This window comes from Prevotella merdae (assembly GCF_900290275.1).
In the GTDB taxonomy this organism is placed as follows: Bacteria; Bacteroidota; Bacteroidia; order Bacteroidales; family Bacteroidaceae; genus Prevotella; species Prevotella merdae.
The window spans coordinates 1,117,399-1,175,069 of record NZ_LT985324.1 but is presented as its reverse complement, the minus strand read 5'-3'; the positions used below and the strand labels follow the sequence as shown (position 1 = coordinate 1,175,069).

The window sequence follows — 57,671 nt, the reverse complement described above, 5'->3', positions numbered from 1 at the left end:
AACACCTTGCTGTGGCCAGACTTGACAAGCATGCGCAGCTCTTCTATCTTGGGCACGGTACGGCGCGGCTTGAATCTGAAGTGGCGCCTTAGCAAGCGTGCTGCATCTGCCAGTTCGTTGCTTGAGGCTTGGGCCACACATGCTGTAGAGCCACTTTGTTGGGCTCGGTCTATTCTGTGCCGAGCCTTCTTGGATAGGCGGTCGGCAGGTGGCAGGCTATGCAATGAGTTGTGAATCTCTTGCCACGATATGGGGAAGTAGCCGTTGGCTCTGAACGCCTCGTAGCCAAACATCTTATTAGAAAGGTGGCTAAACTCGATGTACAGACAAAGGCGGTTGTTGAACCGGGCCGTTACCGCATTGAGAAAGCGCCCGAAGATAAGGTTCTTGTCTATCCCCTCGTTGTATTCGCCCTCGCCATAAACGCGCCCATGCAGATAGACTACAGGCGGCAACAGAGACCTGTGAAAGAATATTGTGGTCAACATGTGGGCCACGACATGCCCTGTCCCGTCCTCGGCTATAGCCATACAGGGTTCTTGCATAGGGGTGGCTTCGAGTATGCGAAAGAAGTCAACGCTATGAAAGAAATTATGGCTTGCAATGTCGGGCAAATCTGATTCGTGTGATATCAATCGTATGCTTACCTCTTCTTTCATTCGGCAAAAATACCAAAACTTTTTTAAAAAACGGCAGTCTGCCTGTTGTTTTTGCAAAAAGCGTGAATAAATGTGCCAATGTCAGTTTTTATGATTAACTTTGTAACTGAACCTAAGCAAGTTCAATAATTGAACTTTCGCAAGTTCAGAAGTTAATGGTATTAAAGAAGTTAACACTCCCTTCGGTCGTTCAGGAAGTTAACGGACAATAGCTTTATTGCTTAAACAATTGGGCATTTGTCCATTAACTTCACGAGCGAAGCGAGTTATCTTCTGATAAATTCCGATAACTTCTTTCGCTTGCGAAACTTAAATAATATAATATTGTGGAAGAGGCGAGCGATTCTGCAACCACCTATTTATATATGAATCATATTGAGAAAATGAAAACAGTTATTGTAGGAGCTGGCAACGTGGCCACTCATATAGCCAAGACACTTGCGGCACACAATTGTGCTCCAGTACAGATATGGAGCAGACATGCTGATACGGCTGCTGTACTTGCCAAAGAGGTGGGCAGCAAGGCTGTTGCACGATTTGAGGATATTGATACTGATGCCGACGTATACATCATATCTGTGGCCGACCAGGCCCTTGAAGGGGTGATAAAAGACTTGTGCAGATACTGTAAGCAAGGGGTTTTTGTGCATACTGCTGGAACAATGTCGATGGACTTGTTTGAGGGCGAATGCAACCATTATGGTGTGCTTTATCCTATGCAGACATTCTCCAAGGATAAAGCATTGGATTTCAAGAAGGTGCCTTGTTTTGTTGAAGCTTCTGACCAAATGGCCTACGAGGCTATAATGCAGCTTGCAAACACTTTGTCGGACAATGTGCATAGGCTGGAAGGCAAGGACCGCAAGTGGCTGCATGTGGCAGCTGTCTTTGCATGCAACTTTGCCAATGCTTGCTACACAATGGCAGAGCGCATACTGAGAGAGCATGGGTTGGATTTTGATGTTATGCTGCCACTTGTGGACGAGACTACAGCCAAGTTGCATAGTATGTCGCCAGTAGAGACTCAAACAGGTCCGGCAGCCCGTAACGACCATAACGTGATGAACCGGCATATGGACATGCTGAAGGATAATGCAGACATGCAGGCGGTTTACCGGATGATGTCGGAAATAATAATGAACAGCAAAAAATAGAAAAACGTATGATAGATTATGATTTGACAAAGATACGTGCCGTTTTCTTTGATGTGGACGGCGTGTTGTCGGCAGAAACAATAACCATGTCGTCTGATGGCGAACCGTTGCGCACGGTAAATATCAAGGACGGCTATGCCATTCAGCTTGCGTGCAAGAAGGGGCTGCGTATTGCCATCATAACAGGTGGCAACACAATGGCCGTAAACAAACGATACACCGGACTGGGTGTTGAGGATGTGTACATGGGCGTTAAGGAGAAAGTGTTGTTTTATCGCGAACTGCTTAAGAAGTACGGACTGAAGAGCGAGGAGGTGATTTATGTAGGCGACGACATTCCCGACTACGAGATTATGCGCGAGGTGGGGTGTGCATGCTGCCCGAAAGACGCTTGTGTAGAGGTGAAGAGCGTGAGTAGATACATAAGCGACCGTAACGGAGGATATGGAGTGGGGCGCGACATTATAGAGCAAGTGTTGAAGGCTCAGGGCAAATGGATGGACAATAGCGACGCATTTGGCTGGTAACTTCCTGAACTTTAGCAAGTTCATAGAATTCAGAAGTTAAAGAAGTTAACGCTCCCTACGGTCGCTAGAAGTTATAGCCATTACTCTTTTTGCTGAATATTCAGCTATAAAGCATATGGCTTTAACTTCTTTAACTTCTCTAAATTCTCTAATTTCATAGAATTCAGAAGTTAAAGAAGTTAGCGCTCCCTACGGTCGCTAGAAGTTCTTGCTAAGGCAAGCGGCAAAGCCGAGCGATAGCCAATAGCCTTTTTGCTGAATATTTAGCTATAAAGCATATGGCTTTAACTTCTCTAACTTCTCTAAATTCTATAACTTCTTAAAAACCTATAACTTCTTTAATTTCTCTAACTTCTTAAAAATATGATGAAGATAATATTGGCAAGCAACTCTCCACGACGCAAGGAACTGCTTGGTGGACTGGGCGTAGACTTTGAGGTGAAAGTGTTGAAAGGTGTGGACGAATCGTATCCAGAAAGTCTGCCCGCAACCGACGTAGCCGAATATATAGCAGCCGAAAAGGCAGCCGCCTACACCGTAAAGGACGACGAACTGCTGATAACAGCCGACACGGTTGTAATAGTAGGTAGGGACATTCTGGGCAAGCCAGCCGATGCGGCAGACGCATGCGGAATGCTGCGCGAACTGAGTGGCAAGACCCACCAGGTTGTAACAGGTGTGTGCCTGACAACAAGCAAGGAGCAACGCCGTTTTTCGGTAACAACAGACGTAACCTTCAAACAACTGTCCGACGCCGAGATAAACTATTATGTAGACAAGTACAAGCCTTATGACAAGGCAGGCGCCTATGGCATTCAGGAATGGATAGGATACATAGGTGTGACGGCACTCAGCGGCAGCTATTATAACGTAATGGGATTTCCGGTTCAGCGTGTCTACGAGGAACTGACCACGCATTTTGGCTTGGATTTTACCGAATAATACTACGGGTAAGTAAGAAATTGTGACATTTTAATATATTTTAGACAGTAGATTTCGCCTCTGAAATAATAATTCTGTAATTTTGCGCATCGTTATGCAGCCACACTTTATACAGCTTTGTGGCTGCATGCGTAAAAAGATAGAAAACAAAACACGTATTTTAAAAAATATAAATATGTCAGAATCTATTGATATTCGCCAGCTTAACGCGCGAATTGAACAGCAAAGTAGCTTTGTCACCAACCTGGTGACTGGTATGAACCAAGTTATTGTAGGACAGAAACATCTTGTAGAGTCGTTGCTCATCTCTCTATTGAGCGATGGTCATATATTGCTTGAGGGTGTGCCTGGTTTGGCCAAGACACTTGCCATAAAAACACTATCACAGCTTATTGACGCCGATTACAGCCGCATACAGTTTACTCCAGACCTTCTTCCTGCCGACGTTGTGGGTACGCTTGTTTACTCGCAGAAGGACGAGAACTTCCATGTAAAGAAGGGTCCGGTATTTGCCAACTTTGTATTGGCAGACGAGATAAACCGTGCTCCGGCAAAGGTGCAGAGTGCGTTGCTCGAGGCTATGCAGGAGCATCAGGTAACTATCGGCGAGCAGACATTCCCTCTGCCTACACCATTCCTCGTGATGGCAACACAGAACCCAATAGAGCAGGAAGGAACCTATCAGCTGCCAGAGGCACAGGTAGACCGTTTTATGCTTAAGGTTGTGATAGGCTATCCAACACTTGAGGAGGAGAAGCTGATTATACGCCAGAACATCAAGGGCGAGCATAAGAAGGTGTTGCCGGTAACTACAGCCGAGGAGATACTCAAGGCACGTGCCGTTGTAGAGGAGGTTTATATCGACGAGAAGATAGAACAGTATATTGCCGACATTGTGTTTGCAACCCGCTATCCTGAGAAGTACGGCCTTGCAGAGCTTAAGGACCTTATAACATTTGGCGGTTCGCCACGTGCAAGTATCTCGCTTGCCAAGGCAGCACGCGCCTACGCCTTTATCAAGCGTCGCGGATATGTTGTGCCAGAGGATGTGCGTGCCGTAGTGCATGATGTTATGCGTCATCGTATTGGACTCTCGTACGAGGCAGAGGCAAGCAACATTACCAGCGAAGAAATCATTTCGAAGATTGTTAATAAGGTAGAAGTGCCTTAATGATTAGATAGACAAGTGACATGGAAACGTCAGAGATATTAAAAAAGGTTCGCAAGATAGAGATAAAGACACGTGGACTGAGCCAGAACATATTTGCCGGACAGTATCACTCGGCCTTCAAGGGTAGGGGTATGGCTTTTGCCGAGGTGCGCGAGTATCAGTTTGGCGATGATGTGCGAGATATCGACTGGAATGTCACGGCACGTTTCCGCAAACCATATGTCAAGGTGTTCGAGGAGGAGCGTGAGCTTACTGTTATGCTCCTCATCGATGTTTCCGGCTCTTTGGACTTCGGCACACGCAAGTGCATGAAGTCTGACATGGCTGTGGAAATGGCGGCAACAATAGCCTTCAGCGCTATTCAGAACAACGACAAGATTGGTGTTATCTTCTTTTCCGACCGTATCGAGAAGTACATTCCGCCCAAGAAGGGACGCAGGCACATTCTCTATATCATACGCGAGATGCTCGACTTTCATCCCGTTAGCCACAATACCGACATAGGCGAGGCCGTGGCTTTCTTCACACGTATGATGAAACGACGCACAACAGCGTTTGTTCTAAGCGACTTCTACGACAGGCACGACTTTACGCGTCAGATGCAGATAGCCAACAACAAGCATGATGTTATGGCTATTCAGGTGTACGACCGTTGGGCAAAGCAGTTGCCGGACGTAGGGCTTATGAAGATAGCAGATGCCGAGACAGGACATGAGATGTATATTGACACAAGCAGCAAGCGTGTGCGTCAGGCACATGCACGCCATTGGATTGAGCACGAAAGCATGCTGCGTGACACTTTCTCGCGCTCTAAGGTAGACTGGGTGTCGGTAGCAACCGACGAGGACTACGTTAAGGCCATGATGATGCTCTTTGCCTCGAGAGGTTGAGGCTGAGTGTAGAGAAGCTCCTTGGACTAAGGGGCTGTCTAAAACAAGTTATTGAATATGAAACATATATTAATTTCTGCTATATTGTCGTTGGCTGTGGGCGTAGGACACGCTCAGTCGGTGAGCGTGGTGTCGAAGATAGATACCATGACTATTCTCATCGGACAGCAGACACGTATGACGGTAGACGTTACAGCACGCAAGGGTGCAAAGGTGGTGTTTCCGCACTTCAAACGCACACAGTATATTGTGCCAGGTGTTGAGGTGTTGGACGACACAAAGGCCGATACGTCTGATGTTGACGGAATGATGCGCGTCAGCAAGACATTCACACTTACAAGTTTCGACGAGCATCTTTATGCCATTCCAGGCTTGAAGGTAAAGGTCGACGGCAAATCATATGCATCAAACCAGTTGGCATTGAAGGTGATTACTTGCGATGTCGACACTTTGCATCCTGAGCATTTTTATCCCCCTAAAGATGTTCAGGACAATCCGTTTTTATGGGCAGAGTGGAGCCCGCTGTTCTGGATGGGTATTGTGCTGATGCTGCTTGTGCTTGGTTTCGGCTATCTTGTGCTGCGACTCAAGCAGAACAAACCTATCGTCACACGCATACGTGTAGTGAAGAAAATACCGGCACACCAGAGGGCCCTTTCAGAGATAGACCGACTTAAGGCCGAGCATTTCGATACAGCCGACGAGCAGAAACAATACTATACATTGCTTACAGACACGTTGCGTAAGTATATCCGCGAGCGTTTCGGCTTTAACGCAATGGAGATGACAAGCTCGGAAATATTGGAGCAGCTACAGAGCGTGGGCGACGATACAAAGATAGACGAGTTGCGCGAACTGTTCAATACAGCCGACTTGGTGAAGTTTGCCAAGTATTCGTCGTTGCTTAACGAGAAGGACATGAACCTTGTAAACGCCATCAACTTTATCGACCAGACCAAGCGCGACGAGGCTCCAACCGAGGAGAAGATTGTGCCTAAGCTTACAGAGGACGAGGCAAAGACACGCCAGAACCGAATAACAATCAAGACGCTCTTGTGGTCGGTTGCTGTGGTTGCTGTAGGTATGTTGGGTTATATTGTCTATCATGTTTATCTGCTGCTCGAATAGAATGCAATAGCTTGAGCTACAGAAGGATATATAAGCTTACTTGAATAGAAAGTAGAATAAGAAAATGGAATTTGCTAACAAAGAATATTTCATATTGCTCGTCTTGCTTATACCTTATATAATATGGTATTTGCTGTACCAAAAGAAGAGCGAGCCAACAATGCGTGTAAGCACAACTGCTGCTTACCGCAATGCGCCCATCAGCTGGAGACAACGTATAATACATGCTCCTATGGTGCTGCGTTGTCTTTGCTTTGCAATGGTGGTGTGTGTGCTTGCACGTCCTCAGACATATAATGCCTGGGACAGCAAGTCGGTAGAGGGCATCGACATCATGCTTGCTATGGACGTGTCTACGTCTATGCTTGCCGAGGACCTGAAGCCTAACCGTCTTGAGGCTGCAAAGAATGTGGCTGCCGAGTTTATATCGGGCCGTCCTAACGACAACATCGGACTAACAATCTTTGCAGGCGAGTCGTTCACACAATGTCCTATGACAACCGACCACGCATCCCTGCTTAGTCTGTTGGGTGGCGTGCGTACAGACATAGCTGCTCGTGGCATTATCTCGGACGGTACGGCAATAGGCATGGGATTGGCAAATGCCGTGTCGAGACTTAAGGACTCGAAGGCAAAGAGCAAGGTGATAATTCTTCTTACCGACGGTAGCAACAACATGGGCGACATATCGCCAATGACCAGCGCGGAGATAGCAAAGAGCATGGGCATACGTGTCTACACCATTGCCGTAGGTACAAACAAGGTTGCGCCTTATCCTGTGCCGGTGGCAGGTGGTGTGCAATATGTGAACATGCCTGTAGAGATAGATACCAAGACACTTGCCAATATAGCATCTACCACTAACGGCAATGCCTATCGTGCAACAAACAACAGCGAGTTGAAGCAGATATACAAGGACATCGATGTGCTCGAAAAGACAAAGATGGATGTAAAGCGATTCTCAAAGCGATACGAGGCCTATCAGCCGTTTGCCATTGCTGCTTTTGTGTTGCTGCTTATGGAGATAATGCTCAAACTCACAGTGTTACGTAGAATTCCTTAAAGTATAAGATAGAAATGTTGAAGTTTGAAGACCCTACATATTTTTGGCTGTTATGGATTATTCCGTTGTTGGCAGTTGTACGTATTGGCGTACTATGGCAACGCCGTAAACGTCTGCAAAAAATAGGCGATGCAGCCTTGCTTAAACAGCTTATGCCCGATGTGTCGAAGGCACGTCGTGAGTGGAAGTTTGGTTTGCTTATGGCAGCCATAGCCTTGATGGTGGTGATGCTTGCACGTCCACAAATGGGCTCAAAGGTGTCTAACGACAAGCGTAATGGCATCGAGACTATCATTGCCATAGATATAAGCAACTCGATGTTGGCACGCGACGTTGTGCCTTCGCGTCTTGACAAGAGCAAGATGTTGGTCGAGAACTTGGTAGACAACTTTACCAACGACAAGATAGGACTTGTAGTTTTTGCTGGCGACGCCTTTGTGCAATTGCCTATAACGAGCGACTATGTGTCGGCCAAGATGTTCTTACAGAGTATAGCCCCTTCGCTCATCACTACCCAAGGCACAGATGTGGCGCGTGCAATAACACTTGCATCCAACAGCTTTACCCAGCAGCAAGGTGTAGGTAGAGCCATCATACTGATAACCGATGGTGAGGATCATGAGGGCGGAGCCGAGGAAGCAGCCAAGCAGGCACGCAAGAAAGGCATAAATGTATTCATACTTGGCATAGGCAGCACCAAGGGTGCTCCAATACCAGTAGGCAATGGCGACTACTTGAAAGACGCAAGCGGCAATGTTGTAATGACAGCCTTAAATGAGCAGATGTGTCGTAGTGTGGCCCAGGCTGGTAGTGGTACATACATACATGTGGACAATACAAGCGACGCTCAAGAGAAGTTGAACTCCGAACTGTCCAAACTCCAGAAGGGCGAGACACAGAGTGTTGTGTATAGCGAGTATGCAGAACAGTTCCAGGCGTTTGCCATTTTGGTGCTGATATTGCTCATTGTGGAAGCTTGTTTGTTGGAGGCAAAGAACCCGTTGTTCAAGAATATTAAGTTTTTCAAGAAACAATAGGGTCTACAATCTTTAGATATGAAATGTTTTGTAAATACATATAGCATGAAGAGATTTCTATTTGTTATGGCGTTGTTGTTGGCTTATACCATCTCGGGAATGGCGCAAACCGACAGACAATACATTCGTAGCGGCAATAAATATTATCGTCAACAAAACTTTGTAAAGGCAGAAGCCGAGTACCGAAAGTCGTTATCTGTTAATCCTGAAAACCCACAGGCTCTCTACAATCTTGGTTGTGCCCTTGTTATGCAGAAAAAGGATTCGGTAGCCGTACAGCAGTTTGAGAAGGCTGCCAAGATAGAAACGGGCAGAATGCGCAAGGCAAAGATTTATCACAACATAGGGTTTGTGTGCCAGAGCCATAAATTGTATGGCGATGCGATAAACGCATATAAGGAGAGTTTGCGCAACAATCCTGCTGACAACGAGACCCGTTACAACCTTGCCTTGTGCCAACGTCTTAACAAGTCGGAGCAAAACCGCAACAAGAACAATCAGAACAAGAACAAAGACAAGCAGAAGAAGGATAAAGACAAGAAGCAAGACCAAAACAAGGACAAGAACAACAACAAGCAAGACAAGGAGAATAAGGAAAAGCAGCAAGAGAAGATGAGCCGCGACAATGCCGAGCAGCTGCTTAATGCCGCTATGCAGAACGAGCAAGCCACACAACGTCGTGTGAAGGATGCTATGCGACAGACACGTTCGCGTAAATTGGATAAAAACTGGTAGTTGCTGAAACGTAAATATATTATATAGATAATGAAAAAGACTTATATATTAATGGTATTATTTATGCTCTGCGCATTTTTGGTTAATGCGCAGAACATAACAGTTTCGGCTCCTTCGAATGTGGCTGTTGGAGAAAACTTCCGTATATCCTATACAGTAAATACACAGGATATTGACGATTTTAGAGCCGGCAACATACCTTCAGGATTGGAGGTTATAGCAGGACCTTACACTTCAAAGCAGTCGAGCTATCAGTTTGTTAACGGTCATACCAGCAGCTCGTCGTCAATAACCTATACTTATACTTTGTATGCCGAGAAAGCAGGAACATATACTTTGTCGGCTGCTCATGCCCGTATTAATGGCAGGCAGGTAGCATCGCATGCTGTACGTATTGTTGTTTCTGGCTCGGGTCGTCGTGGCAATGGCGCTCCAAGAATGCACGACGAGGATGTTTCGCCATCTAATGCAAGTGGACGAATTACAGGCAACGACCTCTTTGTAAGGGTAACAGCCAACAAGAAACGTGTGCACGAGCAGGAGCCAATACTCCTTACTTATAAGGTTTACACTCTTGTAGATCTTACCTCGCTTGACGGTAAGATGCCCGACCTTACAGGATTTCATACCCAGGAAGTGCCTCTGCCGCAGCAGAAGAGCTATCATATAGAGCGTCTCAACGGTCGCAACTACCGTTGTGTAACGTGGAGCCAGTATGTTATGTTCCCGCAGATGACGGGTAAATTGTCTATTCCAAGCATAACATTCAAGGGTATTGTTGTACAGCAGAACCGTTCGGTCGATCCATTTGAAGCCTTCTTTAATGGCGGTTCTGGATATGTCGAGGTTAAGCGCAACATCGTGGCGCCAGGTCTTGACATTGTTGTAGATCCGCTTCCTAACAAACCAGCCGACTTCTCGGGTGGAGTAGGTCGCTTTACCATATCAGCCCAACTCAACCATACTACAGTAAAGGAAGGCAATCCCCTTACCTTGCGTGTTGTGGTGGGAGGTATTGGCAACCTTAAGCTTGTAAAGCAGCCTGTTGTAGAATTTCCAAAGAACTTTGAGAAGTACGACCCTAAGGTTACAGACAAGACCAAGCTGACAACCAACGGTATTGAGGGCAATATGATTTTCGATTATCTGGTTGTTCCTCGCAACCGCGGCGAATACACCATTCCAGCCGTATCTTTGGTTTACTACGACACAGCCTCAAACACGTATAAGACAATAAAGACACAGCCTATAACCGTAAATGTAGAAAAGGGCGACGGCAACAGTTCGTCTGTAAGCGATTATTCTGACGAGCAGAACACAGACATTCGTCCAATCAAGGAAGGCAAGGCCTCGTATATGGATGAGAATAATCTGTACTATGGCTCGATGGGCTATTGGTTGGCAGTAGTTCTGCTTATTGGAGTCTTCGTGGCATTGGTCGTAATCTTCAGAAAGCGTGCTGTCGATAATGCCGATATAGTAAAGACTAAGGGCAAGCGTGCAAACAAGGTTGCAACCAAACGTCTGAAGAAAGCCAACCGTCTGATGCTTGCTGGCAACCAGAACGAGTTCTATGACGAGGTGTTGCGTGCTCTATGGGGATATGTAAGCGACAGGATGAACATGTCAGTAGAGAAACTCTCTCGTGAGAACATTTCGGATACCCTTATTGGTCGTGGCATTACACAGGCAACAATCGACAAGTTTATCAATGCTCTTGACGAGTGCGAGTTTGAGAGATATGCTCCAGGCGATGCTGCTGGTAACATGAACAAAACTTATGATTCGGCTATTATGGCTATTATGGATATTGAAACATCGTTGAAGGAAATCAAGAAGAAGAAGCCAGCAGATGTTACAATGGGCATTCTGCTTATGCTGTTCTTTGCTTTCAGCTTCAGCCTACCATCATCGGCAATAACCAAGGATAATGCCGATGCCGAGTATGCCAAGGGCAATTATCAGCAGGCAGCTGTAGATTACAACGAACTGCTCAAGTCGCAGAAGAGTGCTGAGCTTTACTACAATCTTGGCAACTGCCATTATCGTTTAGGCAATATTACACAATCTGTTATTGCCTACGAGAAGGCACAACGCCTGTCGCCTTCCGATCGTGACGTGCGTTACAATCTTGAGTTTGTGCGCAGCAAGACAATCGACAAGATAACACCCGTAGACGAGTTCTTCTTTTTGTCATGGTTCAAGTCGGTAGTCAACTTATTTGGTATCGACGGTTGGGCACGTGTGGCAATAGGCTCGCTTGTGTTGTCGCTTTTAATGTGGTTGCTCTTCTTGTTTGGCACAAGTGTGTGGATGCGCAAAACCGGATTCTATGCCGGTATGGTGTTGGCAGTATTGTTTGTATGCTCCAACATCTTTGCATGGCAGCAGAAGTTGAATCTTGAGCGACACGACACGGCTGTGGTTACGGCACCAACAATAAATGTAAAGAAGACACCTGCCGATACAGGCTCGGATGCTTTCGTTATACACGAGGGAACGAGTGTTAAAATTACCGACCGCACTATGCGCAACTGGTTTGCCATAATTCTTGCCGATGGCAAGGAAGGCTGGGTAAAGCGCAGTCAGGTGGAGGTGATTTGATAAGCAGGTGTATAAAACAATTTAATTCGCAGAAAATTGACAGACATTCAGAATATATTGCAATTCGACCAAGATTTGCTGTTGGCATTAAATGGCAGCAATTCGTTGTTTCTTGACGGGTGGATGGCATGCCTCACGTGTGGATTCACATGGATACCATTATATGTGTCGTTGCTGTATCTTGTAATCAAGAACAACGAGACAATGGCGCAGATACTGTTGATATTGGGATGCTCGTTGCTGTGTGTGGTTATGGCCGACGGCGTTGCCGACTTTATTGTGAAGCCACTTGTAGGCAGATGGCGACCAAGCAACGATCCGTTCATAAAGTATGCGGTTAGAGTGGTAGGCGGAATGCGCGGAAGCGACTATGGTTTCTTCTCGGCACATGCTGCCAATACGTTCTCTATAGCAATATTCTTTTGCTTGCTTGTACGAAGCAAAATATTGAGCACGTCGCTTATCGTGTGGTCGCTCGTTAATTGCTATACCCGAATGTATCTCGGACTTCATTATCCACTCGACATCCTTTGCGGATTGTTGTGGGGTGGTGTGGTAGGAATTGTATCTTACATCGTTTACCATAAGGTTTACAGCCGTATAGCTCCGGCCAACAACTACATATCTACACAATACACATCCACGGGCTACAGCCTCTCTGATATAGACATTGTGGAATTGGTACTAATACTAACATTTATATATACGGTAATAGCAGCCGTATTGATATACAACTAATTGAAAATGGAAACAAAACACATTCATATTAAGGATTTCAACTATTGTCTTCCCGATGAGCGCATAGCCAAATTTCCTTTGGCTCAGCGCGACCACAGCAAGCTTCTCTTGTATAAGCATGGTGAGGTGTCCGAAGATGTATTCTACAACATAGCCAACTATCTGCCTAAGGGAGCGCTTATGGTGTTCAACAATACCAAGGTGATACAGGCACGCTTGCACTTCCGCAAGACTACTGGCGCTTTGATAGAGGTATTTCTTCTTGAGCCATACATGCCAGCCGATTACGAGCAGATGTTTCAGGCAACGGGCAAGTGCTCGTGGCTTTGCATGATAGGTAATCTTAAGAAGTGGAAGGAAGGACAGCTGTCTCGCACTTTTGATGTCAACGGCACTATTGTTACTCTTACCGCAACCCGACGTGAGGATGTAGGCAAGAGCTATCGTGTAGACTTCGAATGGGATAGCGACACTATCTCGTTGGCAGAGTTGCTCGATTCGGTTGGCGAACTTCCTATTCCTCCTTATCTTAACCGTGAGACTCAGGAAAGCGACAAGACCACTTACCAGACCGTATACTCAAAGATTAAAGGCTCGGTAGCAGCACCTACAGCTGGACTTCATTTTACACCTGAAGTGCTTGCGTCGATTGATGCAGCGGGTGTAGACAGAGAGGAGCTTACCTTGCATGTGGGTGCCGGTACATTCAAGCCTGTCAAGGCCGAAGAGATAGAGGGCCACGAGATGCATACCGAATATATATGTGTGCATCGACAGACTCTTGAGAAACTTATTAAGCACAATGCAGAGGCAATAGCTGTAGGCACAACAAGTGTGCGCACTCTTGAGAGTCTTTACTATATGGGTGTAAAGCTTGAGGGTGGACTTGATATTGCCGAGGACCAGTTGCATATATGCCAATGGGATCCTTATGAAGGTCCGATTGCTTCTGCAGCTGCAAACGTTACTCCGCTTAAGGCTATACAGAACATTCTGGCTTATCTTGACCGCCATGGTCTTAACTCGCTACATTCGAGCACGCAGATAATAATAGCACCAGGATACGACTATAAGATTGTGAAGATGCTTGTTACCAACTTCCATCAGCCACAGTCTACGTTGCTTCTTCTTGTAAGTGCCTTCTTGCATGGTGGCGATTGGCACAAGATATACGATTATGCGCTTTCGCACGATTTCCGCTTCTTAAGTTATGGCGACAGCTCGTTGCTGATACCTTAACCCGAAGCTTAACGAGAGTTATATACTTAACTTTCGCAAATGGGGAAGTTAAAGAATTTAAAGAAGTTAGAGAAGTTAAAGCCATATGCTTTATAGCTAAATATTCAGCAAAAAGAGTAATTATAATTTAAGCTAAAAGAAAACGATGAAAATAGGAGACAAGGTACAATTCCTTAGCGATATAGGTGGTGGTAAGATAGCAGGTTTTCAGGGCAAGGACATTGCTCTGGTTGAGGACGAGGATGGATTCCAGATACCAACCCCAATATCCGATTTGGTTGTAATGAGTAGTGGCGATGAGTATTCCTCGTCTAAGTCGATTCAGAAGAAGAGTGGGGCAGAAGGTTCTGTCGAGAGTGCCGACCCCGATACATTCAATATGTCGGTTAAGGCCAAGATTAATGCCTTCTCGGCTGATGTTGTTGAAGACGAGGAAGAATACGATGCTGCCGACCGCGAGATAACCTACAAGGCAAAGGTAGAAGAGCGCAAGGGGGGCAACGTGCTCAACCTTTATTATGCCTTTGTGCCAGAGGATGTGAAGAACTTCTCTAAGTCTACGTTTGCTTGCTATCTTGTAAACGACAGCAACTATTACGTACATTATTTATATATGAGTGTTGACGGACAGTCGTTCAAGCTTCGTGGCGAGGGCGAGCTTGAGCCTAACACAAAGATATACATCGAGTCGTTTGCGCTCGACCAGCTTAACGAGATAGACCGAGTTAGATTCCAGTTGCTTTCGTTCAAGCGCGACAAGGACTTTGTGGCTAAACCCGTATGCGATGTGCAGTTCCGCATAGACAAGGTTAAGTTCTACAAGCTTCATACATTCCAGCCAAGCGAGTTCTTCGACGAACCTGCTCTGCTTTATCCCGTTGTTAAGGACGACAATGTTGCACAGCTTAAGCCTGTTGAGGCTGATAAGCTGATATATGTAGAAGAGGACGAAACCACCACTAAGCCAAAGAAGGGAAACCTCAATAACATTAGTGCCAACGAGCCTTCGTACAAGAAGCTCAAGGGATTGGAGTCGCTCAACACATCCAAGCACGCTCAGTCGAAGAAGTCGAATGACGATTTGATTGTTGTTGACCTTCATGCCGGCAGCTTGCTTGAGACTACAGCAGGTATGGGCACAGCCGATATATTGAATTATCAGCTCGACTACTTCCGTCGCATACTTGAGGAGAACAAGCACAATAAAGGACGCCGCATAGTGTTTATACATGGTAAGGGCGAGGGTGTATTGCGTCATGCCATCGTTAACGAGTTGCGTTACCGCTACAAGAACTATCCTTATCAGGATGCTTCGTTCCAGGAATACGGCTATGGAGCCACTCAGGTTACGATTAGATAATGTATAATAATTATTGAATATGAATTACGGTTACATAACAGTAGCCTCGGCCATACCCTCTGTGCGTGTTGCCGATGCCGACTACAATATTAAGCAGATAGAAAGCCTTATAGCACAAGCCGAGGGCAAGGGTGCCGAGATTATCGTCTTCCCAGAACTATCGGTTACAGGATATTCGTGCCAAGACCTCTTTGCACAGCAGACTCTTCTCGACCAGACAGAGATGAAGATATTGCAGCTGCTCGACTTCTCGCGCATGCTTGACATCATCTGTATTATTGGCGCGCCAGTTTGTATTGGTACAGCCCTTTACAATTGTGCTGTAGTTTGTCAGCATGGCAATATTCTTGGTATTGTGCCTAAGCGTTATCTGCCTAATTATGGCGAGTTTTACGAGAAGCGTTGGTTTGCATCTGCCGACGATTTAGACTGTCCTACCGAGGTTCGCTTTGCCGGCAATACTATAACAGTATCGCCAGACATACAACTATTCCAGACTTGCGATGGTGTAAAGTTTGGTATTGAGTTGTGCGAGGACGTATGGGCACCCGTACCGCCAAGCAACGACATAGCTCTTGCCGGAGCCGACATTGTGTTCAATCTCTCGGCAAGCGACGACCTTATTGGCAAGAATGCTTATCTCAAGAGTTTGCTCTCTCAGCAGAGTGCTCGCTTGATATGCGGTTATGTATACAGCTCTTGTGGATTTGGCGAGAGCACACAAGATGTGGTTTATGGCGGCAACGCTTATGTTTACGAGAATGGTTCGCTTGTGGCTGAGTCTACACGTTTCTCTCTCGACGAGCAGCTTGTTGTAAGTCAGATAGATGTTGAGAAGTTGCGTACAGAGCGCCGCAAGAACACATCGTTTGTACATGCTGCCAAATCGTCTAAGGCTGTTATCGTTCCTACAGAGGTTGTTCAGCCACGCGACTTTGCTTTGCTGCGCAACGTCAATCCACATCCTTTCATTCCTACAAGCAAGGATATGTATGCCTCTTGCGACGAGATTTTCTCTATACAGGTGTGTGGCCTTGCCAAGCGCCTGGTACATACCAACAGCAAGCGTGTGGTTCTGGGCATTAGTGGCGGATTGGATTCTACATTGGCATTATTGGTTTGCGTAAAGACATTCGACAAACTGGGCTACGACCGTAAAGGCATTATAGGTGTAACGATGCCAGGCTTTGGCACTACCGACCGTACCTACAACAATGCTCTGTCGCTTATGCAGAGCCTTGGTGTAACCATACGCGAGATAAGCATCCGTAAAAGTGTTACACAGCATTTCGAGGATATTGGTCACGACATCAATGTGCATGATGTTACATACGAGAATGGTCAGGCCCGCGAGCGTACACAGATTCTTATGGACTTGAGCAATAAGCTTGGCGGACTTGTCATCGGTACTGGCGACCTTAGCGAGCTTGCTCTTGGATGGGCCACATACAATGGCGACCATATGTCGATGTATGGTGTAAATGCCAGCATTCCCAAGACGCTTATACGCTATCTTGTTAGCCACGTGGCTGATAATAGTGTTGATGAGACGTCGCGTGCCACCTTGCTCGACATTATCGACACGCCAATATCGCCCGAGCTTATACCTGCTGACGAGAACGGAGATATTAAGCAGAAGACCGAGGACCTTGTTGGCCCATACGAGTTGCACGACTTCTTCCTTTACCATTTCCTGCGTTTTGGTTTCCGTCCTTCCAAGTTGTTCATGCTTGCACGCAACGCTTTCGACGCGACTGTATATAGCGATGATGTTATAAAGCATTGGCTTAGAACATTCTTGCGCCGTTTCTTCCAACAGCAGTTCAAGCGCTCGTGTCTGCCAGACGGACCAAAAGTAGGTAGCGTTACATTGTCGCCACGAGGCGATTGGCGTATGCCAACAGATGCTATGAGTACAGCATGGCTTGCTGAGTGTGACTCGCTTTAGTAGAACAAAAACGTTTGTATGACATCTAACAATATAGAAAAAGGCAAACATGCACCTGCCTATCTTGCCAAAATCTCGCACGAGACATTTGACAAACTGAAAGAGCAGATTCTGCAAACTGTAGTTGTGGAGAAGCGATACCGCGACCGTATGTTTACGGCCAAGCAGCTTGCCACGCTTCTGCACACCAATACGCGCTACATATCTATAGTGCTTAGTGTGCGTTATCATGCCAATTTCTCTCAGTTTGTCAATCGGTTGCGGGTAGAAGAGGCTATGGCGTTGCTGCAAGACTCGCGCTATGCCGACTTGCGTATAGAGGAGATATCCGATATGGTGGGCTTCTCCAATAGGCAAACGTTCTATCGCGCTTTCTGTCAGATTACAAACAAAACACCGAGAGAGTATCAAGAATCTCTCGGTTGACATTGTGTGCAACCGATAAAAAGTATAAACTATCGATATTTATGACCTACAAATTCAATTTTACGGATGAGCGTTTTGCCGATATACAGATGTTGCGCTATCGTCTCGACGATTTCGACAACCTTACGCTCAACCAGAAACTATACATATATTATCTATCCGAGGCCACGCTTTGCGGTCGCGACATAACCACCGACCAGTTTGGCCGTTACAATCTGCGTATACGTCGCACCCTTGAGGCTGTATATGTAAACTATAGTGGCAAGCGCGATAACGACGAGTTCCGTGCTCTCACGGTTTATCTCAAGCGTGTGTGGTTCTCTAATGGCATATACCATCATTATGGTTGCGAGAAGTTTGAGCCTGAATTTTCCGAGGCTTATTTCCGCAACGTGGTGCTAGCTACAGCCAACGACATAGCCTCGAAGAGTGATGTTGACGAGCATCTGCACTTGCCGCTTCTTGCCAACGAAACCGTAGAAGGCTTGCTTGCCGACATCTGTCCTGTTATGTTCAACCCCAACATTATGCCTAAGCGTGTAAACCAAAAGGCTGGCGACGACCTTGTTGCAACCTCGGCTTGCAACTACTACGAGGGTCTTACTCAGAAGGAGGTTGAGGATTTCTATGCCCAGATGCGTAAGGATGATGCCGATAATGCCGCTACACCTATATCGTACGGCCTTAACTCAACACTTCGTAAAACATCTGATGGCTGTATAAAGGAAGACGTTTGGTGTGCCGACGGACTCTATGGCTCTGCTATCAACCACATTGTTTATTGGCTTGGCAAGGCTGCCGAGGTGGCCGAGAACGAGCGTCAGGTTGAGATAATCAATCTGCTGATAGAATATTATCGCACAGGCAACCTGCATACCTTCGACCAGTACTCGATAGAATGGCTTAAGGAGCATGAAGGACGTGTCGACTTTATCAATGGTTTCATCGAGGTGTATGGCGATCCGCTCGGGCTTAAGGCCTCATGGGAAGGAATTGTTCATTATAAAGACCTTGTTGCCACACGCCGCACACAAACATTATCGCAGAATGCACAATGGTTTGAGGACCATTCGCCGGTTGATCCACGTTTTCGCAAACCTCAAGTAGTTGGCGTTACAGCCAATGTTGTATGTGCTGCCATGCTTGGTGGCGACGAATATCCATCTACAGCTATAGGTATTAATCTGCCTAATGCCGACTGGATTCGCGCACGTTATGGTTCCAAGAGCATAACCATAGGCAATCTAACACACGCTTACAATCAGGCTGCACGCGGCAACGGATTTGCTAAGGAGTTTGTTATCGACGATGCAACACGCGACATGATTGACAAGTGGGGCGATGTATGCGACGATTTGCATACCGACCTTCACGAATGCCTTGGTCATGGTTCGGGCCAATTGCTTTCTGGAGTTTCTGCCGACGCACTTGGATCTTATGGTTCTACGATAGAGGAGGCACGTGCCGATCTGTTCGGATTGTATTACATTGCCGATCCTAAGCTTTACGAGCTCGGACTAACTCCGTCGCTCGAGGCTTATCGCTCGCAGTATTATACGTATATGATGAATGGTTTGCTTACGCAGCTCACCCGCATACAGCCAGGCAATGAGATAGAAGAGGCTCATATGCGCAACCGTGCGCTTATTGCACGTTGGACACTCGACCACTATCCGTCGGCTGTAAGGCTTGTAGAGCTTGATGGCAAGACTTATGTAGAGATAACCAATTATCAGGAGCTTCGTACTGCCTTTGCCACATTGCTTGCCGAAATACAACGCATCAAGAGCGAGGGCGACTTTGAGGCTGCACACATGCTTGTTGAACGTTATGCCGTACATGTAGACGCCAAGTTGCACAACGAGCTTCTTGAGCGTTACAGCAAGCTTGGCATAGCGCCATACAAGGGATTCATCAATCCACGAATGTCTCTTATAAACGATGCCGAAGGTCGCTCAGCCGACGTAAAGGTAGACTATACCGAGACTTACGACCATCAGATGCTGCGCTACTCGTCAGAGTATGGCTTCCTTTAACCACGGGAGTATAAGTATATGGTTGAACTTCTTTAATTTCTACACTTGCTAAACTTGAGTAGTGTAACAAATTGATTTAACAAAAAATGGAAACCTCAGAACTGGTAAAACAGATAAAGCGTTCGTTCCGCCTATTTATGAATGGCGTTACAGCTGCCTCGATGCGACAGAAAGGACTGGAGTATAAGGTGAATTGGGGAGTATCTCAACCCGATTTGCGCCGAATGGCCATGCAATACGACAAGGACAGCGCTCTTGCCCAAGCTCTTTGGAACGAGAAAGGTGTGCGCGAGTGTCGTTTGCTTGCCACACTCATTATGCCTTCCGACAAGATGTCGGAAGACATGGCTTTGCAATGGGCCAACGACATAACCTCTGCCGAGCTTGCAGAGATGTTGGCATTCAACCTCTTCCAGTATCTGCCGTTTGGCTACACGCTTGTAAGGCAGATGCTTGATAAGGACAACGTCGGTCGTATATGTGCCTACAACCTTATGTGCCGACTTATGAAGCGTGGTATAAAACCCGATACCGACACATTAGACAAACTGTTGTCGGCAACTTCGGTAGACATACATTCTGCCGACCGACAGTTGTTGCATTCGCTTCTCAATTGCCTGCAATACATCGAGCAGACCAACACAGAAAAGGCATTTGAGGTGCGTCAGCTACTTAATGACAATGGTTTTGACGCTTTTTAGTGCATCTTTTTGGTCAAGTTGGTAAAAAAATGTAACTTTGCAATATGATGCAGAATGATGTCAAGACAGTTGCTAAAGGAGTACTTACAAGTTATCTCGAGGGTAATGGATGTCGTAAAACTCCAGAACGCTATGCTATATTGGAGGCAGCCTACGATATGGGCAGCTATTTCACACTTGAAGGTCTTAGCGACAAGCTTGCAGAGAGCCATTTCAATGTGAGCAGAGCTACCCTATACAATACAATGCGACTGTTTATCGAACTGCGTCTTGTAATTCGTCATCGGTTCCAAACCGGCACACGTTATGAGGCATGTCTCGCTACGTCGAGCCATTGCCACCAGATATGTACAGTATGTGGCAACATAACAGATGTGGAGATACCTGAATTGTCAGGTGTGATGAATGGCGTTAAGCTTAAACGATTCCGTGGCGAGCAATACACATTATATATATATGGTGTGTGCTCGTCGTGTGCATACCGTATACGCAAGACGCAGGCTGCAAGAAAATAAGCAACCAATCCGAAAGGATTACACATAAATACTTATATAGCATAGTTTGAATTTATAAAGCAGAAATGCCGAATAATATTTAGAATAATAAAAAGTCATAAATTTATGAACAAAGGAAAAGTAGACGTCCTGTTGGGACTTCAGTGGGGCGACGAAGGCAAGGGCAAAGTTGTAGATGTCCTCACACCAAAGTATGACGTGATTGCCCGTTTCCAGGGTGGTCCAAACGCTGGCCATACTCTCGAGTTTGAAGGTCAAAAGTATGTCTTGCGTAGCATACCGTCAGGCATATTCCAGGGTGGCAAGGTAAACATCATTGGTAATGGAGTTGTACTGGCACCAGATCTCTTCATGCAAGAGGCTAAAGAGCTTGAGAAGAGCGGTCATGACTTACGCTCACGTCTGCATATCTCTAAGAAGGCTCATCTTATCATGCCAACCCACCGTGTGCTTGATGCTGCCATCGAGGCATCTAAGGGCAAGAACAAGGTTGGAACAACAGGCAAGGGCATCGGTCCTACTTACACAGACAAGGTATCACGCAACGGCTTGCGTGTAGGCGATATTCTCGATGGCTTCAAGGAGAAATACGAGGCTCACAAGGCTGCTCATCTTAAGCAGATTGCCGCTTTGGGTTATACCGACTTTGACATTACAGAGGTAGAGAAGACATGGATGGAAGGCATAGAGTATATCTTCAAGAATTTCCAGATTGTCGACTCTGAGCACGAAATAAACAATGTATTGCGTTCGGGCAAGGACATCTTGTGCGAGGGTGCACAGGGCACAATGCTTGATGTTGACTTTGGCTCTTATCCTTTCGTTACATCGTCTAACACTATTTGTGCTGGCGCTTGCATAGGTTTGGGTATCGGCCCTAACCGCATTGGCAATGTATACGGCATTATGAAGGCTTATTGCACACGTGTTGGTGCAGGTCCTTTCCCAACAGAGCTGTTCGATGAGACAGGAGCCAAGATTCGCGACCTCGGTCATGAGTATGGAGCTGTTACCGGACGTGAGCGTCGTTGCGGATGGTGCGACCTTGTACAGCTTAAGTATTCTGTAATGATTAACGGCGTTACCGAGCTTATCATGATGAAGAGCGACGTGCTCGACACATTCCCAGTTATCAAGGCTTGTGTTGCCTACGAGTTGCCCGACGGCACACAGACAACAGAGCTTCCTTACGAGTTGTACGATGCTAAACCTATCTACAAGGAGTTCAAGGGATGGAATGTCGACATGACCAAGTTCACATCCGAGGATCAGTTCCCACAGGAGTTCAACGACTACGTCAACTTCCTTGAGACATATCTTGAAACACCTATAAAGATTGTGTCAATAGGTCCTGACCGCGAGCAAACCATTATACGTAAGTAAACATTTTTTGAAATGGCAAAACCAAGCATACCAAAGGGCACAAGAGATTTCTCGCCCGTAGAAATGGCCAAGCGCAATTACATCTTCGACACCATTCGTAGTGTATATGGTCTATACGGATTTCAGCAGATAGAAACTCCGGCAATGGAAACCCTACAGACTCTTATGGGTAAGTATGGCGAAGAGGGCGACAAGTTGCTATTCAAGGTATTGAATTCGGGCGACTATCTTTCTAAGATTACAAGCGAGGAGATTGAGGAGCGCAACTCATTGCGTTTGGCTACCAAACTGTGTGAGAAGGGTCTTCGCTACGACCTTACTGTTCCATTTGCACGCTATGTTGTGCAACATCGTGAGGATATTCAGCTACCGTTCAAGCGCTATCAAATTCAGCCCGTATGGCGTGCCGACCGTCCGCAAAAGGGACGTTATCGCGAGTTCTACCAGTGTGATGCTGATGTTGTAGGTTCCGACTCGTTGCTTAACGAGGTTGAGCTTATGCAGATTGTCGATACCGTATTTACACGTTTTGGCGTGCGTGTCTGCATCAAGATTAACAACCGTAAGATTCTAACCGGTATTGCCGAGGTAATTGGCGAGGCCGAGAAGATTGTTGACATTACAGTTGCAATCGACAAGCTCGACAAGATTGGCCTTGATGGCGTGAACGACGAACTTCGCCGCGACGGTATTTCTGAGGAGGCTATCGAGAAGCTTCAGCCTATTATAGCTCTCGAAGGTACCAACGACGACAAGCTTGCCACTATAGCTTCGGTTCTTCAGGCATCCGAAACAGGATTGAAGGGTGTTGAGGAGACTCGCTTTATTCTTGACACACTCAAGACTTGCGGTCTGAACAACCAGATAGAGCTCGACCTTACTCTTGCTCGTGGCTTGAACTATTATACTGGTGCCATATTCGAGGTTAAGGCTCTCGACTATGCCATTGGCTCTATAACCGGTGGCGGTCGTTACGACAACCTTACCGGCATCTTCGGTCTTCCAGGTCTTAGTGGCGTGGGCATTTCGTTTGGTGCCGACCGCATCTACGATGTGCTCAACGGTCTTGACCTTTATCCAAAGGAGGCTGTCAACGGAACCCAACTTCTCTTCATCAATTTTGGCGAGAAGGAAGTGGCTTATTGTTTGCCGATACTTACTAAGTGTCGTGCTGCAGGCATACGCACAGAGATATTCCCCGACAGCGTTAAGATGAAGAAGCAGATGGCTTATGCCAATGCCAAGCAGGTGCCTTATGTGGCTCTTGTGGGCGAGTCGGAGATTGCCGAAGGCAAGCTTACTCTCAAGAATATGGCTACTGGCGAGCAGAGCCTTGTTACGCCCGACAAGCTTGTTGAGGCTATCAAGTAAAATACGGGTCTGTTGAAGCTTTTCAAGCAATATATATTCAAAGGCAAAGTAATATATATTCAAACTCAAAGTAATATATATTAAATGGCAAAGTAATATATATTCATTTGGCGAGTAATATACTTGCGGCTTTCAGCACACTCTTTATACATATGAGGGGATGTAATAAAACAAATTGTTTTGTTACATCCCTTTTTTTTTCTCCCTCTGGTCACCCGAGGTTAAGCATGATTTCTATCGCATATTCAAAGAGAAAGAAGGTTGCTCCCCAACTGTCTGGAGAGCAAAAATACAATAAAATCACGCCTTAGGTGTCTACTTCCCCCACCAAGTAGACACCTTTTTTGTAGGAAGTAGACACCTACATGGGGGAAGTGGACACCTTTTTCTGAAGAAAAACAATATTTTTGCGCCATGGAAAATATGATAGAGACTTTCACGAAAGAGGAACAGGTGTAGGACAGACGAATCAAGTAACTCTGATTACTGAATAAAATAGCTCCTACGCCAAATGGGAGAATAAAGAATCTGGCAATATTTATCAATCCATACTTCGCGGTTGTTCCAAGGGTCTATACACCTCGACAAAAGGGTGTATAGACCCTTTATCTCAATATAAACCGTTGGGTGGATAATATGGTTGTATGGTGGAAAATATCAAGAGTTCGGCAATTTAGTGCCAACATCATAGGTGATGATTTCGAGGAGACATGTCGTTACCTCTATTGCAGCTTATTAAAACTTATATATAGGCAAAACCTTGACCTTATATCCATTTTTCTCAATTACCCTTTCCTCATTCATCGTGACAATGATCAGATTGGAGCATTTGAGTTCTCCTGCACATTCAATAATGCTATCTACTTCCCGCTTGAGCGTTCGTCCAGATGAGAGGTCATAACATACTTGTATAAGACTTTCTACATGAGCACCTTGCCTTGTAACAAAATCTGTCTCCTTGTCATTACGGGAGCGATAATAGAAAAGTGATGTTTCTGCATGATATCCCCTGCGAACCAACTCTATAAAAACCTGATTCTCCAATAACCTGCCTAAGTTCTCACTCACACTAAAAGCCTTGGCTTCTACAAAACCATTGTCAACCACATATACTTTCTGTGGAGCTTTCTTCATCACTTTCAACTTGTTGTTGTAACGTGGCAGATAATACAAGAGATAGGGTTCTCTTAAAAATCCCATGAACTTCTTGGTGGTTGCTACGCTCGAAAATCCCAGCGTTTCTGCCAGTTCGTTGGCACTGAAAGGATTGCAGAAGTTAGAAACCAGATACATGGCCAGGTTGTTCAAATCCTCCACATTGCGTACTTTATGGCGCTTGGCAATGTCTTTCCAAATGATGGAATCAAAGAGTGTGGAGAGATAGTTTTGGGTCAGACTTCTTGCTGCTACTGTCTCTGGATAGCCCCCATGGTGCAGATAGTCTGCTATAAGCGAGAGGTCTGATGCGCTATCTTTCATCTCTGATACTTCCGAAAGATTCCTGTGATTCCAGATAAAGAATTCTGAAAGACTGAAAGGCAGCATCTCTATCTGGATATATCTGCCTGTGAGTAATGTTGCCATTTCGCTACTCAGCAATTTGGCGTTGCTTCCCGTAATAACCATGTTGATTCCCATGCGGTAAAGTTTGGAGACCCATAAATGCCAACCATCCAGATTTTGAACCTCATCAAGCAGAAGATACTCGAAGTCGGGATAAACGGCATGTAGTGTTTCCCAAACCAAATCATCGTCCCATGCACTCAGAAGTTTGCCGTCATCAAAATTCAGATAGGCAAAGTTCCTGCCTTTCAGCATCAGCAAAGCCTCTGTCGATTTGCCTGTTCTTCTAGGACCCGTTATCAACTTGATTTGCTTGCTTGCCAACAGTTCATCCTCATCATATTTGGTATGACGTGTAAGGTAAGGACGGGAAAGCAGAATATCCCGTTCCTTTTTCTGGTTACTGATAATTGTTCTCATTTCTCTTCAGATGAATTGATTAAACCGAGACAAAGATACAAAAAATATTCATTCCATCTATTTTATTGAATAAAAAAGTACTGATTTTATTCAGTACGATGGATAGAATGAATAAAATTAGTACTTTTTATTCCTCATATTTCAGTTTCTCAGTATCTCTTCCCCCGCACTTCACGGGAAAACGACAAGGGTCTATACACCTCGACAAAAGTGTGTATAGACCCTCTTTTGCAATATACACCATTTGGTGGATAAAATGGTCTATCGCCACTTTTTGGTAATTATTCCTCGTTATCTTATCTCCTCTCGCACCTATCTCTATATGATCTTCAAAGAGAAGACCGGCAATACACCAACTGAATGGCGCACAGGGGTGCAGACATCATAGGATGTGGACATTTTCTATTGCTATTTCTATTTCACCAAACTCAATCATCGCATTAAAAAGACTTACCTTGTTGGCATTTCGCAAATCTTCCAATGTAATATCTGCTTTTTGTATCATTCCCTTGTCCAATAGTGCGGCTCTTTTTGTGCCTGGCAATAAGGGATGTCTGGGAGTCACCCAATGTTTGCCATCAAATATGGCAAGGTTCGTGAATGAGGTATCCGTTAAAAGTCCATGTTTGACGATGATGATGTCGTCACAGTTTCCTTTCTGTGCGACCAAGGCATTGAGGCGACTGCGGTCGGTACTTTTGTAGCCATACGTTATCGTGTCGTCTGCGACCACTTGAAGTGATTTTATGTTTCGAATAAAATACGGAGCATATTCTACTGCTTCAACTCCTTGTTCGCCATACACCACTCTCGCCTTGTAAAAATCCATGCTTTCCGTTGGATTTATCAGTTTTTCCAATGAAGGCATGGACGCATTGCATAATGAAGGAAAGAACTTACAGATCGTTCTTTCCATTCTTTCCTGATGGTATGCAAGAGCTTGTGTCTTTCCATTCACAATCTTTATTGTCTCTACGAATTGCTGTGCCATATTAAAATCAGTTCTATTCAAAAGGAAGATACACTTTTTGTAACACTTCCTCGTATTCTTTTCTGCAATCACTCTTCGAAGTAATGCCTCCTCCTGCCTTGAAATACGTTCCTATACCGTCATTTTCAAGAAAGCGTATCATTACAGCCGAGTTGAGTTCACCATTATTATATATACCCATGACTCCTGTATAGAATCCATGGTCATAGCCTTCCGCCTCATGGATTATTTCCATAGTCTTGTCCTTTGGCGCACCTGTTATGGAACCTGCGGGCAACATTGCATCCAATATGTTTCCGATGTGCTTTTGATAACCGGTTGGCAACTTGCCGCTTATTTCGGAACTGGTCTGGAGAATATCCCCCTTATTGGTATGGAGCACATCAATATAACGGTATTTATCCACACTTACATGCTCTGCCACACGGCTAAGGTCATTGCGAATCAGGTCCACAATGGTAGCATGTTCGGCAGCTTCTTTTTTATCGCCCATCAACACTTGCTCAGCTTCGGGTAAGGACGCGTCAATCGTGCCCTTCATCGGATAAGAATATATCATTCCGTTCTTTATCTTCACGAATGTTTCCGGCGAGAAGCACACGAACCGCCTATTGCTATTATTGTCTATTAGTAGAATCTTATACTTGCCTTTAGCACGTAGGAATATGTCCTCAAACGTAAGGTTGCAGTCCACAGCCACCTCACAAGTAAGGTTGGCAAGATAACTGTTTCCACGCAGGATGTTGCTTTTGACGGTTTCAAAACTTTTCGTGTAATCTTCAAAATTTGGCTCAAACACTTTCCACGTCGGATGTTTGGTAACCGAAGAGAGTGGCTGCCGTTTTACATTGGTTATACCCTCAAAGTCATAAAGGCATTCGTTGGTGGCTATTTCAGACAGCTTCCGTATGTATGCTTCCGAACCTGCATAGTTGACGACAAAAAGGAAAGGCTCCTTTTCGTTAGCCAAATGATTGATACGGTCTATAATATTTTGTTTCATTGTCTTACATATAAAAATGCAAAATTATACTATTTATGAGAGAACGCAAAAAATATCCGTAGCCATTTTTACTACGTTTGAAAAATGCATAACTTTTACCATTATTCTTGAATGCGATAACTTTAAGATATAAAATGGTTACTGATCTGTGAATAGTACTCATAATTTTCGTTTACAAATTGTATATTTCTGTCGTTTGTTGCTTGTTTTTCATCCTTTATAATTAACTTTGCCATACTATGGACAATTTTAAAGTAATAATAGTAGAGGACGTACTTCTCGAACTAAAAGGTACAGAAGGCATCTTGCGTAACGAGGTGCCCGAGGCCGAGATAATAGCAACAGCCGACTCGGAAGAGTCGTTCTGGCAAGCATTCGCCAAGTCAAAACCCGACTTGGTGCTGCTCGACTTGGGATTAGGTGGAAGCACAACTGTAGGTATAGACATTTGTAGTCGCCTTAAGAGCGAGCATCCTGAGGTAAAGGTATTGATTTTTACGGGCGAGATACTTAATGAGCATCTGTGGGTAGACGCCCTTGACGCCAAGTGCGACGGCATTATACTTAAGACGGGCGAATTGCTTACTCGTGACGATGTTGCAAGTGTTATGAATGGCAAGCGGCTTGTGTTCAATCAGCCTATACTTGCAAAGATAGTGGAAAGCTTTATACGTTCTGTAAAGAATGAGATACAGAATAGAGAGGCGCTGATACGCTACGAGATAGACGAATACGACGAGCGTTTCTTGCGTCATCTTGCATTGGGATACACCAAGGAGCAGATATCCAACTTGCGAGGAATGCCTTTTGGCGTAAAGAGTCTTGAGAAACGTCAGAACGAACTAATACAGAAACTGTTTCCAAACGGAAACGGAGGTGTGGGCATTAATGCTACACGCCTTGTGGTCAAGGCTTTCGAGTTGCAGATATTAAGTCTTGAGAATCTTAGTGCCGACGAAGACTAAACAAACGTTGCGATTATGACAAAGAGGTTAAAGTTTTCGAGCGTTGCCGCATACACATCACTTGTGATATTGTTGTTGCAGCTGGTGCTTATTGTTGTGTCATGGGTGCTCACGGCTGTCAATCCCGACATACAGATACGCTCCATACTTGGAAGCGAAGGCTTGCGCTGGTTGTTTGGTACATTTGTCAGCAATATCGCCTCCAGCTTCCTTGTGTGGATGCTTGTTGTAGGTATGTGTGCAGGACCGCTTGTTGAGAGTGGTCTGCCACGCTCTATTGTTGCCTATAAAGAAGCTACTGGCTACGAGCGTATGGCTCTTTTTGTGGCATTGTGGGAGCTTCTTGTCATAATCGTCGTAATAGCCCTTCTTGCCTTTGTGCCGCATGCTGCGCTCTTAAGTGCCCTTGGCACGTTGATGCCAAGCAGCTTTTCGGCTTGTCTTGTTCCGCTTGTAGCCGTATCTTTAGGCATAGTGGCAATAACCTATGGCTGCATTATCGGCAGGTTCAAGTCGGTAGACAGCATCTTTTCTGCTGTATTGCGCGGCATAGGTTTTGTGTCGCCACTCATAGTGGTGTACGTGTTTGCGTACGAGTTTTATTGTTGCTTGAGATGGGTGTTTTGCTTCTGAAGATATGGCACAACAACGTTGCGGTATTCTCTTTCAAAGTTAGGCGTAAAAACGTTATGCCCAATATTGTTCTCAATATCCTCTAATGTCCAAAAACGTCCACCCTCAAGTTCGTCCTTGCTTGGGTTAACATCGCCATTGTAAACGGTGGCAAATACGTTTACATACTCTCTTTCTATGTTGCTCTCGAAGATGTAGCTTGTTATCTTTTCGGGCACAAAGTTGTGTATGCCTAATTCTTCGCCTACCTCGCGTTTTAAGGCTTGCTCAACATTCTCGCCATAGTCGATATGTCCGCCACAAGCCGTGTCCCATTTGCCTGGCTGTATATCCTTCCATTGCGGACGTTTCTGCAGATACAGTTCGCCTTGGCTGTTGAACACATGCAGATGCACCACAGGATGCAACTTTTTCGACCCGTTGTGAGCCTCGCCACGCAATATGTGTCCTATCACGTTGCCTTCGTTGTCTACCCAAGGAAACAGCTCGTTCTTATTGTCCTTATTCATAGCGCATGCTTTTATAGTTGCATTACAAATGTACGGCAGTCGGCAAACTCGTCTTTTATCGACTGTTCGTCCATGTTGTTCTTGAATATACCGAACAATGAGCTTCCGCTTCCGCTCATCTGCGCATACGATGCACCTAAGGTATAAAGACGGTTCTTGATGTCCTTCAGCTTAGGATAAATGCCGAAGACACTCTCCTCGAAGTCGTTGCACAGAGCATCCTTCCATGTGTCAATAGGCTGAGCCACAATGTCGCGGCAGCACATCTTAGGCTTGCGTGGTGTGATATTGCTGAAAGCCTCTTTTGTAGAAACCGCAATCTGCGGCTTGACCACTACCAGGCAATAGCCCTGCAGATTGTTGCCTGTTATGTTTACAGCCGCCAATATCTCGCCAATGCCTTCGGCATAAGCCGGTTCGGCAGTAATAAAGAAGGGGCAGTCGGCACCCAGTCGGGCTGCATACTTCTCCATTTCGGCATTACCTATATTTATGCGGAATCGCTGGTCGAGCAGTCTTATCATGTAGGCAGCATCGCTCGAGCCGCCTCCCAATCCAGCTTCCGATGGAATGTTTTTGTATAGATGTGCGTGTACACGTGGAATGTCGAAGTCGGCTGCAATCATATTATATGCTCTGACAATAAGGTTGTCTTTCTCGTCGCAACACACGTTGTTGCCCGTAACCTTTAGGTCGCAAGCCATGTCCGACGGGAAACGCTCGTCCATTGTCTTTATCTCCAGGGCGTCGCATATTGGGATAGGGAAGAACACAGTCTCAAGGTTGTGGTAGCCGTCGGCACGCTTCTCTGTAATGTTCAGTCCGAGATTAATTTTGGCGCAAGGAAACTCTATCATATCTCATTAAGATAAAAAGAGGCTGCGACATTCTCTACTTTGTTGGTCCAGAATGTCACAGCCTCAATGATTTACTGTTGTTTATTATTTGTTCTTAATCTTGTCAACGTAAGCATCGATAGCTGCAACAGCTGTGATGTTTACGATGTCGCGAACCGAACTCTCGAAGTCGGTAAAGTGGATAGCCTTGTTCAGGCCCATCTGGATAGGGCCAATAATCTCGGCATCCTGGTCGATAGCCTGCAGAAGCTTGTAGCTGCCCTGGGCGCTGCTCATATTCGGGAATACGAGAGTGTTGACATCAAGCCCCTTAAGACGTGTGAATGGGTACTTGTCGTCGCGTAGATCCTTGTTCAGAGCAAAGTTAACCTGCATCTCGCCGTCAACGGCAAGGTCGGGGAATTGCTTCTGCAACTCTTCCACAGCATTGTGTACAGAAACCGGGCTGCCAATCTCGTCGGTACCGAAGTTAGAATAGCTAATCATAGCCATGTGTGGCTCTTCGTTGAAGAATCTAACGGTATTGGCCGAGAGTTTGGCGATATCCACCAGCACATTCTGGTCGGGGTGGCGGTTGATAAGAGTATCGGCAATGAAGAATACGCCCTTCTTGGTGTTGAGAATATGCATAGTGGCAAAGGTGTTATACTCTTTGCGTATGCCGATAACCTCCTTGGCCACCTTGATGGTGTTAGAGTACTTGGTGTACAGACCGGTGATAAACGCGTCGGCGTCGCCAGTCTCTACCATCATCATACCAAAGTAGTTGCGCTCGTACATCTTGTCGTAAGCCTCCTCAAATGTGTAGCCCTGGCGTGCACGCTTCTTGGCAAGATGCTTAGCATAGGTTGCACGACGGCCCTGCTCCTGGTCGGCACGCATGTCTATAAGCTCAATACCATCAAGGTTAAGCTTCAAACGCTCGGCCACACGGCGCAGACGGTCGGGGTTGCCCAAAAGGATAGGGTAGCAGATGCCCTCTGTCTTAGCCTGTACAGCAGCCTTCATCATCGATGGATGTGCGCCTTCGGCAAACACTATGCGCTGTGGGTGCATGCGTGCAGTATCGTGCAGGTTGCGTGTAAGCTTGGTTTCCTGACCGAGCAACTCCATAAGGTTCTTTTTGTAAGCGTCCCAGTCGGTAATGGTCTTGCGTGCTACTCCGCTTTCGATAGCAGCCTTGGCAACAGCCGCGCTCACTTCTGTGATAAGACGTGGGTCTACTGGTTTCGGTATGAAGTATTTAGGACCGAACGAGAGGTCGTTGACATGATAAACCTCATTAACGATATCAGGCACAGGCTGCTTGGCAAGGTCGGCGATGGCATGTACGGCAGCCATCTTCATCTCCTCGTTAATAGCCTTGGCATGAACGTCGAGGGCGCCACGGAAGATGTAAGGGAAACCAATAACGTTGTTAATCTGGTTAGGATAGTCGCTTCGTCCGGTAGACATAAGCACGTCTGGGCGGCTTGCCATAGCGTCCTCGTAGCTAATCTCAGGTACAGGATTGGCAAGGGCAAACACTATAGGCTGGTCGGCCATAGAGCGTATCATGTCTTGCGAGAGTACGTTGCCCTTTGACAGACCAACAAATACGTCGGCACCCTTTACAGCCTCTTCCAGGGTGTGTACGTCGGTACGTGTTGTTGCAAACAGCTTCTTCTGCGGTGTAAGGTTAGGACGGTCGGCTGTGATAACTCCCTTTGAGTCGAGCATCACGATGTTCTCTACCTTAGCGCCCAAAGCCACGTAAAGCTTTGTACAGCTAATGGCGGCTGCACCTGCACCATTTACTACAATCTTTACCTTGGCAATATCCTTGCCAGCAACCTCAAGAGCGTTCTTCAGACCTGCAGCCGATATGATGGCTGTACCGTGCTGGTCGTCGTGCATAACTGGTATGTCGAGTGTTTTCTTAAGGCGTTCCTCGATATAGAAACATTCAGGCGCCTTGATGTCCTCAAGGTTTATACCGCCAAATGTAGGAGCAATTTTCTCTACAGCTTCGCAGAACTTCTCAGGATCTTTCTCGGCAACCTCGATGTCGAATACGTCGATGCCGCCATATATCTTGAACAGAAGTCCCTTGCCTTCCATCACAGGCTTGCCACTCATAGCGCCTATGTCGCCCAAACCGAGCACGGCTGTACCGTTAGAGATAACAGCTACAAGGTTGCCTTTGTCGGTATATTTGTACACATCGTTAGGGTTCTGCTGAATTTCCAAACAAGGAAACGCAACGCCTGGCGAGTAGGCGAGACTAAGGTCGGTTTGGGTATGGTAAGGCTTTGTAGGCTTTACCTCAATCTTTCCAGGGCGATTGCCTAAGTGATATTCCAAGGCACTTTCTTTTGTTATTTTCACCATGTTTAAGTTATTTATATCGTTTGTTATTGGTCTATTTGTATGGCAAAGTTACTTAAAAACGAGCATACAACCAACTATATTACATTATTTTTGACATTAAAATATATTCTTTGTACTTGTGGGGTAAAAAAACAGTATAAAACTATTACAGCATTAATAGTTTTTAGTAACTTTGCATTTAGATATGTGTTAAATGCACATATAGTTATGTATATATGTATACATATATAATAAGGTATATAAGATAAGACGAAAGCAAAACTATCACACATTCATATTCATACAATGCATAAAGATATTCAACTGACAAATTACAGAACAGAACTGCCTGGCAAAATCCTTAAAACAGCAATGTGCGAGTTTCTTCATCGAGGAGTTAAGTCGGTGAAGATGGACGACATTGCCAATCATCTTGGTATTTCCAAGCGCACGTTGTATGAGATTTATTCAAACAAGGAGGAGCTTCTGCTTGAGTGTGTGCGTTTGCAGGAGGAAGATAACGACCGCCACATGTTTGAGTACAGCAATATGCCCAATCATAGTGTTATCGATATTTTCATCGAATTTTACAAGCATCAGATAGAGGGCGTGTCTAATGTCTCGCCCGCATTCTTCCAGGACATCAACAAGTATCAAAGCGTTGTAGACTTTTATGAGAGGAAGCGTGCCGTGCGCAACCGCGATGCCAAAAGCTTCTTTATGCGTGGTGTAAGGGAGGGATTTTTCCGTAGTGATGTCGATTTCGACATCGTTTTGCGCATATGTCAAAAGTCGATGGAATATGCCATGCGTACAGAGATGTACAAGGAGTACGACATGAAGCATCTATTGCACAACATCCTCTTCCTCTTCCTGCGTGGCGTGTGCACAGCCGAAGGCATTGTAAAGCTTGATGCATTTATAGCCGAGAATATGCCTGCCACAAACCCAAACTGCTGATAGATTTATTGGCACGAGTGCTGGCATTAGGTAATATTTTTGTACGTTCCTGTCTGTTAATAAATTTATTTTGATTAATTTTGCATAATCATTTAAATTTACTAAAATACAGATTTCAACAAGTGTATATAGGAATAGCAGGAAATATTGGTTGCGGCAAGACCACGCTCACAGAGATGCTTGCCGAGCATTACCAATGGGAACCGCGGTATGAGGCTGTAGTGGACAATCCGTATATGGACGACTACTACAAGGATCTGCAGCGATGGTCGTTTGCAATGGAGGTGTTCTTTCTCAAGGAACGCTTTAAGGATGTGCTCGAGTTCTCAAATTCGGAGAATATGATTATTCAAGACCGCACCCTTCATGAGGGAGTGTTCGTGTTTACGGCAAACAACTACTCGCAAGGCAATATGAGCGACCGCGATTTTGAGACTTATATGGAGCTCTACGAGATTATGATGGACAAGGTACAATTGCCCGACCTCATGATTTATCTTAAGGCTTCGGTGCCACATCTTGTGGAGAACATCCAGAAGAGAGGACGCGTTTGCGAACAGAAGATACCTATAGAGTATCTGCAGGGCCTGAACGATAGATACGACGACTTTATACGTAACAAGTACAAGGGAAAGGTTCTGGTTATCGATGTAGACCAACTCGACTACAAGACGCGCCCCGAAGACTTCAAGTTCATTACCGATAAGATAGACTCTATATTCCCCGTCAATCCCAACCAATCTACAAAACAGAAATAACAATGCATATAGCTATAGCCGGTAACATTGGCAGCGGCAAGACCACCCTGACCAAGATGTTGGCAAAAAGATACAACTGGTCGCCACGTTTCGAACCTGTAGAACACAACCCTTATCTCGACGACTTCTATAGCGACATGTCAAGATGGTCGTTCAATCTGCAGATTTATTTCCTAAACAAGCGCTTTAAAGAGGTGGTGGAGATTAGCCAAAGCGACAAGGACATCATACAGGATCGAACCATTTTTGAGGATGCGTGCATATTTGCACCTAATCTGCATGGACAGGGCTACATGTCCGACCGCGACTTCAACAACTATTCCGACCTCTTCAATACGATGATGACGCTCGTCTAGTTGCCCGACCTTATGATTTACATCCGCTCTACCGTGCCCAACCTTATCAATCAGATTAGCAAGCGTGGACGCGAATGCGAGCAGACTATCCGTATCGACTATCTCAAGGGGCTTAACGACCGTTACGAGAACTGGATTAAGGACTATAAGGGCAACCTGATAATTGTAGATGGCGACACCCAGAAGTTCGAGTCAGACCCCGAGGCTTTCCGTCGAATTACCGACCGTATTGACGCCATGCTGTACGGCTTGTTCAAGTAAAAAGACAACAACAATAATGTGCATCTTTAGGATGCTACTTAAATCAATATGAGTATGAAGACTAAGATCGTAACTTTTGGAGAGATATTGCTCAGAATCTCCAAACCCGAGTATCAACGTTTGTTCCAAGGTCATCGTATGCTGGGCAATTATGGTGGCAGCGAGGCTAATACAGCCATCTCTTTGGCTTGCATGGGCGACAATGTGGAATATGTTACACGTTTGCCACATGGCGCTATGGGCGAGGCGGCGTTGATGCATCTACGAGAGTTTGGTCTTAAAGTCTCGCATGTGGTGCGTGGTGGCGAGCGCCTTGGCACTTATTATTTCGAGGAGGCTGTTGCCATGCGCAACTCGCACGTTATCTACGACCGCAAGAACTCGGCTATGTATTCGCTTAAGAGGGGAATGATAGACTGGGAGAAGGTATTTGCCGATGCTGCCGTGTTCCATTGCTCAGGCATTACATGCGCCATTAGTCGCGACTCAATGGAGTCGACTATGGATGCCATAAAGCTTGCCGCGGCTGATGGATTGACTATTGTATGCGACATCAACTACCGCAAGAATCTTTGGGGATACGGCATGGAGCCGCACGATGTGATATTCAATATGATGCAGTATAGCGACATTGTCTTTGGCGACCAAAACGAGTGGGAGGTAGCAAGTGGCGTGCCTCACATCCCCTTTGTGGCTACCGACGACAAATGTGAGCTCGACAAGGATGCTTATCAAGAGTATTTCCAGCAGATGCACAAGTTGTTCCCTAAGTGCAAGAAGATGATTATGGCTCTGCGCAACCAGTTGGCAAGCAGCCACCATGTGCTTACTGGCGTGCTCTACGATGCTGTTGAGGGCAAACTGTATACTACAAAGATGTACGACATCCAGCCTGTTGTCGACCCAATGGGTGTGGGCGATGCTTTTGTGGCTGGCTACATTCACGCCCATCAGAAGTGGGCCGACGACAACCAGTATTGTCTCAACTTCGCCCTATCGGCAAGTGCCTTAAAAAACACAATCCCTGGCGACCAAAACTTGGTTAGCGAAGAAGAAGTGATAAGCAATATTACCTCATCGGGAGGCAGAATACAACGTTAATAATAAACGTCCGACTTTATATGGATAATCAAGCTCCGTATAAAGTCGGACGTTTTCTTTTGTATTCTTGTAAACCCTAAAAATAGGGTGGGGCTTTGTGTGTGTGTTTAGAACGCAAACTGCTCCAGCTTCAATCCATTCTTTGTAAGCGCCTCAATTTTAGGCACAAGTGTTGTGAAGTGTTCGGCAGCCATGTGGGCCTTTAGCACTTCCTCGTTCTGCCATGTCTCGCAAATCATCATCACACCCTCGCGTGTTCCGCTAACAAAATAGTCGTAGGCAACGTTGCCGTTGTCCTTGAGCGACTTCTCTACCAACTCCTGGCACAGGGCCTTTATCTCGGCTGTCTGCGCAGCATCTTTTACCTCGAAGAAAACATTCAGTCTAATCATATTCAATCTCGTTTTTAAAGTTGTTGTTATCTGTTGATTAACTCTATACAAAGGTACAAATATTTGGGAAGTTGTGGGGGTGTGGCGACGTTAAAGAAGTTAAAGACAGATTGCTTTTCCCACGCATCCGTTAGGAGCCTGAACATGCAGCATGGCCGCAATTGTAGGTGCAATATCCGTCATGAAAGTCTGCTTTGTTGTGGCGCCATGTTTGATACCCCATCCCATAAACACAAGCGGAATGTGCGTGTCGTACGAGTTCCATGCGCCATGGTCGGTTCCCTTCATGCCGTGAGCGTAGAAGTTGGGCTTCAGAATAATAACAACGTCGCCGCTGCGTTCGCGGTTGTAGCCGTTTATTATGCGGAACTTAACCTCCTCCGGAATGCTCTCTGTCGAAGCCTTTGCCATGTCGCAAGCATACAGCACGCTTGGGTCTTCCTTCAGCACATTTACAACCGTCTGCTTAATATTGTCGAAATCCAGCTGCTTGCTTTTAATCACGTCGCGGTTGAAGAACACCTGATAGTTCATCACGGTCTTCACAATATCGCCAGCTTCGGGATATTCTTTAGCCAGCACATGGTTTAGCTTCTTGGCTGTGGCTGAGGCGTCCCAACTGCCAGCTGGGATGCGGCGGTCTTGCAGAAAGGCGGCATTGTTCATGGCACCATGGTCGGCGCTAAGGAACACAAGATAGTTGCCCTTGCCCACCTTTGAGTCGAGATAAGCCAGGAAGTCGGCAATGGCCTTGTCAAGGCGCAGATACGTGTCCTCAGTCTCTATGGCATGCGTGCCCACCTGATGTCCAATATAGTCGGTACTCGAGCAGCTTACGGTCAGGAGGTCGGTCTCGTCGTCGGCACCCAGTTGCTCGCCGTCTATTGCAGCCTTAGCCATGTCCAATGTAAGCGAGTTGCCAAAGGGTGTGTTCCTTATAATGCCGTAGCCATACTTCTTGTACAACTCCGGAAGATTAAGCGGCAGAGTGGCCTTTACCCCTTCGCGAATGCCGTTTTCGTATTCATTCTCGTCGGTTGTGCTCTCCGTGTATGTGTTTTTAGGATAGAGCGTGTTCCACTTCTGCGACAGATACTGTTCGGGCAGACGCTTGTCGTTGAACGCCTCAACCCATTTGGGCAGATGGTCCATATAATAAGAGCTTGTGATGAAGCAACCCGTCTGGTCGTCAAACCAGAAAGCTCCATTCGGATTATGTCCGGCGGGCAGGATAGAGGCACGATCTTTTAAGGCCACACCCACAACCTTGGCTCTGCCGTTAGAGGCAATCTTCATCTCGTCGCCAATGGTAGAGACCCACAGATTGCGTGGCGACATAAGTGCAGCCACGCTTGTTGTGCCCACGGGCTTTACTGAGTCGTCGTCTGTGCAATACACCTTCTTGCCATCCTTCACAAAGTTGTTGCCAGCAATACCGTGTATAGAGGGCACGCTGCCCGTATAGATGCAGGTGTGGCCAATAGCTGTAACCGATGGCACGTAAGGAATCATGGTGTTCTCGCACGAGAAGCCCTCGCCAAGCAATCGCTTGAATCCGCCGTCAGTATAACGCTTTTGGTAGCGGTAGAGATAGTCCCATCGCATTTGGTCTACAACAATGCCCACAACAAGCTTGGGGCGCTCTATGGCAGCTGCGTTGGATTGCTGAGCCGAGGCTGTGCCGCATCCAAGCAAGGCCATGGAGAGGAAACTAATAACCTTAATCTTTTTCATCATTAATTATTGTAACGTGTTTTACACGTGCAAAAGTATTCAATATTTGTTTCATTTGTGTTACGGAGGGGTTAAATTGTTTTAATCTCAATCTCTGTATCTATGTTTTTAAAAAGGGTTCTCCATAAGGTGGGCTGAAGGCTCTTGGCGTTACAGTTACAGTTGTTACAGTTATTACAAAAAGGGTAATGATGTTACAAACCCCTTATTAAAGACTTTATAACTAATTAATAATCAAATAGTTATATATGTAAATAGGGGAAGCTGTAACCCTTGAAAATAAAACTGTAACAACTGTAACTGTAACGCCAGTCTATATCTACTTCTCTCTTAAGGGCTGATAATCAACGACATAGCATGTTAATAGATGTCCCAAATGTTACATCAAACCTCAGTAAAATCTCTAATTAGGCGATATAAAACCTCGGTAAAGGCTTTAAAAGCGTGCTCTTGTTGCTCTCGCAACAGAAGAACATGTTTTTTTTGAAGACATAAGAACAGAAGAACATGTTTTTTTTGAAGACATGAGAACAGAAGAACATGTTTTTTTTGAAGATATAAGAACAGAAGAACATGTTTTTTTGAAGATATGAGAACAGAAGAACATGTTTTTTAGAGGACATGAGAACAGAAGAACATGTTGAACTTATTACTCGAAAGGCCTCAAGCGAATAATCGAAAGGCTTCAGGCGAATAATCGAAAAGCCTCAAGCGAATAATCGAAAGACCTCAGGCGAATATTCTGTTCATGACAGTATAGCAGCCTGCAGAAGCCCAGCCAACTGTAAACAAAGGTTAAATGTATATAGTGCTTAAAAGATTTATAGTACTATGTATTGCATAGTACCATAATTATGCCTACTTTTGCATTATCATAAAAAATGAGAGTCGTATACATACACAAACGCATATATTTAAAACCCTAAAGCTATGAATATAGACAACGCCAAATCGCAGATGCGCAAGGGAATGCTTGAGTATTGCATAATGCTGCTGCTGCGCCATCGGGCTGCCTATGCCAGCGACATAATATCTAGCCTTAAGGAGGCAGAGCTGATAGTGGTTGAGGGCACGCTCTATCCGCTACTCACGCGCCTTAAGAAGGACGGACTGCTGGGATACGAATGGCAGGAGTCGACGCAAGGACCGCCACGCAAGTACTATTCCCTTACATCCGATGGTGAGGCTACGCTTAGCGAGCTGGACAAGGCTTGGCAGGAGATAGCCCATACCGTAAACGTATTAAAGAACATAAAACCGAAAGAATAACTCTTAAATCTGAATAAAATTATGAAGAAAAACATCAACATAAACCTCTTCGGTACGCTCTATGCCATCGACGAGGACGCCTGCACACTTCTTGAGAACTATCTCGACAACATGCGCAGCTATTTTGCCAAGCGCGACGGAGGCGACGAGATATACGACGACATAGAGCATCGTGTGGCCGAACATCTGTGGAGCTTGAAGGAGAGCGGCATGTCAGCTATCGACATCGACACCGTGAAGCAGATTATCAGTAGCATAGGCAATCCAGACGAGATGGAGAGTGGGGTAGAAGAAGCTGCCGATTCCAATACAGAAGAAACTTCTGACGCAGAAACCGACAGCGAGGATAAAGACCAAAACGAAGGCAACGGCCAAAACGAAGGCAAACGTCACGACCAAAGCGAAAGCTATTCCAATACTTCCAACGATACCGACAGCAACACCACAGCCGAAGAAACTATTGGCGGAAAATGGATTGACCGTGTGTTGCATCACTTAAGTACCCATCGTTTCTATCGCGACGGCAAGGACAAGATAGGCGGTGGGGTTATCTCCGGATTATGTCATTATTGTGGTGGTGGCGACATCGTTGTATGGCGAGTGGCTACAGTACTCTTCATTATGGCGGCATTTGCCCTTAACCAGACCTTCCACTATTATTTCTTCCGTCCATTGTTTGGTCTGCTATTCTCCGTGCCCATAATTGTCTACATTGCCCTATGGCTTGTGGCTCCTTTGGCGCGAACAACCGAGGAACGCCTCTGCATGACGGGCAAGGAGGTAACGCCCGAATCGATAAGCAAGGCCATTATTGCCGAGGCCGAAGAGCAGGTTAAACCCGCAGCAAAGCGTGGCAAGGGTGGCAGCATATTGTCGGGAATAGCCGAGATTCTGAAGTTCTGCATAAAGATAGCTGCGCTTAGCTTCTTCTCTGTAATGACAGCCTTTGCCCTTGCTTATCTCCTCTTCTCTATAGCATATTCCGTGATAGGCGATCCGTTTGTACGACTTTTCACCAACGACGAGATTACCCTGAGTGTTTTGGCATCTTTGCCTTACCTGAAAGTCTATATGATTGTGTCGGCTCTGTGTTGTTTCATAGTGATGCTTTTGCCATTGCTCTTTGTCTTCCGCTTGTTCAAGTCGGAACCCAAGCCAATGCAAACCGGCATTGTTGCAATGCTTACCGGCATTTGGATTGTGGCGATGACGTTAGGATTCATTATGTTTGTGATGATAGGCATACAGATGCGGAAGAAAAGCAGAGAATACAATAGGTTAGAAAATACGCACAATGGCATCTATATGGATTGCAACAACTGGGATTTGATTTCGCAGAATGGATGGACCATTGAAGTAGCCAAGAACTTTGGCGAGACCATTTATGGTTGGTCGGACGAAGACCCTTTGTGTATGGAAAAGAATCCTATACGTATCAGAGCTGACAAGAGCAACCAGCCTATAGAGTTTGTCATGAGCCGCAAGGAGGCAAAGGAAGAGGGCGACTATGTGCTTGAGTGTCTTTCGAGTTGTTCGGTTGTTGATGCTACGCTTAGCGTGTGGAGCGAGGGCAAGTGTCTCTCTATATTGCGTCTCGACGGTTATGGCTCTGCCTCAAACATTCCGCTCAAGGGATTGTCGTGGGCTGAAAGCCGCAAAACCCCATTAATGTGCCAGCAAAACGACAGTACCACATGGGTGGACTACGTTGCCTCGAATGCCCAAGATGACAACTGGCGTTATCTCTCTACCGTTCCATTCCATCATAAAGGCGGAATACTGGAGTATTGTCTGCGCATAGGTCAGCACGATGTCAAGGATATTGTGACCAATGGCGGATATGTGAAGATGGTGCACGAGAGCGTAAGAAAACAGTAATAGAACTTTCGCAAGTTCAGTAGTTGTAGTAGTTAAAGAATTTCTCTTATGAAAACAAAGTTTCTTTTACCGTTATTGCTTCTCCTCCGCTTTAATGTGATAGGAGGGGCAGCACAAAACGCCAAGACCGACAAGCCCAAGCGTACTGTAATGCTGGGACAGATTGTCAAGGACTCGTTTACGGGTGTGAGGCTTAAGGCTCATGTCACATTGATGCGCCAGGACAGTACGGTGGTCGACACTATTACCTGTCACGGATGGCAGGGTAACTATTTTGCACGCTTTGAAGTGGAGGCTAAGCCTGCGAAATATATTGTCAAGGCAGAGTGTGAGGGCTATGCTTCCAACTGTCAAGACTACGAGATTAAGCGCGTGGCACGCAACCGCGGCTTCAAGATGCCCGACCTTAACCTGAAGAAACTCGCCCAAAGCGACATATATAAAGAGGTGGACTTGGACGGAGTGGTGGTTACGGGCACCAAGGTGAAGTTCACCTATCGTGGCGACACAATCGTGTATAATGCCAGTGCCTTCAACGTACCCGACGGTTCTATGCTCGACGCCCTTGTGCGCCAGTTGCCTGGAGCTGAGATAAAGAGCAATGGCGACATCTACGTGAATGGCAAAAAGATTGACTACCTCACGCTCAACGGCAAGGACTTCTTCAAGGGCAACAACAAGATTATGCTCGACAATCTGCCTCACTACACGGTACAGGACCTGAAGGTATACAACAAGTCGACAGAGAAGAGCCGGCTTGTGGGTAAGGAAGTGGAGAAGAAAGACTACGTTATGGACGTGGAACTGAAGCGCGAGTACAACCGTGGATACATATCGAATGCAGAAGTGGCAGGAGGCACACGCGACCGCTATATGGCTCGTCTCTTCGGCCTCTACTACGACGACTACACCCGCTTCTCTGTCTTTGGCAACGTGAACAACGTCAACGAGAACCGCCGTCCGGGAAGAGAAGGCGACTGGAGTCCGTCGAACAGTCCGCAAGGTCAGGTTGTTACCAAGCAGGTTGGCACCAGCCTCAGCACACAGAACAAGGCAGGCAGCCTGCGCGAGCAATTCGATGCCACAGCCTCATGGAACGATGTTACCGACATCACACGCTCTTCAAGCGAACAGTTTGCCTCGGCAGGCAACATCTTCAACCGTTCTGCCTCAACCTCCGTACAGAAGGAATTTCGCCTGTATGCCAACAATCAGATAACGTATACCGATGAGAGCAAGTTCTATCTACAGTCGTCAACATCGTTCAACTATGGCGACGGTACCAACAACTCCTCTTCTGAGCGTGCCACATTCGATTCGGAAGGCAATATGACAGCAGATACCCCCACCAACCGCTCGCAGACAATAAGCCTTACAAAGTTCCGCACAACATCAATCAACGAGAACCTTATGTTTGGATTTGTCCTGCCCTGGGGCGACATGCTTGGCTTCAATCTGAACGGCAGCTACACATCCAACAAGCCTCAGGACAGTTTCAGCCTTTCTAACAACGAGTATCTGCGCGAGAACAAGAACGACCTGCGACGTGTCTATGCCGACAGCCACAACAATTCCTACAACTATGGTGCATCAGCCAATTACTCCGTTAAGCTGAATAATTGGCATGTAGGATTGAGCCAGGCATATAATCAGAGCATGACTTCTACCAACCAACTCAACTATCGTCTTGAGCGTCTTGGCGGCTTGTACAACCGTTTCGACCAGCAGCAGCTCGACCGCTTGCCATCAACTCGCGACTCCCTGCTCCTTGCTCTCGACATACAGAATAGCAAGAAATACAGTTTGCTGACACGTCAGTATAAAGGTGAGCCTACTCTGCGGTATAACCACAACAACACTTACTTCTCGTTGAAATTGCCCTACCGTCTTGTGCGCGAGCGCATCAACTACAACTGTGCCTCGGTCGACACAACGGCTGTTCGACGCAAGTGGCTTGTTGAGCCTTCGCTGTACTTCAACAAATGGAACGATAAGCTTGAATTAAATGCCAGCTATAGCCTTAACTGTAGCCAACCCAGCATGGAGTCGCTTATGCCTATAGACAACGACATCAATCCGCTTGCACGCCGCGTCAACAACCCTAATCTGAAGACATCCGTAACGCACAACATCAATAGTTATGTTAGCTTCATCTTCAAGAACAAGAGCAGTCTGTCGATTGCCGTCAATGGCTCGGTATATACCGACATGATAGGAACACGCACCACCTATAATACGCAAACAGGTGCTTACGCCTATATGAACGATAACGTGCATTCGGGCAACTGGACTCTCAATCCCTATGTTGTCTATTCTGGCAAGCTCGACAAGAAAGGACTGTTCGCTATAGAGACCCGCCTCTCGCTCGACTACACCAAAAGTACCGACTTCGATATAGCCTACGATGCCGACATCAACAACGCAGCCTCTGTATTAAGCCGTGTCTATACATCAATACTTCGCGACTATCTGAAGCTGTCGTTCCAAAAGGGAGACTTGAATGTGGCTCTCGTAGCCGACGCACAATGGCGCAACTCTACAAGCAATCGCGACAACTTCCAGACGCTTAACGCCTACGACTACAACTACGGCATGACGCTTTCCTATAAGTTGCCGCTCGGCATACAGCTTGCCACCGACCTCAAGCAATACTCCCGCCGCGGCTATGGCGACAGCTCTATGAATACCGACGACCTCGTATGGAACGCCTCGCTCGCACGCTCATTCTGCAAGGGTCGACTCACGCTTACAGCCGAAGGCTTCGACCTCTTGCACCAGCTGTCAAACACCACATATACGGTAAATGCGCAAGGACGCACAGAGGTGTGGCGCAACACAATACCAAACTACGTGATGATGCACGTGGCGTATAAACTGACGAAAATGCCTAAGAAGAAATAAAAAGCCTACAAAAAGCCCTACCACCAAACGCTTCCCAATTGGAAGCTTGGGGGTAGGGTATAATCTTAGGATGCAAAAAAAGAAGGTGCAGTATTTGTCTCTATCATGGTTTTTGTATATCTTTGCAAAGATATGAGACTTTATACCATAAAACAGACAATACTTGGCCTGACGGCAGCCTTGCTGTTGTCGGGCTGTGGCGCCTTCGACATCCATCCTTACGATGTTGATGTTAAGGGGACTACAAGCATAAACAGCCGCAACATTCAGCAGATAGAACAGGCAACGCAAGGCAAGGACACCTTGCGTTTTGCCTGCATAAGCGACACGCATCAATGGTACACAGACATGCGCGACGCCCTGAACGACATAAACCGACGCAAGGACTCGATAGACTTTGTGGTGCATTGTGGCGACCTTACAGACACGGGCACCAACAAGGAGTTTGAATGGTGCGACAGGGTTATGGGCAATCTGCAGTTGCCTTATGTTGCCATGATAGGCAACCACGACTTTCTGGGCACGGGCGAGGAATATTATGTAAAGAAGTATGGCACGAAGAACCTTAGCATGATAGCCGGAAGGGTGAAGTTTGTGTTTCTTAACACCAACGCCACGGAGTACGACCATGTGGCTTCTGTGCCCGACCTCAACTACATACGGCAGCAGGCTGAGGAAGACACGGACAAGTTTGACCGCACAATTGTGCTGATGCACGCGCGTCCGTACAGCGACCAGTTTAACAACAACATAGCGGAGCCATTCGAGTATTATCTTCAGAATTTTCTGAAACCGATGTGCTGCATCAACGGTCACGACCATTCCACAAAGATAGACGACATCTTTAATGACGGCCTTATTTATTACGGTTTGCCGAGTGTTGTCAAGCGCAAGTACTTAATATTCACCATAACACCAAACAGCTACCGTTATGAAATCGTTGATTTTTAGTCTTCTGATGCTTGTGTGCAGCTTGGGAGCCAACGCACAACAAGTACGTCCGCACGAGTGGCTACGACAGATAAGGGATTCGGTAAACCGCGACACCTCGCTCACGAGTTATGAGAAGAAGGTGATAAAGAGATATCTGCGCTGGTCGAGACTAATACCATCGCAAACAATATTGCAGACAGCCGGCAACATGGGTGCCGTGTCGGTAGGACTGGGATGGGACTACGGAAAGCGTGAACAATGGGAGACGCATCTGCTTATAGGTTACATTCCGAAGCACGACGCATCTACCAGCAAGCTTACGATGACGCTTAAGGAGACATTCCGCCCATGGCAACTAAAGGCTTATAGAGACTTGTACTTTGAGCCACTAACTACGGGCATTTATCTCAACACGGTATTTGGCGACGAGTTTTGGGGTTCGCAGCCCGACCGTTATCCCAAGAGCTACTACGACTTCCTATCCACCAAGGTAAGGATAAACGTGTTTGTAGGTCAGCAGATAACGTGGAACATTCCGCATGAGATGCAACGCAAGCGCAAGAGCATAACCCTATTCTACGAGGTGAGCACATGCGACTTGTATCTGCGAACATATTTCACGGAGAAATATATCCGACTGAGCGACATATTAGGATTGTCGTTGGGCGTAAAGATGAAGTTTATGTAGATCAAATATCCTAACCTTGGTGGTTAGGGTAATGTGAAAATGAAATGGGAAAAAAGGTAATTGGCTGGCATGATAATAACTACAATATTATATAGAAGTATGCCAGCCTTGACCTTATGGATGCAAAGATACAATTTTATTATGTAACATCGTGCCTTTTTTAACGGTCAAACTCGTTAAAATATACTAATTGTATGGAGTATTGTGTTTAAATCACCCTAAAAATACGTAACTTTGCAATTGATTATATTTTATCTATATTTTTAAAAGGCTGAAAAGCGTGAAAATAAAGGAAGTTATTGAAGCCCTTGAACGTTTCGCGCCTCTGCCCTTGCAGGAAAGTTGGGATAATGCTGGCTTGCAAGTTGGACTGACAGAGGCGGAAGTATCAGGGGCATTATTGTGTCTGGACGTTACCGAACAGATTGTGGACGAGGCCATAAATAAGGGCTGCAACCTTATTGTCTCGCACCATCCGCTAATATTCCGTAAGCTTGCCCGCATCTGCGGCGAGGACTATGTGCAGCGAGCTGTGATGAAGGCTCTGACAAACGGCATCGTCATCGTTTCGCTTCATACCAATATGGACAACGCCATGGGTGGCGTAAACTTTAAGATAGCCCAGAAGATGGGACTTGAAGACGTGCGCTTTATGCAAGCCAAGCAGATGAATGGCGTTGAGTATGGATCGGGGGTTATGGGCAGCTTTGCCGAACCACTTGCCGCCGACGACTTTGTGATAATGCTAAAGCGAGAGTTTGGCGTAGAGTGTGTTCAGACCAACCAATTGTTGCGCCGACCTATAAAGACTGTGGCAATATGCGGTGGCGCGGGTGCATTCCTCCTTGATGATGCTGTGGCATTGGGCTGCGACGCCTTTGTAACGGGCGAGATGCATTACCACGAGTTCTTTGGCCGAGAACAGCAGATACAGATAGCCGTTATAGGCCACTACCAAAGCGAGCAGTATACAAGCGAGATATTCAGAGACATTATCGAGCGCGACTGCCCCGGCGTTAAGTGCATTATTGCCGAAACGTGTACCAATCCGATATATTATTTATAAAAACAATACTATGGCAAAAAAGGAATCAGAAATTTCTGTAGAGGAGAAGTTGAGCACCCTCTACCAGCTTCAGACCACTCTTTCGTCTATTGACGAGAAACGTGCTTTGCGTGGCGAACTACCTCTTGAGGTACAGGACCTTGAGGACGAGATTGCCGGCCTGAAGACTCGTATCGAGAAGATTGAGAACGACATCAACGACTTCCAGCAGGCTGTTGTACAGAAGCAGGCTGAAATACAGGAGGCTGAGGAGAGCGTAGAACGCTATAAGAAGCAGCTCGACGAGGTGCGCAACAATCGCGAGTACGACACACTTACCAAGGAGATTGAGTTCCAGAGCCTTGAGATAGAGCTTTGCAACAAGAAGATTCGTGAGGCTAATGTTAAGGTTGAGGACAAGAAGCGCGAACTGGCACGTACCAACGACCTTGTTGCCGACCGTCAGCAGGCTCTTGAGGAGAAGAAGAACGAGTTGGACGAGATTATGATGGAAACCCGCGAGGAGGAGCAGGTGCTTAAGGCTAAGGCCGAAGAGCTGGAGACCAAGATTGAGCCACGTTTGCTCTCAAGCTTCAAGCGCATCCGCAAGAATGCACGCAACGGTTTGGGCATCGTGTATGTACAGCGCGACGCATGCGGTGGCTGCTTTAACAAGATTCCGCCACAGCGTCAGCTCGACATCAAGATGCACAAGAAGATTATCGTTTGCGAGTATTGCGGACGTATCATGATCGACCCTGAATTGGCTGGCGTTAAGACTGTAGTTGAGGAGACTGTTGAGGACAAGCCAAAGCGCAAGCGTGCAACTACACGCAAGACAGCCGCTTCGAAGAAGTCGGAGGAGTCGGAAACTAAGTTGAGCTAATCAATTTTTAGCAATTTATTTTTGGTTCTTCCGATATTTGGAGTGATACAAACTGGAGTTTATCGTGGAGGTTAGCGTCTTGATGTTCGTATAATGGACGTATAATTTATAGCTCGTATAATGAACGTATAATTTTACTTGTAGTTCTTTTGTATGTAGTTCCCACAGAATGCACAGACCACACAGAAGCCTACGGGCCTAAGCTTTTCGAATCCACAGAATGGCCTACGCTTCGCGATGCAAGAATCCACAGAAATGAATGCTTGCGCCGCCATAGGCAGCAAACCATGCTTAACCTCGGCGACGCTACACAAGCAATCAATTCTGTGGATTCTGTCGTATGACGCACAGCGCCTATACGCTCTGTGGATTCCCAAACCTTAATCCCGTAGGCTTCTGTGTGGTCTGCTTTCTATGTTAAAATCCAAATGTTTTGACCATTATTTTCATTTTAAGCTGAGATTTTATATTCTGGGGTATAAAGCTGGCGGTTTCTGGCCATGGCAGTGACCAAATGCACGAGTTTGTTCTTCACATTGTNTTCTGCTTTCTATGTTAAAATCCAAATGTTTTGACCATTATTTTCATTTTAAGCTGAGATTTTATATTCTGGGGTATAAAGCTGGCGGTTTCTGGCCATGGCAGTGACCAAATGCACGAGTTTGTTCTTCACATTGTTCAGTGCAACCTGCTTCTTCTTTCCACGTTCCACAAGACGCATATAGTACCTTGCAATAACAGGATTGAAGTTCACGGCAGCCAGTGCAGCCTGCGTCAGCATGGACTTTATCTGACGGTTCGCCATATAGTGCACACGAGGATCTGAATGCACGCTGGTGCCCGAATCCTTGCCGAATGGGGCTATGCCGTAGTAGCAGGCAATCTTCCTTGAATCGTAGTTGAAACGACGGAAGTTGTCGGTGTATACCATCAGACAGACAGCATTCTGCGTTCCTATACCAGGCACCGAGGTCACGATGGTGAACACCTCGGTGAGTTCCTCGTCTGACTTGATGAGCTCGGCGATTCGCTTGTCTATTTTCTCTACTTCCTTGTTGAGTTCAGACACGATATGCCTTCCGCTCTGCGAGATCATTGTCTTGACAGGAGACTTCTCCATTGTGAGTTTCTTCTCGCCTCTGCGCACTTGAAAGCTGCATCTGTGTCTTATAACCATCTGACGATACAGAAACAGTTCGCGCAGTTGTGCAAGTGACTCGCTAAGTGGCTCGTACATAATGGCTCTGTCGTAATTCCTCATTGCGTATTCGGCAATCATCGAGGCGTCGGCGCGGTCCGACTTCAATCGTCTGAGACCTGATGCATCCTTGATGCTCTTGGCATTCTCAAGCCACATGTCGTAGCCTTTACCATAGAGAAAGTTGCACAGTCCCTTGCTGTAGTCGCCCGTATTCTCTCCACAGAAGAGCCACAGGGAAGAGTCGATGCCGTAGGAATTCTGCTCCACCCACTTGACCAGTTGCTTGTAGCCAGACACAGTTGTCTTGAACTCGTTAAACATTCGTGCAGCTGTTTCTGTCAGTCCATCTGCAAAAATGATAGCCACATCAACTTTTTCTTTCGAAAAATCAACTCCAATAAATAAATTCTTCATATCTTTGTACGATTTTAGTTATGTAGAATTGGTCAATAGTTGTATGGACTAACACTCTAACAAGGCTCAGAGCCGATAACTTTCTATCTGGTCTTTGCAACTATGTCGATGAGGTCCGAAACAGAACATAGTCTTCAGACTTGTGCGATCTTTGGTTTACCTCTTCGACAGACCGATTCTACCTTTTTACAACAAAGGTACGAAACTGTCTTTAGCAATCATAGTTTTACCTTGATTATTTAGCCTAATTGCTTTCTTCTGCAAACTTAGAGTGCGTTCTGTGGGAACTACAAGCAAAGGAGATACAAGTACAAGAGCTTCTCCCCGATAAACTGCAATTTACACTTCTATCACTCCAAATTCCGGATGAACCATTATAAAGACAAAAAGAGTAGCAGGTACGGCAATATGTTGCAGTACCTGCTACTTTCTGTTCGGGGCTCTCTCAATCCAATTTAAAACTTTATAGAAAGTTCGGTATTAACAAGGCTATAGTTGTGCTTGCTAAGGCTGCGGTCGTTTACCAAGGCGTATTCTGCCGACAGTCTTAAGTTTTTGGCCAGATAGTAATCGGCTCCAGCCTCGTAGAATGTTTTTGCCGAATTCCATTTGCCATTATTTCGATACAAGTCGTATCGAGCCTTAATGTTCACTTTGCTCTTTACCACAGGCACAATGCCAAGAGCGTAGAAACCATCGGCCTTGCTGCCAATAGCCGACAAGTTGCAATCCGACGCGCTTGCGTCATTAGTGTCGGTCATAGTCTTGGCAAAGGCTTTGCCCGTAGAATGAACGTATTCGGAACGGAAGGTAAATCCGTTAGAAGCATACTCGCCACTAATGGCGTATCGATGCTGAGGCAAACTTCTTACTCCACTTCGGCTTTCGCCCGACTGTTCGTCTGTCCAATTGCCTTTTCTAGCATAAGAGCCTTCCCAACCAGAGACGCCAATTCGCATACCCTCAATAGGCATTACCCAAAAACTGGCCACAACATTCTTTCTTTGGTCCACATCCTTCAGATTTATTCCTTGTCCATTGACAACACTCACGGCATAATGAAGGAGATTTCGCCCGTTGGCATTCTTCAAGAAGTCGCCTTGAGCCATTATACCAATATCACGACCATTGCTTGAATGCATACCCGAACGGTCGCTGTATCACGTCAGTTTAAGCACAGCCTGACCGTTGTCCATGAATTCCACATCCACAGGATGTATAGGACTCTCGAATGTGAACGGCACCTGGAATTCGCCAAGCCGTAAATTGAAAGCCTTGTATTTTTGCCATTCAACAAACAAGTCGACAAGGCGTGGCGAGCTGGCAAGGGTGGATGTGTTGCCCGTTATCTGTATCTGTGTTTTCCAATAGAAGTCGCCTGCTACTTTGCCGTCTAAAGCCACTCTTGCCATCCTTAGATTAAAGCTGTTGGCCTCATTGTCTTTGGGGTTCGACCATTGGTATTGAGCTATTGCGAAGCCCGATACCTTGACGTTGTCGAACCAAGTTGCCTTTTGGGCAAATAAAGAGAGCGAATACATAGCCGTAAGCATGGCACATAAACGTAGTCTTCTCATATTAGCTATCTTTTTTTTAGATTTACTTGTATTCCTTTTCTACTTCATCCAAAGAGATGCACTTGATGCCCATATTCTGCATATCGAACACATTGGCAGCAGCAACCTCGGGAGTTTTGGCCGAGCATGCATCTGTACAAACAACAGTCTCGTAATCGTAGCTCATGGCGTCGTTGGCTGTACCTCTTACACAGTTAGGATACTGTGTGCCTGCCAATACAACCGTCTTGACGCCCATACGTCTTAACATAAGGTCGAGATTGGTGTTGAAGAAGGCAGAGTTTCTGTACTTTGGCGACATGATGTCTTCTTTCTCGGGCTTAAGTCCATCTACCAAAGCTCCGCCCCATGTGCCAGGAACGCAATAGCCAGTTTTGCCGTCAACAAAGAGCGGAATACGTGGAGCATCAACGTCAACACCCGAAGGTCTGTGGTCGCGTGTAATCCAAACCACTTTCCAGTTCTTGCTTCTGCCATAAGCAATAAGCTTGTTGATTGCCGGAATAGTAGCCTTAGCTCCTGCTACGCACAACTTGCCATTAGGGTCAACAAAGTCGTTCTGCATGTCGATAATAAGAATTGCTACATCGTGCTTTTCAACCTTAGATGTAGGATACTCGCTCTGTGCGTTGGATGTAAGTATAGACATTGCCAACATTACCATCAATACAATCTTTTTCATAGCTTTAATTATTAAATTAATACATATTGTTATCTTATGGGTGCAAAGGTAGATAATATGTCGCTATATGCAAATAATTAATAGCACAATGTATTGATAAATTATTTATACTTGCATATGGTGTTTATATATTGAATAAAAGTATCGAATTGAAAGTAAATGTATTTATTTTGATTGCAGATTATTATATTTGCTTATTCTGATGCATCATAACGTTTTTTCATGCCTTAATATCTGACAAGTGAGGTAAACAAACCAAAATATTCTTTTAGGTAAAATAAAAAGCCTGTCGACAATTTCTGTCATTTCTACGCTTGCTTCATGGCTACCTTTATGCATGTGGGTTGACTGTGCAGATGCAGCAGTTGAAATCAGATTGAGAATCAATAAAAGCGAAACAAATATTCTTGATATTTCATTACCCTTTCTATTGATAATTAAAGCTTCGGCTTTGGGATTTTGGAAATAATGAAGAAACTCTCGTATGTAATTATTTAGAGTTCTTGTTATTCCGTTTGCCCTTCAGCCTCTGCTTTCATTGTAGACATGTGCAAGATGTGTACCAGTTTGTTCAGTCCAGCTGGCTATGGTTTGCATAATGCCACTCATCGTAATGTCCTACAGCCTTATGGCTTCTGCCAATTGCTCAAGTGCCAGTTTTAGGATAGAGCGTGGTTGGTTATGGCACACACGCAAGAGTCTGACCACACGTTCTCTGCCGACGACTTGGTGAAGAGGGCCATAAGCAGAGCCGGGGCTGCCAATGTTGTAAGGAGTGTGTAGGTGATGTGTTTTTATACGATAAAGATTACCTCCTGCTTTTTTCGAGGCCAAAGGTAATCATAATTAATGGAAAAAAAGTAAGTTATATTTTATTTTTTTTAAAGATTTATGGCAACAATAAAACTCAAATTTCGTCCCTCGTCTGTACCAGAAGCAGAGGGTACATTATACTATCAGGTGATACACAAACGCAAGGTGAAATGGATTAGTACTGAGCACCACATTTATGCCAACGAGTGGGATGAGAATACGGAGACTATCGTGGTGGCAGCAGGGAGCGAACGGAAGGCTGTATTGGCTCTGATGCAATGTAAAATCGACTGGGCTTTAAAGCGTTGGCATACTATCCTTGACACGATGGAACGCAACCACAAGGATTATACAGTAGAAGAGTTATGCGATGCCTTCAGCAAGGAACAGACGTATAAGACTGTGTTTGTGTTCTTGCAGGAGCAAGTGACCAAGAAAGAGCAAATGAAGCGACAAGGCACAGCCCGTACATACGGAAATGCCTATCGACGTTTCAAGGCATTCCGTGAGAATGTAGATTTGACATTCGATGAACTTACACCTGATATGATAGAGTGTTACGAGGCTTGGCTTATAGACAAGCGATTGAAGCAGAACAGCATCCGCTGCTATCTGCGCACACTCAACACTCTGTTGTGCAAGGCGGTAGAAGAAGGTCTGTTGAACAACACGAATCTGTTCTGCCATGTGCGTCTGTCATACGTCAAGACAACCAAACGTGCAATCAGCGAGAAGGAACTGAAAGTGATAGCTAACCTTGAACTGCCAGAAAACTCTACAATGGCCCTTGCCCGTGACATCTTTATGTTCAGTTTCTATATGCGTGGAATGCCATTCGTGGATATTGCCTATCTGCGAAAGACAGACTTGAAGAACGGCATGTGGACATATTGCCGTAGGAAGACAAACCAATGTCTGATGGTGGAATGGGAAAAGGCGCAACAGAAAATACTGGACCGCTATGCCCATCAAATGGAAAACAGATCGTATCTACTTCCTATTATAAAGGAGGAGGATGGCACAGAATATAAGCAATACCAACGTATGCAGATAAACATAAACCGTGCATTGAAGAAGATTGGGGAAATGGCGGAGTTGAAAATGCCGCTTACCACTTATGTCGCACGTCACACTTGGGCAAGCGTGGCCAGAGATATGAACATACCCATTGCTGTCATCAGTGAGGGAATGGGACATAATTCCATAAAGACGACACAGGTGTATCTGAACTCCATCGATATATCAAGAATCAACGAGGCGAATAAGAGGATTATAAAGAGGATTGGAGGTTGAGGAATGGTAATGTGGTTCATAAATCATGCATGGAAAATTGCATTCGAAGAGAATGAGCCCGAATAAAAAGTGCGAGGATTTCAACAGAAATGGCAAAAATGCCCAGTTTTTTGATGAAATGCCCATTATTCCGTAGCAAAACTACGGAATAATGAATAAAAGTAGTAACTTTGCATGCAAACAAAAGAATGTAGTTATGCTAAGAAAATTCAAGGTTTCAAATTTTAAGTGCTTTAAGGGAGATTTTGAGTTTGACCTCTCTACAGCAAAGAATTACACGTTCAACCCGGAATGTGTAAAGGGTGGCATTGTGAATAATGCCATGATATATGGTTACAACGGATGTGGTAAGTCCAATTTGGGATGGGCTGTCTTTGACATCATTGAGCATCTGACGGAAAAGGCAAGATTGGAATTTCCGTATATGCACTATACCAATGCTTACAATGACAGCAGAGAGGCTAAGTTTGACTATGAATTTCAGATTGCCGATTCTATTGTAAGGTATACCTACGTAAAGACCGATTATAAAACCATCGTTTCTGAATGCCTTTATATCAATGGAAATGAAGTGATTTCGTTTGATCGACATAATGAGAACACAACTTTTGTTTCCAAGTTGAAAGGTACGGAAACATTGAATAAAACCATTACTGACAACAAGTTGTCGGTAGTGAAATATGTGAAGAACAACTCGGAGTTGGAAGATAATGGTGAGAACAATGCTTTCAAAGGCTTTTTCGCATTTGTTGAGCATATGTTGTTCTTTCGTTCATTAGAAGATAGAACCTATATAGGACTGGAATCGAAGAAAGGAACCCTGATCAATGACATTATCCAACAAGGTAAGGTACAGGATTTCGAGAAATTCCTAAACGAGGCTAACGTGGAGTGTAAACTTGCGATTGTCGACGTGATGGGAGAGAAAGATATAGCCTTTGACTTTGGAGCAAACAAGGTGCTGTTCCGTGAAATCATGTCAACGGGAACAAGTTCACTTATGCTCTTTTATTGCTGGTATTTGCAGATACAGAAAAAAGAAGTGTCATTTGTCTTTATTGACGAATTTGACGCTTTCTATCATCATAAACTCTCGCGATTGGTTGTCAAGAAATTGAAAGAGACAGGCATACAGTTTGTTTTGACGACACATAACACCTCAATCATGAGCAATGACTTGATGCGTCCCGACTGTTACTATCTGATGAACAATAAAAAGATACTTCCATTGCATAAATGTACCGAGAAGGAACTACGTGAGGTGCATAATATAGAAAAGATTTACAATGCAGGAGGTTTCTATGTCGAATAAGGAGTTACAGCTATTTGTATATGAGGGCAACAGTGCTGAGCCGAAATACGTGGATAAACTTGAAAAGAACTTTCTTGGCGAAAGGATAGCTATCAAGTGCGTCTACGACGCAGAGATATATCAACTCTACCGACAGATGAAAGATGATGACTTTGCCATTGATATAGTCAGTATTCTGAAAGAGCGCAGCCACCAAAACGCTGAAATCTTGAAAGACTACAATCGTGACAGTTTCGCATACATATATCTGTTTTTCGATTATGACGGACATTCGACAATGGCGGACGACTCTAAGATCATGGAAATGCTCCAATTCTTCGACAATGAGACAGAGAACGGAATGTTGTATATCAGTTATCCCATGGTAGAAGCCATCCGGCATTATAAGGAGTTGGACTCCTTTCAAAACTCTACTGCAAAATGCAAACGAGGTAAAAGCCTTGATGCGATAAAATGTCCTTATAAAGAAGAATGTGATACACTGGACGAATGTTTGAAAGAGCCACACTATAAATCAATTTCGGCAAGTGACAACAACCCACAACTAAACAATATAAATCACTATAACGAAGAAGTGTGGAAGACGTTAATAAAAGCCCATGTTTTCAAGATGAACTATTTGGTGAATGATTCTTATTCAATGCCCAAGAATATCGAGGCACAAAGTACCATATTTGAGAACCAATACACAAAGTATATCAACCACAAATGTCCGAAGGTGGCAGTATTGAGTGCATTTCCTATCTATGTGCTTGACTACTACGGAGTAGAAGGACTTACAAAAAAGTTGGATATGTAGTACTTATTATGACATTGCCAACAACGGACAATATAGCTAAAGAGCTGAGTGATATTTTCACTCAGCTCTTTAGCTTTTTTATAAGAAGTGGTTTGGAACTTCTACCGATGGAAAGGTAAGGTTATATCGCAAAAACTGAACATATTGGATGCGGTGATGTTAGATGTGAGGAGACTACCTATTATGGAGAAGGAGGGTGAGTGGTGTTTAACAAATGGAGGGAGGAGTGATTGTTTTCACATGATAAAACAGTATCTACATTGCAAATATACTACTTTTCTTTCACTTCTTATCATTTTTGAATGAAAAAGTTTAGCAAAACCCCGAATTCCCTCTAAAATGTTTCACAAATCCAACTTTTCAAGGTTTCAAAAGCCCTTTGTTTACAGCATTCTTTCTCATTGTGAATGTTTTATCATGTGAAAACAGTACGTAAAGAGATAGAGACACAAAGCCAACTATGAGGTGATAATGCGACGCAATCAGCACATTTGATTTGTGAAACATTGAATTCCATAACTGGACAAGCATACACACAGATAGTATGATTTTATGAACAATGTTATTGTAAAATTGGCATTGCCATCTCAGGTGATGGCAGCCAACAGTGACATAAAGTAGCAGAGAGGTTATGAAGCAGGATTGCACGATTTCTCAGTCTACAGCCGACGAAACAAAGAGTTCTCAGACATCTGAGAACAATGAATTTCCAAAGGGCACACACGTTCCTGAGCCAGACATAATGACTGGTTCAGCGATAAAGAAGTGTTCGCTGGTGAAGAATAACTGCACGTCATGGAGTTATCTTTTTGTTCACAACCAGAAAGTAAAATCTATAGAAGAACAGCTAAAAAAAGATGGATTAACCCATTTTGTGCATAAGACAATAAGGTATGTCCCTCGTCACCGTAACAGAGGCGGAATGCGCGAAGTGGAAACTCCTTCTGTTAGCGGACTGATATTCTTGCAAGGTGACCCGAAAACATTACAGGACTACTTAAATAAAAACATAAATTCATACAAACTCTGTAAGAATTGTAGCACTGGAAAGGTAGCCACTATCCCTTGCAACCAGATGGAGCCATTCATGCGTGTGGCAGAAACTGAGCCAGAGCGTCTCCGCTTCCTTCTTCGTCCTTTTGTTTATTATTCCAAGAACCGTACTCTACTTCGCATCATGACTGGTGAATATGCAGGACTCGAAGGTTATGTCATCCGCATTGCCCGCGACCGCAAGCTCGTTATGGATGTCGGTGGAATGGCAGTAGCCTTATCAGGCGTACATGCCGAATGTTTTGAGGAAGTAAACAAGAACGAGGCAGACAAAAAAGAACGCCAGCTGTTCTACAAGCGCAACCTGCATGAGCGCAACGCCTTTATCGACCGTTACTTTCATAAAGTAAAGACCACCCAAGAGGTGTCGGCCCAAGCAGAAAACATCGAAATACTCCGTCTTCAGACACTTGCAGATGTAAGAGACAAAAAACTGGATCTGAAAGAT

The 57,671-nt window shown here is 45.4% G+C and carries 47 protein-coding genes and 2 pseudogenes (2 of these 49 only partly in view); 37 read left to right on the top strand and 12 right to left on the bottom strand.

Annotated elements, in window-relative coordinates; all coding sequences use genetic code 11:
- A protein-coding gene (locus tag C9991_RS11465) for a GNAT family N-acetyltransferase (protein ID WP_106812631.1) crosses the window boundary here: on the bottom strand, positions 1 to 659 show its 5' portion. 325 nt of this gene lie to the left of the window's left edge; only the first 659 of its 984 coding nucleotides appear in the window; it begins with the start codon at positions 657 to 659; its stop codon lies beyond the left edge, outside the window.
- Between the two features lie 365 nt (positions 660 to 1,024).
- Here C9991_RS11465 and C9991_RS11460 point away from each other — a divergent pair, with 365 nt between their 5' ends.
- The 20 genes from C9991_RS11460 (at position 1,025) to hisS (ending at position 23,627) form a co-directional block, all read left to right on the top strand.
- A complete protein-coding gene (locus C9991_RS11460; RefSeq protein ID WP_255414792.1) occupies positions 1,025 to 1,813 on the top strand; it encodes a Rossmann-like and DUF2520 domain-containing protein in 789 nt (262 codons plus the stop codon).
- Positions 1,814 to 1,821: 8 nt separating this feature from the next.
- A complete protein-coding gene (locus tag C9991_RS11455; protein WP_106812629.1) occupies positions 1,822 to 2,340 on the top strand; it encodes a KdsC family phosphatase in 519 nt (172 codons plus the stop codon).
- Between the two features lie 363 nt (positions 2,341 to 2,703).
- A complete protein-coding gene (locus C9991_RS11450) occupies positions 2,704 to 3,282 on the top strand; it encodes a Maf-like protein (protein WP_198643798.1) in 579 nt (192 codons plus the stop codon).
- Positions 3,283 to 3,457: 175 nt separating this feature from the next.
- Positions 3,458 to 4,453 carry an AAA family ATPase gene (locus tag C9991_RS11445; protein WP_106812830.1) on the top strand — a complete coding sequence of 332 codons (996 nt, stop codon included), beginning with the start codon at positions 3,458 to 3,460 and terminating at the stop codon, positions 4,451 to 4,453.
- A gap of 20 nt (positions 4,454 to 4,473) precedes the next feature.
- Positions 4,474 to 5,343, top strand: a complete 870-nt coding sequence (locus tag C9991_RS11440; protein WP_106812628.1) for a DUF58 domain-containing protein — start codon at positions 4,474 to 4,476, stop codon at positions 5,341 to 5,343.
- 57 nt (positions 5,344 to 5,400) lie between these two features.
- Positions 5,401 to 6,471 (top strand): BatD family protein, encoded by a 1,071-nt coding sequence (locus C9991_RS11435; RefSeq protein WP_198643797.1) that lies wholly within the window; start codon positions 5,401 to 5,403, stop codon positions 6,469 to 6,471.
- 64 nt (positions 6,472 to 6,535) lie between these two features.
- Positions 6,536 to 7,534 (top strand): vWA domain-containing protein, encoded by a 999-nt coding sequence (locus C9991_RS11430; RefSeq protein WP_106812627.1) that lies wholly within the window; start codon positions 6,536 to 6,538, stop codon positions 7,532 to 7,534.
- Positions 7,535 to 7,548: 14 nt separating this feature from the next.
- On the top strand, positions 7,549 to 8,571 hold the full coding sequence (locus C9991_RS11425) for a vWA domain-containing protein (RefSeq protein ID WP_106812626.1): 1,023 nt from the start codon (positions 7,549 to 7,551) through the stop codon (positions 8,569 to 8,571).
- Positions 8,572 to 8,616: 45 nt separating this feature from the next.
- Positions 8,617 to 9,306, top strand: a complete 690-nt coding sequence (locus tag C9991_RS11420; RefSeq protein ID WP_106812625.1) for a tetratricopeptide repeat protein — start codon at positions 8,617 to 8,619, stop codon at positions 9,304 to 9,306.
- Positions 9,307 to 9,336: 30 nt separating this feature from the next.
- Complete coding sequence (locus C9991_RS11415) at positions 9,337 to 11,910, top strand: BatD family protein (protein WP_106812624.1); 2,574 nt, start codon at positions 9,337 to 9,339, stop codon at positions 11,908 to 11,910.
- 36 nt (positions 11,911 to 11,946) lie between these two features.
- Entirely contained in the window at positions 11,947 to 12,648 is a 702-nt protein-coding gene (locus C9991_RS11410; RefSeq protein WP_232823317.1) for a phosphatase PAP2 family protein, read from the top strand.
- A gap of 6 nt (positions 12,649 to 12,654) precedes the next feature.
- Positions 12,655 to 13,887, top strand: coding sequence for an S-adenosylmethionine:tRNA ribosyltransferase-isomerase (locus tag C9991_RS11405; RefSeq protein ID WP_106812623.1), 1,233 nt, complete (start codon positions 12,655 to 12,657; stop codon positions 13,885 to 13,887).
- Between the two features lie 145 nt (positions 13,888 to 14,032).
- A complete protein-coding gene (locus tag C9991_RS11400; RefSeq protein WP_106812622.1) occupies positions 14,033 to 15,247 on the top strand; it encodes a DUF2027 domain-containing protein in 1,215 nt (404 codons plus the stop codon).
- A 19-nt stretch (positions 15,248 to 15,266) separates the two neighbouring features.
- Entirely contained in the window at positions 15,267 to 17,195 is a 1,929-nt protein-coding gene (locus C9991_RS11395) for an NAD(+) synthase (RefSeq protein WP_106812621.1), read from the top strand.
- 18 nt (positions 17,196 to 17,213) lie between these two features.
- A complete protein-coding gene (locus C9991_RS11390) occupies positions 17,214 to 17,621 on the top strand; it encodes a helix-turn-helix domain-containing protein (RefSeq protein ID WP_106812620.1) in 408 nt (135 codons plus the stop codon).
- Between the two features lie 41 nt (positions 17,622 to 17,662).
- Positions 17,663 to 19,657 (top strand): dipeptidyl-peptidase 3 family protein, encoded by a 1,995-nt coding sequence (locus C9991_RS11385; RefSeq protein WP_106812619.1) that lies wholly within the window; start codon positions 17,663 to 17,665, stop codon positions 19,655 to 19,657.
- Positions 19,658 to 19,743: 86 nt separating this feature from the next.
- A complete protein-coding gene (locus tag C9991_RS11380; RefSeq protein WP_106812618.1) occupies positions 19,744 to 20,358 on the top strand; it encodes a DNA alkylation repair protein in 615 nt (204 codons plus the stop codon).
- Between the two features lie 44 nt (positions 20,359 to 20,402).
- Positions 20,403 to 20,873 (top strand): Fur family transcriptional regulator, encoded by a 471-nt coding sequence (locus tag C9991_RS11375; protein ID WP_232823316.1) that lies wholly within the window; start codon positions 20,403 to 20,405, stop codon positions 20,871 to 20,873.
- A 105-nt stretch (positions 20,874 to 20,978) separates the two neighbouring features.
- Positions 20,979 to 22,256 carry an adenylosuccinate synthase gene (locus tag C9991_RS11370; RefSeq protein ID WP_106812617.1) on the top strand — a complete coding sequence of 426 codons (1,278 nt, stop codon included), beginning with the start codon at positions 20,979 to 20,981 and terminating at the stop codon, positions 22,254 to 22,256.
- A gap of 12 nt (positions 22,257 to 22,268) precedes the next feature.
- Positions 22,269 to 23,627 carry a histidine--tRNA ligase gene (hisS, locus tag C9991_RS11365; RefSeq protein WP_106812616.1) on the top strand — a complete coding sequence of 453 codons (1,359 nt, stop codon included), beginning with the start codon at positions 22,269 to 22,271 and terminating at the stop codon, positions 23,625 to 23,627.
- A gap of 735 nt (positions 23,628 to 24,362) precedes the next feature.
- On the opposite strand, the gene C9991_RS11360 is transcribed toward hisS, so the two are convergent.
- From C9991_RS11360 to C9991_RS11350, 3 genes are all read right to left on the bottom strand, one after another.
- A complete protein-coding gene (locus tag C9991_RS11360) occupies positions 24,363 to 25,610 on the bottom strand; it encodes an ATP-binding protein (protein WP_106812615.1) in 1,248 nt (415 codons plus the stop codon).
- Positions 25,611 to 25,992: 382 nt separating this feature from the next.
- On the bottom strand, positions 25,993 to 26,601 hold the full coding sequence (locus C9991_RS11355) for an aminotransferase class IV family protein (RefSeq protein WP_106812614.1): 609 nt from the start codon (positions 26,599 to 26,601) through the stop codon (positions 25,993 to 25,995).
- A gap of 13 nt (positions 26,602 to 26,614) precedes the next feature.
- Entirely contained in the window at positions 26,615 to 27,604 is a 990-nt protein-coding gene (locus tag C9991_RS11350) for an aminodeoxychorismate synthase component I (RefSeq protein ID WP_106812613.1), read from the bottom strand.
- 239 nt (positions 27,605 to 27,843) lie between these two features.
- Here C9991_RS11350 and C9991_RS11345 point away from each other — a divergent pair, with 239 nt between their 5' ends.
- On the top strand, positions 27,844 to 28,569 hold the full coding sequence (locus C9991_RS11345; RefSeq protein WP_106812612.1) for a DUF5932 domain-containing protein: 726 nt from the start codon (positions 27,844 to 27,846) through the stop codon (positions 28,567 to 28,569).
- A 15-nt stretch (positions 28,570 to 28,584) separates the two neighbouring features.
- Complete coding sequence (locus C9991_RS11340) at positions 28,585 to 29,202, top strand: AbgT family transporter (RefSeq protein WP_106812611.1); 618 nt, start codon at positions 28,585 to 28,587, stop codon at positions 29,200 to 29,202.
- Here C9991_RS11340 and C9991_RS11335 read toward each other — a convergent pair.
- From C9991_RS11335 to C9991_RS11325, 3 genes are all read right to left on the bottom strand, one after another.
- Positions 29,169 to 29,711 (bottom strand): NUDIX hydrolase, encoded by a 543-nt coding sequence (locus C9991_RS11335; RefSeq protein WP_106812610.1) that lies wholly within the window; start codon positions 29,709 to 29,711, stop codon positions 29,169 to 29,171. The two genes, C9991_RS11340 and C9991_RS11335, sit on opposite strands and share 34 nt — an antisense overlap.
- An 11-nt stretch (positions 29,712 to 29,722) precedes the next feature.
- Positions 29,723 to 30,568 carry a 4-(cytidine 5'-diphospho)-2-C-methyl-D-erythritol kinase gene (ispE, locus tag C9991_RS11330; RefSeq protein WP_106812609.1) on the bottom strand — a complete coding sequence of 282 codons (846 nt, stop codon included), beginning with the start codon at positions 30,566 to 30,568 and terminating at the stop codon, positions 29,723 to 29,725.
- Between the two features lie 84 nt (positions 30,569 to 30,652).
- The gene (locus C9991_RS11325) at positions 30,653 to 32,938 is read right to left on the bottom strand and encodes an NADP-dependent malic enzyme (protein ID WP_106812608.1); all 2,286 of its coding nucleotides are present in this window, start codon (positions 32,936 to 32,938) and stop codon (positions 30,653 to 30,655) included.
- Positions 32,939 to 33,223: 285 nt separating this feature from the next.
- On the opposite strand from C9991_RS11325, the gene C9991_RS11320 reads away from it, so the two are divergent.
- The 4 genes and pseudogenes from C9991_RS11320 (at position 33,224) to C9991_RS11305 (ending at position 36,353) form a co-directional block, all read left to right on the top strand.
- Entirely contained in the window at positions 33,224 to 33,877 is a 654-nt protein-coding gene (locus C9991_RS11320) for a TetR/AcrR family transcriptional regulator (protein WP_106812607.1), read from the top strand.
- Positions 33,878 to 33,999: 122 nt separating this feature from the next.
- On the top strand, positions 34,000 to 34,635 hold the full coding sequence (locus C9991_RS11315; protein WP_106812606.1) for a deoxynucleoside kinase: 636 nt from the start codon (positions 34,000 to 34,002) through the stop codon (positions 34,633 to 34,635).
- A 2-nt stretch (positions 34,636 to 34,637) separates the two neighbouring features.
- Positions 34,638 to 35,252: pseudogene (locus C9991_RS11310) on the top strand (deoxynucleoside kinase).
- A gap of 54 nt (positions 35,253 to 35,306) precedes the next feature.
- Entirely contained in the window at positions 35,307 to 36,353 is a 1,047-nt protein-coding gene (locus C9991_RS11305) for a sugar kinase (RefSeq protein WP_106812605.1), read from the top strand.
- Positions 36,354 to 36,460: 107 nt separating this feature from the next.
- Here the strand turns inward: C9991_RS11305 and C9991_RS11300 are convergent, their stop codons facing one another.
- Positions 36,461 to 36,745 (bottom strand): putative quinol monooxygenase, encoded by a 285-nt coding sequence (locus tag C9991_RS11300; protein ID WP_106812604.1) that lies wholly within the window; start codon positions 36,743 to 36,745, stop codon positions 36,461 to 36,463.
- A 99-nt stretch (positions 36,746 to 36,844) separates the two neighbouring features.
- On the bottom strand, positions 36,845 to 38,482 hold the full coding sequence (pafA, locus tag C9991_RS11295; RefSeq protein WP_438269203.1) for an alkaline phosphatase PafA: 1,638 nt from the start codon (positions 38,480 to 38,482) through the stop codon (positions 36,845 to 36,847).
- 927 nt (positions 38,483 to 39,409) lie between these two features.
- On the opposite strand from pafA, the gene C9991_RS11290 reads away from it, so the two are divergent.
- The 7 genes from C9991_RS11290 (at position 39,410) to C9991_RS11260 (ending at position 48,079) form a co-directional block, all read left to right on the top strand.
- Complete coding sequence (locus tag C9991_RS11290) at positions 39,410 to 39,748, top strand: PadR family transcriptional regulator (RefSeq protein ID WP_106812603.1); 339 nt, start codon at positions 39,410 to 39,412, stop codon at positions 39,746 to 39,748.
- Between the two features lie 21 nt (positions 39,749 to 39,769).
- Positions 39,770 to 41,626 (top strand): PspC domain-containing protein, encoded by a 1,857-nt coding sequence (locus C9991_RS11285; protein WP_106812602.1) that lies wholly within the window; start codon positions 39,770 to 39,772, stop codon positions 41,624 to 41,626.
- A gap of 48 nt (positions 41,627 to 41,674) precedes the next feature.
- On the top strand, positions 41,675 to 44,527 hold the full coding sequence (locus C9991_RS11280; protein ID WP_106812601.1) for an outer membrane beta-barrel protein: 2,853 nt from the start codon (positions 41,675 to 41,677) through the stop codon (positions 44,525 to 44,527).
- 132 nt (positions 44,528 to 44,659) lie between these two features.
- Positions 44,660 to 45,478 carry a metallophosphoesterase family protein gene (locus tag C9991_RS11275; RefSeq protein WP_106812600.1) on the top strand — a complete coding sequence of 273 codons (819 nt, stop codon included), beginning with the start codon at positions 44,660 to 44,662 and terminating at the stop codon, positions 45,476 to 45,478.
- Positions 45,459 to 46,148, top strand: a complete 690-nt coding sequence (locus tag C9991_RS11270) for a hypothetical protein (RefSeq protein WP_106812599.1) — start codon at positions 45,459 to 45,461, stop codon at positions 46,146 to 46,148. Before C9991_RS11275 ends, C9991_RS11270 begins: the two co-directional genes overlap by 20 nt.
- A gap of 271 nt (positions 46,149 to 46,419) precedes the next feature.
- Positions 46,420 to 47,214, top strand: a complete 795-nt coding sequence (locus tag C9991_RS11265) for a Nif3-like dinuclear metal center hexameric protein (protein WP_106812598.1) — start codon at positions 46,420 to 46,422, stop codon at positions 47,212 to 47,214.
- Between the two features lie 10 nt (positions 47,215 to 47,224).
- Positions 47,225 to 48,079 (top strand): zinc ribbon domain-containing protein, encoded by an 855-nt coding sequence (locus tag C9991_RS11260; protein WP_106812597.1) that lies wholly within the window; start codon positions 47,225 to 47,227, stop codon positions 48,077 to 48,079.
- 589 nt (positions 48,080 to 48,668) lie between these two features.
- Here the strand turns inward: C9991_RS11260 and C9991_RS11255 are convergent.
- The 3 genes and pseudogenes from C9991_RS11255 to C9991_RS11245 form a co-directional block, all read right to left on the bottom strand.
- A complete protein-coding gene (locus C9991_RS11255; protein ID WP_106810849.1) occupies positions 48,669 to 49,694 on the bottom strand; it encodes an IS110 family RNA-guided transposase in 1,026 nt (341 codons plus the stop codon).
- 455 nt (positions 49,695 to 50,149) lie between these two features.
- Positions 50,150 to 51,271, bottom strand: a pseudogene (locus C9991_RS11250) (porin).
- A 22-nt stretch (positions 51,272 to 51,293) separates the two neighbouring features.
- Positions 51,294 to 51,953: a cysteine hydrolase family protein gene (locus tag C9991_RS11245; protein ID WP_106812596.1), complete on the bottom strand. Its 660-nt coding sequence runs from the start codon at positions 51,951 to 51,953 to the stop codon at positions 51,294 to 51,296.
- An 891-nt stretch (positions 51,954 to 52,844) separates the two neighbouring features.
- Between C9991_RS11245 and C9991_RS11240 the strand changes: the two genes are divergently transcribed.
- The 4 genes from C9991_RS11240 to C9991_RS11220 all read left to right on the top strand — a co-directional run.
- Entirely contained in the window at positions 52,845 to 54,059 is a 1,215-nt protein-coding gene (locus tag C9991_RS11240) for a site-specific integrase (RefSeq protein WP_106812595.1), read from the top strand.
- A gap of 196 nt (positions 54,060 to 54,255) precedes the next feature.
- Positions 54,256 to 55,371 (top strand): AAA family ATPase, encoded by a 1,116-nt coding sequence (locus tag C9991_RS11235; protein ID WP_157949458.1) that lies wholly within the window; start codon positions 54,256 to 54,258, stop codon positions 55,369 to 55,371.
- Positions 55,361 to 56,170: a hypothetical protein gene (locus C9991_RS11230; RefSeq protein ID WP_106812593.1), complete on the top strand. Its 810-nt coding sequence runs from the start codon at positions 55,361 to 55,363 to the stop codon at positions 56,168 to 56,170. The genes C9991_RS11235 and C9991_RS11230 overlap by 11 nt, the downstream gene beginning before the upstream one ends.
- Positions 56,171 to 56,801: 631 nt before the next feature.
- Positions 56,802 to 57,671, top strand: the 5' portion of a protein-coding gene (locus tag C9991_RS11220; protein ID WP_106812591.1) for a hypothetical protein. The gene runs 231 nt beyond the window's last position; the window shows 870 of its 1,101 coding nt (coding positions 1–870); the start codon lies at positions 56,802 to 56,804; its stop codon lies off the right edge, out of view.

What these genes read in the sequence shown, in the direction of transcription:
- C9991_RS11370 (WP_106812617.1), top strand. Translation starts at nt 20,979, where the DNA reads ATGAACAAAGGAAAAGTAGACGTCCTGTTGGGACTTCAGTGGGGCGAC.
- C9991_RS11360 (WP_106812615.1), bottom strand. Translation starts at nt 25,610, where the DNA reads ATGAGAACAATTATCAGTAACCAGAAAAAGGAACGGGATATTCTGCTT.
- C9991_RS11380 (WP_106812618.1), top strand. Translation starts at nt 19,744, where the DNA reads ATGGAAACCTCAGAACTGGTAAAACAGATAAAGCGTTCGTTCCGCCTA.
- C9991_RS11245 (WP_106812596.1), bottom strand. Translation starts at nt 51,953, where the DNA reads ATGAAAAAGATTGTATTGATGGTAATGTTGGCAATGTCTATACTTACA.
- C9991_RS11280 (WP_106812601.1), top strand. Translation starts at nt 41,675, where the DNA reads ATGAAAACAAAGTTTCTTTTACCGTTATTGCTTCTCCTCCGCTTTAAT.
- C9991_RS11255 (WP_106810849.1), bottom strand. Translation starts at nt 49,694, where the DNA reads ATGAAGAATTTATTTATTGGAGTTGATTTTTCGAAAGAAAAAGTTGAT.
- C9991_RS11420 (WP_106812625.1), top strand. Translation starts at nt 8,617, where the DNA reads ATGAAGAGATTTCTATTTGTTATGGCGTTGTTGTTGGCTTATACCATC.
- C9991_RS11270 (WP_106812599.1), top strand. Translation starts at nt 45,459, where the DNA reads ATGAAATCGTTGATTTTTAGTCTTCTGATGCTTGTGTGCAGCTTGGGA.
- C9991_RS11435 (WP_198643797.1), top strand. Translation starts at nt 5,401, where the DNA reads ATGAAACATATATTAATTTCTGCTATATTGTCGTTGGCTGTGGGCGTA.
- C9991_RS11375 (WP_232823316.1), top strand. Translation starts at nt 20,403, where the DNA reads ATGATGCAGAATGATGTCAAGACAGTTGCTAAAGGAGTACTTACAAGT.
- C9991_RS11405 (WP_106812623.1), top strand. Translation starts at nt 12,655, where the DNA reads ATGGAAACAAAACACATTCATATTAAGGATTTCAACTATTGTCTTCCC.
- C9991_RS11240 (WP_106812595.1), top strand. Translation starts at nt 52,845, where the DNA reads ATGGCAACAATAAAACTCAAATTTCGTCCCTCGTCTGTACCAGAAGCA.
- ispE (WP_106812609.1), bottom strand. Translation starts at nt 30,568, where the DNA reads ATGATAGAGTTTCCTTGCGCCAAAATTAATCTCGGACTGAACATTACA.
- C9991_RS11325 (WP_106812608.1), bottom strand. Translation starts at nt 32,938, where the DNA reads ATGGTGAAAATAACAAAAGAAAGTGCCTTGGAATATCACTTAGGCAAT.
- hisS (WP_106812616.1), top strand. Translation starts at nt 22,269, where the DNA reads ATGGCAAAACCAAGCATACCAAAGGGCACAAGAGATTTCTCGCCCGTA.
- C9991_RS11450 (WP_198643798.1), top strand. Translation starts at nt 2,704, where the DNA reads ATGATGAAGATAATATTGGCAAGCAACTCTCCACGACGCAAGGAACTG.
- C9991_RS11260 (WP_106812597.1), top strand. Translation starts at nt 47,225, where the DNA reads ATGGCAAAAAAGGAATCAGAAATTTCTGTAGAGGAGAAGTTGAGCACC.
- C9991_RS11285 (WP_106812602.1), top strand. Translation starts at nt 39,770, where the DNA reads ATGAAGAAAAACATCAACATAAACCTCTTCGGTACGCTCTATGCCATC.
- pafA (WP_438269203.1), bottom strand. Translation starts at nt 38,482, where the DNA reads ATGATGAAAAAGATTAAGGTTATTAGTTTCCTCTCCATGGCCTTGCTT.
- C9991_RS11445 (WP_106812830.1), top strand. Translation starts at nt 3,458, where the DNA reads ATGTCAGAATCTATTGATATTCGCCAGCTTAACGCGCGAATTGAACAG.
- C9991_RS11390 (WP_106812620.1), top strand. Translation starts at nt 17,214, where the DNA reads ATGACATCTAACAATATAGAAAAAGGCAAACATGCACCTGCCTATCTT.
- C9991_RS11350 (WP_106812613.1), bottom strand. Translation starts at nt 27,604, where the DNA reads ATGAAACAAAATATTATAGACCGTATCAATCATTTGGCTAACGAAAAG.
- C9991_RS11355 (WP_106812614.1), bottom strand. Translation starts at nt 26,601, where the DNA reads ATGGCACAGCAATTCGTAGAGACAATAAAGATTGTGAATGGAAAGACA.
- C9991_RS11425 (WP_106812626.1), top strand. Translation starts at nt 7,549, where the DNA reads ATGTTGAAGTTTGAAGACCCTACATATTTTTGGCTGTTATGGATTATT.
- C9991_RS11335 (WP_106812610.1), bottom strand. Translation starts at nt 29,711, where the DNA reads ATGAATAAGGACAATAAGAACGAGCTGTTTCCTTGGGTAGACAACGAA.
- C9991_RS11440 (WP_106812628.1), top strand. Translation starts at nt 4,474, where the DNA reads ATGGAAACGTCAGAGATATTAAAAAAGGTTCGCAAGATAGAGATAAAG.
- C9991_RS11345 (WP_106812612.1), top strand. Translation starts at nt 27,844, where the DNA reads ATGGACAATTTTAAAGTAATAATAGTAGAGGACGTACTTCTCGAACTA.
- C9991_RS11395 (WP_106812621.1), top strand. Translation starts at nt 15,267, where the DNA reads ATGAATTACGGTTACATAACAGTAGCCTCGGCCATACCCTCTGTGCGT.
- C9991_RS11320 (WP_106812607.1), top strand. Translation starts at nt 33,224, where the DNA reads ATGCATAAAGATATTCAACTGACAAATTACAGAACAGAACTGCCTGGC.
- C9991_RS11430 (WP_106812627.1), top strand. Translation starts at nt 6,536, where the DNA reads ATGGAATTTGCTAACAAAGAATATTTCATATTGCTCGTCTTGCTTATA.
- C9991_RS11305 (WP_106812605.1), top strand. Translation starts at nt 35,307, where the DNA reads ATGAAGACTAAGATCGTAACTTTTGGAGAGATATTGCTCAGAATCTCC.
- C9991_RS11235 (WP_157949458.1), top strand. Translation starts at nt 54,256, where the DNA reads ATGCTAAGAAAATTCAAGGTTTCAAATTTTAAGTGCTTTAAGGGAGAT.
- C9991_RS11415 (WP_106812624.1), top strand. Translation starts at nt 9,337, where the DNA reads ATGAAAAAGACTTATATATTAATGGTATTATTTATGCTCTGCGCATTT.
- C9991_RS11230 (WP_106812593.1), top strand. Translation starts at nt 55,361, where the DNA reads ATGTCGAATAAGGAGTTACAGCTATTTGTATATGAGGGCAACAGTGCT.
- C9991_RS11455 (WP_106812629.1), top strand. Translation starts at nt 1,822, where the DNA reads ATGATAGATTATGATTTGACAAAGATACGTGCCGTTTTCTTTGATGTG.
- C9991_RS11460 (WP_255414792.1), top strand. Translation starts at nt 1,025, where the DNA reads ATGAATCATATTGAGAAAATGAAAACAGTTATTGTAGGAGCTGGCAAC.
- C9991_RS11275 (WP_106812600.1), top strand. Translation starts at nt 44,660, where the DNA reads ATGAGACTTTATACCATAAAACAGACAATACTTGGCCTGACGGCAGCC.
- C9991_RS11400 (WP_106812622.1), top strand. Translation starts at nt 14,033, where the DNA reads ATGAAAATAGGAGACAAGGTACAATTCCTTAGCGATATAGGTGGTGGT.
- C9991_RS11340 (WP_106812611.1), top strand. Translation starts at nt 28,585, where the DNA reads ATGACAAAGAGGTTAAAGTTTTCGAGCGTTGCCGCATACACATCACTT.
- C9991_RS11300 (WP_106812604.1), bottom strand. Translation starts at nt 36,745, where the DNA reads ATGATTAGACTGAATGTTTTCTTCGAGGTAAAAGATGCTGCGCAGACA.
- C9991_RS11385 (WP_106812619.1), top strand. Translation starts at nt 17,663, where the DNA reads ATGACCTACAAATTCAATTTTACGGATGAGCGTTTTGCCGATATACAG.
- C9991_RS11290 (WP_106812603.1), top strand. Translation starts at nt 39,410, where the DNA reads ATGAATATAGACAACGCCAAATCGCAGATGCGCAAGGGAATGCTTGAG.